The sequence below is a fragment of the Halomonas rhizosphaerae genome, assembly GCF_030012485.1.
Classification (GTDB): domain Bacteria; phylum Pseudomonadota; class Gammaproteobacteria; order Pseudomonadales; family Halomonadaceae; genus Halomonas; species Halomonas rhizosphaerae.
In genome coordinates this window covers 56455-112620 of the sequence record NZ_JASCQQ010000017.1, presented here as the reverse complement: position 1 = coordinate 112620, position 56166 = coordinate 56455, and the positions used below count along the sequence as shown (strand labels likewise).

Below are 56166 nucleotides of genomic sequence, written 5' to 3'. Positions count from 1 at the left end.
GGCAAGCAGCGGCGATGAAGAAGACCCGTACCCGTTACTCCCAGGCCTACAAGGACGAGGCCCTGGCACTCGCTGATCGTGTTGGCACCAGTGCCGCCGCTCGCGAGCTGGGGCTTCAGTCCAGCCAGCTCTATCAATGGCGAGCCAAGGCCCAGCAGCAGCAAACCGTCTCGGCTCGCGAGCAGGCCTTGGCTGACGAGAATGCGCGGCTCAAGCGTCAGCTGGCTGAGAAGTCGGAAGAGCTTGAAATCGCAAAAAAGCCGCGGTGTACTTCGCGAAGAGCCTGAAGTGAAGTACGCCTTCATCGAGCAGCACCGTCAGGCCTTCAGCGTTCATCGGATGTGCGCGTTTCTCGGTGTCGCCCGCAGCAGCTACTACGCCTGGCGACAGCGGGGAGGTGAACCGTCTCCCCGCCGCCGCCGACAAACGATCACCGATCAGCGCGTGGCTCAGGCCTTCGAACAGGGCAAGGGGCGCTCAGGCGCCCCCAGGCTGACCCGCGACCTGAACGATGCTGGCGTACCCATCTGCCGCAATACTGTGGCCGCCAGCCTCCGTCGGCAAAACCTGCGGGCGAAAGCCGCTCGCAAGTTCAAGGCCACCACGAATTCACGGCATGGCCTGCCAGTCGCACCGAACCTGATGGAGCAGGACTTCACCGCTACGGCACCGAATCAGAAATGGGTCGGCGACATCACCTACCTGGCAACGGGTGAAGGCTGGCTCTATCTGGCGGTGCTGATTGATCTGTACTCACGCAAGGTGATCGGCTGGGCGATGAGCGAACGCATGACGGCTGACCTGGTCAGCGATGCCCTGAAAATGGCCCTGTGGAGCCGGAAGATGCCCAAAGGCGTAATTGTCCATTCAGACCGCGGGAGCCAGTACTGCTCGACGCTGTACCAGTCGCTGCTGATGCGTCACGGTCTCAAGTGCAGCATGAGCGCCAAGGGCAACTGTTACGACAATGCCTGCGCTGAGAGCTTCTTTCACAGCCTCAAGGTCGAAGCCATCCACGGCGAGCGGTTCGTGACCCGTGAGGCGATGCGTCGGCAGGTATTCGAATACATTGAGTTGGACTACAACCGGCAACGCCGACACAGTGCAATCGGGATGATCAGTCCAGAGGCCTTTGAGGCCCAAATGATCGCTTAGACCGGTGTCCACCAATGCTGGGTAAGATCAGGAGATCCTCGGTTGGCGATTATCGGACACCGGCAGCAGCAAGACGGCTGAAGCGGCGCTGGAAGAGGCCCTGGTACATCGATTTGGCGCGCTGGGCCGCATTCATCAACCGCTGGCCCTGCGCTCCGATAACGGCCTCGTCTTCAGCAGTCGACACTATACGGCGACGGTGAAGGCCTACGGGCTCACCCAAGAGTTCACGACTCCCTACACTCCGGAGCAAAACGGACTTGTCGACCGCTTCTTTCGGTCCTTGAAGGAAGAATACATCTGGCAGCTCCGGTTCGAGTCGCTGGGCCAGGCCCGGGCGGTGATCAGCCGCTGGATCCGGTACTACAACGAAGAGCGGCCACATCAGTCCCTGGGCTATGTGGCACCCCGAGCACACCCGGCATTAGCGGCATAGGGTGTGCAGAAACCAGGGGGTCATTACAGCTTGGGGCGGAAGTAAACCGTCCTACGAGAGAGGCCCAGCCACTAGTACAGCTTAACGAGTGATACCACATGGCCCTCTTGGGCCAGTTCCGCCTGCAGCGACCTTACGAGTTCTCGTCCTCGTCGAGCAGGCGTCGCCACTTTTTTAAGAAGTCTCAGGAAGGGTTGGAATTATCTTGCTAATTTTCTCAGCTTGCTTAAAATGCAAAAAGTTTCAATGAGTATTTTCTTATTTATTGGCGATCTTTATCCTGGTGGGGCTGAGCGTCAACTGATATACCTCTGCAATGGACTTGTCAAAAGAGGGTGGCAAGTCACCTTGGTGACGATAAAGGGGGGGGGAGCTTACCAGGACCTTCTTGATTCACGGGTGACGCGTTGTGTTTTGGGAGGTAATAGTCTATTAACAGTAATGTGGCGGCTTACTAAATTTTTAAGGCAGGGCCGCCCAAGTATTCTAGTTAATCTATTGTTCCATGCCACCTTACTAGGCCGCGTAGCGGCGAGTATAGCGAGGGTCTCTTGTGTCTCGTCCTATCGCAATATCAGCTATGGCAGCGCACAGCGCGATGCGCTGGTGCGTCTGACTGCCTGGTTGGATACCTCCACGCTAAGCAATGTCGCTGGTGCACGTGGTCGCTTGTTTCCAACGCGCAGTCGGCGTCAGCTTCACATCATTCCCAATATGTACTTGGGGAAGATTGGTGCGCCGGTGGAGGGCCATCTCAGGCAGCTTCATTCAGAAGAGCATACTTCGGCCTTTCACTGGTGTTTCGTTGGCCGATTACAGCCCCAAAAAAACCTTTCTGCCTTGCTGCATGCTTTTAAGCAGTTGAGTGCTGTCCAGCCGCTACCCATGCGACTCAGCATCGCCGGTGATGGCCGCGAGGCCGAAATCTTGCAAGCTGAGGTCGAAGCACTGGAGCTTATCGGTAGCGTGAAGCTACTTGGGCATATCAGCGAGCCCGACCAATTGTTTCGAGAGGCTGATGCCTTGGTTCTGCCGTCTCGCTGGGAGGGCATGCCCAATGTACTTATGGAGGCAATGGCAGCGGGCACACCTTGTGTCGCTACCCCGGTGGGCGCCGTGTCGGATATGCTGGGTCATGGTCTCCGCGGCGTGGTTGCGAGAGGCACGACATCTGATGCCATCGCTGAGGCTATGGGCCGGCTGATGGTGATGCTGCCTGCCGAGCGTCAATCAATGGCGGATTCTGCTAAGCGCTATATCGTCCAGGCGTGTGATGTCGAAACGGTGACTGATCAGTGGGAAGCGCTGCTGCGTCAGGCTGCTGGCCAGTAGCTGGTCGAGGTACGATGAAAAAGGGCATGGAACGTATACCCGCCACGCTCGTTGGCCTATGGGTTGGCGGCGGCGTCTTGATATCGACTTTGTTAATTCAGTTGGTGGTATTGGGCATACTCCTGCCCGATTGGGGTGATGGCAATGGCTTGATACCTGGCCAGGATGTGGTCGGCTTCCATTCAGTAGCGGTTGAGCAGGCTCAAGCCATAGCTCATCATGGATGGTCTGCTTGGGAGCAGCGACCAAACGGCTGGGGCATATCCGGCCTGATGTCTGCCTGGTATGCGATCACCTTATCCGAACCTTGGGTGCTGGTACCCTGGCAGGCGTTGATGTTTGGCATTAGCGCAGGACTTCTGGCCTCAATGCTTGGTTCCCTTAGCCATCACCGTGGTGTGACGTTACTGGGCACCTTGCCAATGCTGCTGCTGCCCTCTGCAGCAATGGTCTACGCGCAACCACATCGTGACATCGTGGTGATGTTCGGGCTTATGCTGGCCATTTATGGCTGGGGGTGGCTGGCCAAGGCGCAGCAAGTCGAGTGGCGACGAGCTCTTGGCTATAGTGCCGGTGCTGTCGTTTTGGTCGGCTCTGGCTTTGTCTCGGCGTGGATGGTGCGCGACTTCTCCGCCGAGATATTCCAAGGGCTTGGGGCCATCTTGGCGTTGCTGCTGGTGTGCCTTGCCGCCGTTCGATTGACGCGCGAGCGGCGTATACGCCTGGGGCTCATTCTCAGCCCGCTGCTGGCGGTGGTGATGCTGTTGGGTATGATCACCTTTCATGCTGGGAATCGCTTTGATCGAGAGTTGGCTGAATCTTCTAGCCAAGACATTGCGGTCCATGAACAGACGGAGACGGAGACGGAGACGGAGAGCGTCTGGTATGCCTCCACCTGGCTGCCTAGCATGGCAGACGACAAGCTGCGCCGGCTCTCGGGGGCCCGCGAGCACTTCCTGCGTGGCTACAGCCATGGCCGCAGCCTGGTGGATGAGCACGTTCATTACCGTAGCGTGGGCGACATGCTGGCCTATACCCCGCGAGCCCTGCAGATTGGACTGTTAAGCCCGTTTCCCTATCAATGGGTACCCCATCCTGAGGCACCGGCTGTACGAAACGCATATAGGGTGCTGGCCGGTATGGAAATGTTTCTGCTTTACCTGATACTGCCATTTCTCGGCTACGCCATCTGGCGCTGGTGGCGGCGCGATACGCTGTGGCTACTGCTGATGCCTGCCCTGGCGTGGGTGATGGTGTACAGCTACACGGTGCCGGTCGTCGGGGCCTTGGTGCGGTATCGGTTTCCCGGTTATATCATCCTGGTGGCGCTGGCCGTTGCCGGGCTCTGTCAGGCGATACGGGATGGGTGGGCAAGGCGTGCGGGAATATCTGTCGCCCCCTCATCTAAAGAAAACTGAGCAGCGGCCGTTATGTGCCCGTGGATGCTGACAGGGATGTGATTGCATGCGTGTGGCCTTTGTAGCCAACTCGGCCTGGTACCTTCGTAACTTTCGCCTTTCGACGTTGCAGGCCTTTGCTGAGGTTCATGACGTGTCCGTGCACTATCCAGAGGGCGGGACAGAACCTGCCCTTGTATCCCGTGGGCTTACACAGCATCCCTTCTACCTTGATGCGTCGGGCACCAAGCCGTTGAGGGAACTCCGCGGTCTCTTGGCGCTCTGGCGCAGCCTGCGCCGCGTACGTCCCGAGGTGGTATTCAGCTTCAACCCCAAGACCAACCTGTACGCGCTGATGGCCTGCTGGCTGATGAGGGTACCCTGCATTCCCAACGTATCGGGGGTAGGAACCGCTTCCCAGTTGGCGGGTGTGAAGGGCAGGCTGTATCGAGCGCTCGCCGGATTCTTCTACCGGCGTGCGGCCCACGTCTTCTTCCAGAACCCGGATGACTGCGAGGCGTTCTTGCAGGCAGGGTGGGCGCGGGAAGGGGGTTACTCACTGATTCCTGGCTCCGGTGTCGATCTGGCGCGTTTTGTGCCGATACTGCAGGCCGGCGACCGGTCGCGCCCCTTCCGGTTTCTCATGGCGGCCCGTCTGCTGGCGGCCAAGGGGGTGAGGGAGTATTGTGCGGCATCGCGTGCACTGCTTGCGGAACACTCCGGCGTGGAGTGCTGGCTGGCCGGCGGCATGGCCTCGGAGGCGCGTGGTGTCAGCGAAGCGGAACTGGATGCTTGGCAAGCGATGCCAGGTGCCGACTATCTGGGTCACGTGGACGATATGGCGTCGCTTCTGCACCAGGTCGACGTGGTGGTGCTGCCTTCCTACTATCCCGAGGGCATTCCGCGGGGGCTCATCGAGGCGGCGGCTTGTGGCAAGCTCCTGATCACCACTACCATGCCGGGGTGCCGGGAAGTGGTGGTGCCCGGGGAGAATGGCTGGCGGGTGCCTCCGCGAGATGAGCAGGCCCTGCTGGCTGCCATGTCAGACGCCATGTCGCTTTCCCCTCAGGCGCGCACCAGGATGCAACAGGCGTCCCGCGAGTTGGCCGAGCGCCGCTTCGATGAACAGATCGTGATTCAGCAGTATCACCAGGTGCTGGCTCGGCAGACCGGCCAGGAGGTTTCGTGAGCAGGGAGAGTATCAGGTCAACAGGGGCACTATGGATGGGCGCTGAGAGAGCGGGCGAGTTCGAGCGACGGCACTCCCGCTGGTATGAGCAGCTGATGCTGGGTATCCCGGTGCAGTTGCTGGTGGGGCTGCCCATGGTACTGCTCATTCCATCGCTGGACCGCTGGGGCTGGGGGTTCTGGGAGGCGCTCCCTCCCTACCGCAGCAACACCCTCTGGGCGATTGTCGTTGCCTTCATTGCCATCATGATCACGCTACGGCGGGTGAATCGCTACCCGGGTGCCCAGATGGTGGCCTACACCATCCCGACGGTCACCTTCTATTACCTGTTGGCCGTGGCAGTGCTGTTCTTCCTGCGGGAGGAGTATACGCGCCAGGTGCTGTTCACAGGGTACCTCTGCAGCCTGGTGTGGTTCTTTGCCGGCAACTTCGTGGGGCGGCGGTATCGCAAGTTGAAGCTGGCGGTGGTGCCGCTGGGCAAGGCCATGTCGCTCAAGCCGACACGCCAGTTCGAGCTGCGCCCCCTTGACGGCCCCGATTTTGCTGGCGTGCGCTATGACGGTGTAGTAGCCGACCTGCACAGTGATGAGCTCTGCGCGACGTGGGAGCGGTTCCTGGCGCGCTGCACCCTGGCGCATATTCCGGTCTACCACACCCGGCAGATCCAGGAGTCGATCACCGGGCGGGTCGAGATCACCCATCTCTCCGAGAACGAATATGGCGCCCTGTTGCCATCGGGGTTCTATCGCGGCTTCAAGGTCGTGGTCGATTTCATCGTTGCCCTGGTGCTGCTGGTTCTGTTGTCGCCGCTGATGCTGGCGGTGGCTTGGTGGATCCGTCGGGACAGCCCGGGGCCGGCGCTGTTCATGCAGGAGCGCCTTGGCTATCGAGGCGTACCCTTCAAGGTCTACAAGTTTCGCAGCATGTATTGCGACCAGCAGGGCAGGGGCTTTACCGAGGGCGACGATGACCCGCGCATCACGCGGGTTGGCAGGGTGCTTCGCAAGTATCGCATCGACGAGTTGCCCCAGTTGTTCAATGTGCTCAAGGGTGAGATGAGTTTCATCGGCCCACGGCCGGAATCGATGCCCTTGTCCCTATGGTATGAACAGGATGTGCCGTTCTTCAGCTATCGCCACGTGGTACGGCCGGGCATTTCCGGCTGGGCCCAGGTGGAGCAGGGCTATGCCGCCGAGGTGGATGGCATGATCGAGAAGCTCATGTATGATTTCTACTATATCAAGCACTTCTCGCTATGGCTGGACATCCTCATCGTGTTCAAGACGCTGAAGACCATTGTGACGGGACATGGGGCACGGTGACGGCCCTGTCTTTCAGGGTGAGGAGCGATGCTATTGACCTCACACGATGTGTCGCCGGGCCGGAGCCTGGCTCGTTGCTTGGCCAACAGACAACTGCCGCATGGGGTTGGACTGGCAACCCATCCCGTGGAACATCTTCAAGGGCAGTGCCCATCATAGCTCCAGGGTAAAGAATGCCGTCGCAATATCCTCGAATTCGTAGCGTTCGAACGTTCGTTGGTCGCAATGGTCACTGACCCACTTGAGCCGGATATCCGTCTTGTCGTATAGATGATCCTCTGTGATGAATCCGGCCCCTCAGGCTATGGGGGGATAGCCCTGAGTGTGAGTCACGCCTCGCTCAGGGCTTTTTCATTCGTACATACAACGCAGGTGACGAAAAGAGGGGTGAGGATGTCAAGTTCTTTCTGACGGCTGGAGAGTCGGGCTCGCCCGACAGATCCCGGTCAAGAACTCTACGTTGAGCACGTTGATGGTGGTGACGCTCCGGTAGGTACTGGTCCATTCCAGCTATTCGCTCGAAGCCGCTGCGTTAGACGAAGGAGAACAGCTTGGATCATGGGCCAGTTTTTCCCTTTCCACGGTTGTGTTGTCTGGTATCCTGTTGCGCCTTCGAGAGGGGTATGAAGGCGCGAAGGCGAGGCTCGTTCGAGTTGGCGAATATGCTAGCGCCTGATGGAGATCTCAAATGGCATGGGGAGTGGCTTGATAGATGGAATGCGGTAGGGAAGAGATGCGGGGCGGCTGGAGGGCGAAGAATCATGTGGTTGGCTGGGTGGCCTTATCTGTTTATGCCTTTTCATGGTTGATCAGTTTCGACCTGTCTCGTTCGGCGGAATCCGTCTTCATCCTGTGCTTCGTCATCGCGTGGTTCTCGGAGCCTGACCCCTCGACCAAGTGGCACAGGATTTTCCTTCTGCTCATTGCGTTTATTCTGCTCCAGGTCTGGGTGCATTTCTTTGCGGTCGAACGCTTCCCGGATTTTGCCGATTCGCAGGTGAAGGCTGCCAGGCACATGACCAAGCTTTTCCTGTGCATTGCAGTGGCATGGTGGTTACGCGGCTCAGTGCAAGCGGGCAAATATCTGTTGTTGGTTTTCCTGGCGGGTATCGTCGTTTCCTTGGTTATCAATTCCAACGTCGAGGAGTGGATGACGGGGCTGTCAGGAAGTCGGGTGGATTTCGGATATACCAATGCGCAGCACACTGCTTTCTTAATGGGCTTGTTGCTGATCGTGGGGGTGAGCTGGCTCTTCAGGTGCCTGCATTGGGGTGTCAGCAAGTCCGAGTGGGGGCTGGCGCTTGCCTTGACGGTGCTTGGCCTGGTGGGTGTTGTCGTGACCCAAACGCGGGCGGTCTTGCTGGCTCTGGCTATTATACTGCTGGGCTTGCTCGTCGTGTGGCTGGTGAGTCTTATCAAGCAGATACAACGTGCCTGGTTGCGACCTAGGGTGCTGCTGCCTCTTTTCGCCCTGGTCGGCGGGTTTGTGCTTGTAGTGAACTCGATCGTGCCGATCGTCGAGCAACGCTTCTCGAAAGAAAACGAACAAAATGTTGTTCAGGCTATCCTGGACGGCAGGCTTGATGACGTCCCATACAGTAGTATAGGTAATCGCGTCCATAGCTGGGTGTATGGCTGGGAAAGGGTTCAGCAGCGGCCCTTGACAGGGTGGGGGGCGAAGAGCCGGACGCCACTGATGGATGAGGGACCTTTCCCGGACTGGGTGAAACGGGTCTACGGGCATTTCCATAATTCCTATCTGGAGATCTTGCTGGCGTATGGTTTTCTGGGGATGTCGATTTTGGCACTATTGACATCAATGATAATCAAGGGGACTCTTACGCTGTTTGGCCTTGTCCAGCGGCATTGGGGCATAGGGCTGATATCAGCTTGGATGTTTTTCTTCATGATTAACCTGTTTGAGTCCTATCTGATATTTAATTCCGGCATGTACTTCTTTATCATATTCGGCGGAGTCGGCTTGACCTTCTACCTATTTGGTGAGCATCACAAGGCGGGAGACGTGACACGATGAATGTCGTTCTGAGTGCAGACGAATCCTATGCTCGGTATGGTGCCGTGGTCATGGCCTCGGTCATCGCCAATGCAAACGATCCTGGCAACTTGCACTTCTTCATGCTGACACCTGGCTTGCATGAGGAGACCAGACAGAGCTTGCGAGCCTCCGTGGAAGGATCCGGTGTCGCTATCGATATCATTGATGTCGATGCACATGAACTGCAAGGACTGAAAGCTGGTCGCTTTGGTGTTGCAGCCTTGCTTCCTCTGTTGATGCATCGTTACCTGCCTGCAGGTTGCGAGCGTGTCATCTACCTGGATTGTGACGTCCTGGTACTCAGTGATCTCGCTGAATTGTGGTCTATGCCCTTGGAGGGACATGCAGCTGCGGCCGCCATGGACCTATGTAACCCCGTCAGCCGGCTTACCCGAGAGTCGCCTGATGACTACTTCAACTCGGGAGTGATGCTGGTTGACATGGCAGCATGGCGCAGCAGGCGAGTGGGCGAGAGGGCCTTGGCCTGCCTCGAGGAAAAGGGTAACGACTTTCGTTACCCGGACCAGGATGCCCTGAATCGGGTGCTGGCAGGAGACTGGTACCGGCTTGAGCCGGAATGGAACTGCCAGCCAACCGCCTATGCGGCCGTGGAGAAGCGCTATGCGCATCTTGTTCCATATCTGCCCGCCCTGGAAGTGGCCATTCGCCATCCGCGGATCGTGCATTTCATCGGGGCTGTCAAGCCATGGCATGCGAAGTGTGTCCATCCGCTCCAGGAAGACTTTATCGCCTACTCACGGCATACGCCCTGGCCCATCGACAGGAAAGCTTTGAGGTCATCTCTGGCTTGGTCAAAACGTATTCGCCTGGCATTCAAGCAACCCAAGATTCGTCGTCGTCGCAGGCTGATAGGCTCCTAGCCATTTAATTCAAAACGGAATTGAATCCATGTTGTACGTTGGTGTTTTCTTTCCCGATATTTCAAACAGGGTCTCTGGCTTTGTTGCAGTTGCCTTGCGGGAGTCTTGATGCGCACCCTGGTTGTAGTCCGCTCGCTGAAGATGGGCGGCATGGAGCGGGTGGCGGTGAACCTGGCCGATGCCTTCGCCCAGGCGGGGCACGAGAGCCACCTGCTGAGCTTCCGACGAATGCGAATGGAGGCGCCGCTGGCGCCGGAACACCCCGAGGTAGAGCAGCATCATCTGGCGCTGCGCTGGTGGGCCCGGCTGACAGGAGTGGGCCTGGTGCTGGAACTGCTGGTGCGGTTGTTCGTGAACCCGGTGGTGAAGCGTTCGCTGTTCCTCGGTTCCGGCATCATGGGGGGGCTGATATTCCGGTTCTGGCTCATGGCCTTCGAGCGACGCCATGGTCAGGTGGACCGCATCATCTTCCGCGGCGTGGGGACCTTCGAGCTGGTGTGGACCTTCCGGGACGACCGGGCGCGCTACGTGCTGGAGAACATCCTGCATGTGCGTGACACCAACTGGCGCCGCCGGCTGTTCGCGCGCTGTCTCTATCAGGGGCGGCACCTGGTGACGGTGACCCAGGGGGTCGCCGAGAGCGTCAGGGAGGCCATGCGGGCCTGGCATTTCACGCCGGCCTCGCTCGAGGTGATTGTCAACCCCTGCCCGGTCGAGAGCATTCGCCGGCAAATGCGGGAGCCCGAACCCGACCTGCCCGAGGGGCCCTATATCGTCAACGTGGCGCGCATGGTACCGGCCAAGGACCAGGCCTTGCTGCTGTGCGCCTATGCCCGGTCCGGGGTGGAGCTCCCCCTGGTGCTGGTGGGCGATGGCCGTGAACGGGGCCGGCTCGAGGCGCTGGCGAGAGAGCTGGGAATCGCTGAGCGAGTTCGCTTCGCCGGTCAACGTGCCAATCCCTACCCCTGGATGCACTATGCCCGGCTGTTCGTGCTCAGCTCGCGCTTCGAGGGCATGGGCATCGTGCTGTTCGAGGCACTGGCCTGCGGCACGCCGGTACTCAGCGTGGACTGCCCGGGGGGCGTTCGCGAGATCCTCAAGGGGGAACTGGAAGCCAGTATCGTGCCCCATGACGAGGAGGCCCTGGCCGAGGGGATCCATCTCGCCGTGCAGGGCGAGAAGCCGCCGATCGAGGAGCGCTGGCTGGATGACTTCCGGCCCGAGACGGTGGCAGCCCGTTTTACATCACCGGCATAGTTAGCAATTGTTTCGAGGCGATGATCGACAATATCTCCTTCTGTACGTAAGCCTCTAACATTCTGATAAAGCAAGTCAGGTACTTCAGCAGAGAATATATAGGATATGCCGATTACATTTCACCGAGATAGCCAGCCACTTCTCGGCCCGGCAGGAGACCCTGCTTTTGCTTCCCTATATGATTCCCGGATGTTCTGGCCTATCCAGCGTGCCTGGCTCCAGGTGGTGGTGAGAGATGGATTCCAGTCGGCTGTCACCCTCCCCGTAGAGCGTGGCCTATTCCAGATCTGGAAGCGAGGACTGCCGGGCGCCGGGCTGGTGGAGCAGAAGGGGCTTCCCAGACGTGTGATTGAGCAGACGCTGGGTTCGGATCTGGTGCTGCAAGTCGATCCGCAAAAGCTAGTCCGTACCACTGATTGGCGGGATTATGAATATAGTAGCAGACCATCATCGTCCGCCTTCCTTTGGGATGGCAGCTGGGACTTTCGACGAGGCGACCTGTGCCATGGGTCGCGCTATCGCTTCATCAGTGACCTGGACGCGCATCGCGACGACCTGACCGGAAGCGAGGCATTTCGGTATTACAAGGCGCAATTGGAGGCGGGCAAGCCCTGGCGCTCCCACCAAAAGGGCGTGCTGCTGGACAGCGAGGAGCGCATCCTGGCCTACCTACGTGTATACCTGAGCTTTCTGGATGACATGGCGTCACGGGGCTTCGACAGTACACGCGGAAAGGATGATCTGGGTGTGGCCGTAACCCGGGATGGGCACCTGCTCAAGATCAATCGGGGCCTGCATCGCTTGGCCATGGCGCAGAGGCTGGAGCTCGATTCCGTGCCCGTCACAGTCAAGGCCGTGCACCGGAAGTGGTGGGACAAGATCACCGCGGGCACGACTGGCCAGGCGGCCCTATCGTGCTTGAAGGAAGCCGTGAGAGAGTGCATACCGGAAACCGAGCCAGGAGCACTGGACCCAGTTAAGACACTGTAAGAGATAGGTTGGTTGTATTACTTCAAAGTCTTGATCACGACTTAATGAAATAAGGATAATAAATATCGCTTTAACATGCGGAAATCCGGCCGGAGTTTTCCATTAGCGATTGCTTCCCGCATAGTTCGCCGAAATCTTCTGCCCTGCTTCATTCGGTAGAGTGACTGTAGTGCAGACTTTGTGTCTGCCTGCATGAGTTTCTTTTTTTGATCATGAGACAAGACGCTAGTTAGCGTTGAGTTATTTTGTATTGCCTCGATAAAGCGTTGTCCCTGCTGTATGATTCGCTCATGGTCATGTCGCGCTCTTTGTGTGCCCACATCGCGCACTATGCAGCATGGGCCTTTGGCATATCGTGCTTCCTGCTTTTCTAGTGCCCGGAGAAAAAATTCCACGTCTTCTTTTTTTCTTAGCTCTTCGTTGAAGCCATTGAGCAGTTCGAAAGCAACTCGATTCATGATAAAGCTGTTGGTATGCAGCCATCCCATGTTCTCGATATATTCTTCGAGCGTCAGTGCGTCTGCATATTGCTTTTTTCCGGGGAGAAGGGACTGCTTGGTTGCTTCGTCGATCTTATCACCGAAAATAATACCCTCGAAGTCGGGATGCTCCATGGCCAGCCGCATCCGGCTGGCCACTGCAGTCTTGACGAGAAGGTCATCAGAATCCAGGAATCCTATGTAATTCGCATCGCTGAGTGCGACGCCGTGATTTCGTGCGGCTGACTGTCCTTGATTGCTCTCAAGTTGATGCACCGACACCTTGGGTTCAGCATGGAAGTGTTCTTTCAGCTTCGAGTAGCTGTCGTCTGTGGAAGCATCATCCACGACAATGCAATGCGTGTTTAGCCACGTCTGCGAGAGTATGGAGTCGATAGCTTCACGGACATGGGGCCAGCGATTGAAGCAAGGAATGATGATCGTAACAGAAGGCATTTCGTCATTCATGTGAAATGAGTCCTACCTAGGCTTGGTGAATTCATTGAGGTTGATGCCATAATGCGTTTAGTTGGTCTTCGGCCTCGGCCCGATATGCCTCTCCCCGCAGCTTGTTTACCGTCAACGATTTCTTGAGCGCCGGCCATTGGTCGGCGCCTTTCGTTGGTAGCCGGCGCAGGTGGGCGTCGATCCAGACGATGTTCTCGTGCTGGTCGATCAGCAGGTTGTTGTAGTGCAGGTCGCGATGGACGTAGCCGGCACGGGCGAGCTGCATGACCTCCCGGCAGAAGCGCTCCAGGAATGCCTGTCGACCGTCTTCGTCCAAGGCGTCGAAGACCTCGCCGCCGGGCCGGGCGGCTTGCATGTGTTCCATCAGGAGCAAGGAGGCGTTGCGGTTGCCGGGGTTGAGCGAGATACCCCAGCCGTGGCAGTGGGGCGTCCGCAGGCCGGCCCGGCGCAGGATCCTCAGGTTCAGGAACTCCTTGCGGGCATCCGACTGGGCCAGCCAGCGCTTCTCCAGGTAGTCACGCAGCAGCCACTTGAGTGGCGCCTCTCGTTTCAGGAACTTGTCCGGCACCACCTTGGCGAGGATCTGCCGGTCGGCGGAGAGGAAGAAGTGGCTGCTGCCCACGGCCTCGAAGGCCGCGGTAGTGGTGGTACTGGCCAGTGACAGCCGGTCCGGCAGGCCATCCGGCTGGAAGACCAGGTAGCGCCGGCGGCGGTCATCGAAGGGGATATCCAGCAGCTTCACGTCATGTCCTGATTACTCGATCCTGATCACAGTGCCTCGAACTGGGGCAACACGCTTTCCTTGAGGAACGGCCGGTAGTGGCGTTCCTCGATCTCGATGGGGGCCTGGTTCATGCGCGCGATCGCATCGGCCAGGCCCTTTTCGTTTTCCGGGGCCACCAGGAAGTCGGCGAGCTCCTGGGTGAGGATCTCCTTCGGCCCGCTGGGGCAATCGACGCTGATCACCGGGGTATGCAGCAGCAACGCCTCGATCAGCACGCGGGGCAGGCCCTCGGCATCCGAGGTGAGGAGCATCGCCTTGGCGGCGGCGATCCAGGGATAGGGATTTTGGTGGTAGCCGGCGAAGGTGACCCGCTCCTCCAGGCCGAGCTCGGCGACCTGGCGACGGATGGAGGCCTCGTGTTCGGGCTTGCCCTTGCCCATGATCACCAGCGGGGTGGCCACGCCGCTCTCGGCATAGGCGCGCAGCAGGCGGTCGTGGCGCTTGCGGGGCTCCAGCGCGGCCACGCAGAGGAAGAACTCGCCGTCGGGCAGCTCAGTGGGTTCCGCGGCCATCGCGACGAAGGGGGCCCGCTCGTAGGGGTTGTAGATGGCAAGTATCCGTTGGGCTTCCAGACCCACCACGTGCTCGAGGTTCTCCTTCACGCCGTGGGAGACGGCGATGACCTGCCGGCCGCCATAGAAGCGGCGCACTTTGTCGAAGGCGCGCTCGCGCTTCTTCGGGTCGCTGAACTTGGCCGAGACATCGGACTTCACCCAGAAGTAGAGGTTGGGATGGCGTATATGCCGGGTGATGCGGTCGCAGGCGCAGGAGATCACCACGTCCGGCCGCCAGGCCTCGAGCGCCCGGGCGATCCTGCGTGCTTGCCACTTCTCGGTGAGCACCGTGGTGGTGGCCTTGGTGAAGGGGGTGACCACGCCGAGGTTCTCGATTGTGAGCCCTTCCGGGATGCGGTGCTCGATGCGCTCGCGCAGGGTGAAGACGATGACCGCGTGGCCGCGCTGGCGCAGCTGGTCGGCGGTGTAGAGCAGCGACTTCTCGGCACCGCCGCCGTAGAGGTCGGCGATGACGAAGGCGAAGCGTTTGGGGGCCATTGGTGATCTGATCCCTTGGCTGGTAAATCTGCGCAAGGCTACCACAGTGGGTCGGGCAAGTGGCGGGGGACGCGGGCGCCTTACGATTGCGTTACAATCCAGGGCACGCGACGCAGGGAACCATTATGAAGCTTCTGATTACCGGCATGGCCGGGTTCATCGGCCACGCCGTGGCTCGGCGCCTGGCCGGCGATGGCCATGAGATCGTCGGCATCGACAATCTCAACGACTACTACGATGTATCGCTGAAGCAGGCGCGGCTCGATGACCTCGCCGATTGCGAGAACGTGCAGTTCATCCGGCTGGACCTGGCCGACCGCGCGGGCATGGCCGCGCTCTTCGCCGAGCACCGTTTCGATCGCGTGGTGCATCTGGCCGCCCAGGCCGGGGTGCGCTACTCGCTGGAGAACCCGCATGCCTATGCCGACAGCAACCTGGTGGGGCACCTGAACGTGCTGGAGGGCTGCCGGCACCAGGGGGTCGAGCACCTGGTCTATGCCTCGTCGAGCTCGGTCTATGGCATGAATGACCGGGTGCCCTTTGCCACCTCGGATGCCGTGGACCATCCCATCAGCCTCTACGCGGCCACCAAGAAGGCCAACGAGCTGATGGCGCATACCTATTCGCACCTCTATGACCTGCCGGCCACCGGGCTGCGTTTCTTCACGGTCTACGGGCCCTGGGGACGCCCGGACATGGCGATGTTCAAGTTCACCCGGGCGGTGCTGGCCGGCGAGCCGATCCCGGTCTACAACCATGGTGAGATGGAGCGGGACTTCACCTATATCGATGACATCGTCGAGGGGGTCGTGCGAGTGCTCGAGCGTATCCCCCAGCCGGACCCTCAGTGGCAGGCCAGCGAGTCGGGCCCGGACAGCTCCAGAGCGCCCTATGCGCTCTATAATATCGGTCACGGCAGCCCGGTCTCGCTGATGGGGTTCATCCGTGCGGTTGAAGCGGCCACCGGGCGTGAGGCGATCTGCGACTTCCAGCCCATGCAGCCGGGCGATGTGCCCCGCACCTGGGCGGATACCCAGGCTCTGTTCGATGCCACGGGCTACCGGCCCCAAGTGAGCGTGGAAGAGGGCGTGAGGCGGTTCGTCGACTGGTATCGCGCGTATCATGGGGTGTGAGGGGCCGACCTCCTGCCCCGCTGGGTTCACCCCGCACACATTACCTTCATTGTAGGGAGACGTATGAAGATCACCATTTTTGGAACGGGCTATGTGGGGCTGGTGACCGGCACCTGCCTGGCCGACGTGGGCCATGACGTGCTGTGCATGGACGTGGACGCCGACAAGATCGCGCGCCTGGAGGGCGGCGAGATCCCCATCTTCGAGCCCGGGCTCGAGCCGATGGTCAAGGACAACGTGGAGGCGGGCCGGCTGCGTTTCACCACCGATGAAGCGGAGGCGGTGGCCTTCGGTACGCTGCAGTTCATCGCCGTGGGCACCCCGCCTGACGAGGACGGCAGCGCCGATCTCACGTACGTGCTGGCGGTGGCCGAGACCATCGGCAAGCACATGACGGACTACAAGGTCATCGTCGACAAGTCCACCGTGCCGGTGGGCACCGCCGACCGGGTGCGGGAGAGCGTAGCCGGGGCGCTCGAGGCCCGCAGCGCGGCGATCGACTTCGATGTCTGCTCCAACCCGGAGTTCCTCAAGGAGGGGGCGGCCATCGAGGACTTCACCCACGGGGCCCGGATCATCGTGGGTACCGAGTCGGAGTGGGTGAAGACGCTGATGCGCGAGTGCTATGCCCCTTACATTCGCCTGCACGACAAGCTGATGTTCATGGACGTGCGGGCGGCGGAGCTGACGAAGTATGCCGCCAACGCCATGCTGGCCACCAAGATCAGCTTCATGAACGAGATCGCCAACCTGGCCGAGCGGCTGGGGGCCGACGTGGAGCAGGTGCGTCGCGGCATTGGCTCGGACCCGCGCATCGGCTACCAGTTCATCTACCCCGGTTGCGGCTATGGCGGCTCCTGTTTCCCCAAGGACGTGCAGGCCCTCGCCCGCACCGCCAGCGACGTGGACTACCAGGCCGAGCTGCTGACCGCAGTGGAAGGCGTGAACCGGCGCCAGAAACAGACCCTGTTTACCAAGCTGGCCGGGGCCCTCGAGGGGGAACTGTCCGGCAGGACCATCGCCCTGTGGGGGCTGGCCTTCAAGCCCAATACCGACGACATGCGCGACGCGCCCAGCCGTACCCTGATGGAAGCGCTGTGGCAGGCCGGTGCCAAGGTGCAGGCCTACGACCCCGAGGCGATGAAGGAGTGCCGGCGGCTCTATGGCGAGCGCGATGACCTGCTGCTGGCGGGGGATCGCATCCAGGCGGTGAAGGGCGCCGATGCCCTGGTGATCTGCACCGAGTGGAAGGAGTTTCGCAGCGTGGACTTCGCCTGGCTGAAGCAGCAGCTGGCCACGGGGGTGATCGTCGACGGCCGCAACCTCTTCGAGCCGGAGGCGGTCAAGGCCGCCGGGCTTCGCTACTTCGCCGTCGGGCGGGGAGAGTCGTTGAAAGTCCCGAACTGATATCTTGCCAGCTCGGTCACGGGTGATGGCCGAAGTTCCTAGTCATGCCGCGGATCATACCCGCGGCATGACTCGTTCTACTGTCCGCGTATAACAAGAAGCAGTCTCATGGATGGCGAAGATTAGCACTGTCGCGCTCGGTAGGGAGGACTAAGGTCGATAGCATCCCTGCGGCTGCGGAAATGCTGGCTATGTCGATTCTGGTCACGGGGGGCGCCGGTTATATCGGCTCCCACATGGTATGTTCCCTGCTCGAGCAGGGACGGGATGTGGTGGTTCTCGACAATCTCGTCAACGCTTCCTATGCCGCGTTGGAGCGCGTCCAGGCGTTAACCGGCCGATGCGCGATATTTATCAAGGGCGACGTGCGAGACCGAAGCACTCTTGAGCATATCTTCGACAGCCACAGCGTTAATGAAGTGTTGCACTTTGCCGGACTCAAGGCTGTCGGGGAAAGTATCGAGCAACCATTGCGGTATTACGATAACAATGTCGGCGGCACTCTGAGCCTTTGCAAGGCCATGGCAACTGCGGGAGTTCGACGTCTCGTGTTCAGTTCCTCTGCCACGGTATATGGCCATGTGGAGAGGATGCCGATAAAGGAGACCATGCCCACTGGGCGACCCACCAACCCATATGGTCGTTCCAAGCTGATGGTGGAGGAGGTGCTAAGGGATCTGTGCCGAACAGATCCGCGCTGGTCGGTTGCCTTGCTCCGCTACTTCAACCCGGTCGGTGCCCACGAGAGTGGCAGGATTGGAGAGGACCCCAGTGGCATTCCCAATAATCTTGTTCCATTCATCTCGCAAGTTGCGATCGGGAAATGCGGCGCATTGCCGATATTCGGCAATGACTATCCTACCCGCGATGGCACTGGTGTCAGGGACTATATCCATGTGCTGGATCTCGTAGAAGGGCATCTGGCCGCTATGGAAACCATTGCCAGACGGTCTGGTGTCAGCATCTGGAACCTGGGAACTGGTCAAGGCTACTCGGTACTCGAGATGATAAGAATGTTCGAGAAGGTTGCAGGGCGACCAGTCCCCTACACCATCCAGCGCCGTCGCGATGGAGATATAGCCGAATGCTGGTCTGACCCATCGCTGGCCGAGCGGGAGCTTGGCTGGAAAGCTCGGCGAGGACTGGAAGAGATGCTCGTCGATACTTGGCGATGGCAAACGGCAAATCCCCGGGGCTATGGCTGATCCGTACGCGCCTTGTCAGCTTGACCCGATGGGGAATCCCTCATCACACCCTATCTCGAAAGGTCCGTTGAACCGGTGACAGGTTCAACGGACCTTTTTTTTATCAATATCAATTGGTTAGTAATAGAGCGCGAGGGTCTCTCGCGTGATCTATTCCCAGAGTTGGCTATTAAAACTCTGCAGTTGAAGCATGAGATTTCCCTGCTTAAGGATGACGGCAATGGCGGAGACGTCTGGTGTGGCAGCAGTTACGAAAATGACCATGTGTGCGCTGCGACACAATGTAACCTGATGAAAGCGGCGTTAGTTGGTGTGTATATTCCGAAGTGATCTTGATGCCGTTTGAAAACAGAAGCAGAGGAGTTGGTGTGCCACGCCTTTCCTCCTTGCACCATCGCAGACAAGGCTTCAGGGAAGTGCCGGCATGACACCCTGGGGCGGTAGCGTGGTCAAGGCCACATGAGACACCAATTCAGCGGGAGAAGCCACCATCATGCTGACATCGGTTACGTGTGAACAGTTTCTGACGCGAGATTGTTGCCAATGGCGGGCGCAGTGACGTGAATGGCGACTTTTAGTTGTAGCGGTGCTACTGGACCTTCGCGTGGTTGGCAACGTGAGAGTGAATCGGACTAATGTGCTCACAGATGCCGACGGTATCAACGAGAGTCACGACGAACCGACAGGCATATTCGTGCTACGAGCCAAAGAGTCGTTATTGAGCAGCTAGCTATGGTTCACTAGCTTGTTATCATCAATGTGTCCATCTTGAACCTAGGCAGTCGCTTCACATTGTACCTCAAGATGTGGTCTATGTGACGACGGTATCCTTGGCGTGCTGTAACAACGTAATCAGCCAGCTGCTGCCGGCGGTCATGCTGCAGGGTGATGTAGCTTACTCAGTTGATAAATCTTATGGTTAAAATATTCATACACATTGGAACCCATAAGACAGGAACTACTACAATACAGCATGCTTTGCTCCAAGTGAGCCGGCGGGGCCTGGCCGATAGTTGGTATTATGCACGCACTCCTCGAGCAACGAGGATAATGATACGCGCTGAGACCCATGAAAACGAGCTGGTGAATAGTTTCCGGAAAGACTTTCTTCAAGGCGTGAAGCGTGCGGGAGGCAGAGCGGTTATATTTAGTTGCGAGGGATTTAGTGGCTGGCCGTTTACTGGATACCAAAATTCATCAGTTGTGGCTTCTATGTTGCGCGAGGCCACAACGGGCTACGATATCAAGATCATTATTTATTTACGGCGGCAATCTGAATTTATAGAATCAATGTACGCCCAGACTATCCATGAGGGAGCGGCGATATCGATGGATGAATTTCTAGAAGGTTTCGTGTCGCCGAAAGCGCTTATGTACAGTCGTATCATCAATGATTTTGCCGAAAAATTTGGTCGTGTCAATGTCATCGTCCGTTCTTACCATGCCGCCTCGCGGAGAGGTATTCTCAATGATTTCGGCGAAATTGTGGGCGTGTCGAGGCTTACTGAGTTCGAGCAGGAGCGTAAAAATCCGAGTTATTCATTGCATGCTATCAAAATTGCGAAGAGAAGCAATCTAGAGCTGGATCTGGCTCAGAAACAGCGGCTTAGACATGCGCTCCAAAAAGTTATGGCTAAGGATGATAGCGAGTATTTCATGCTGTTATCGAAGGCTCAGCACGATGTGTTAACCCAGCGTTATGCCGATGATAATCGGTGGATAGCCGATGAGTATTTTTCGGGTAATATCGAAACTACATTTCCGTCTGTATCAGAGGAGGCAAGCTCATCCTCACAGTCTACTTTGTGCCATGATCAGGTGAGTCGTTTAGTGGTTGAGCTGCTCTCGTGGCCGAGTGGGCAAAGAAATGAAACGGGGCTTCTGGCAGGAGCACGCATTGCGCTGGCTGCATATCCACGTTTGACCACTATTCTCCGGACTATACTCGGGAGAAATTAGGTGAGAAAGGTTCTCATCTCTCCGGCAGCGAGGGGTATTCTCAACTGATGTTATGCCGATTTCTGGTGTCTACCCTTCGAGGCTTCCCCCCGGATCTCGTAAGTAAACACATACAGCAACTCCTTAGCGGTATGGCTACGAGATCGACACCTGAAGTGACTATCCATATTTAATCATGCATATTTCTCCGACTTTCGGAGTAGGCAATGTACCTCTTTATAAAGACGACCAAATGATAGATAAGCTCCCACGGGTAGCCAGTAGCATTTGACCTGCCGAAATCATGAATGATAATAGCTGATTAGGCACTTAGCCATAGATAAACGCTTAGTCAATATCGGAGAGAAGATCGTGAATAGCCGGCCACATCAGGGCAATGTACCGATTCCCCCGTCTCCGATCATTATTCAGGGTACTTCTTCCGCTCAAGACGGGATGGACATTGCTCGCCTGCTGGGCGTACTGGTAGATCATAAATGGTTGATTCTTCTTTCATTCTTGCTCTTTGGGCTAGGGGGCTTGATCTACAGTGCCACGGTGACCCCGATCTACCGGGGTGACACTCTGGTGCAAGTAGAGAGCCGGTCTTCCATCAATACCGTGGGAGAGTCGGGGGGAGTGGTAAGGGAAGCCGATAACAGTAGCGGGGTAGCGACCGAGGTCCAGATTCTGCGCTCGCGTATGGTGTTGGGAAAGGTAGTGGATCGGCTCGGTATGGATATGTCCATTCAACCACGCACGCTGCCCCTCATCGGTGGCTATATACAGAAGAACGAGATAGCACGTCCGGACCTGGCTACCCTGCCGCTACTGGGAGACAGGCTGCTCGCCTCGGGCTGGGTACAGCGACTTCAGGACCTGGTCTCACATCACCCGGGCGTCTGGGGGAAGGAGACGATTGAACTGTCGCGGGTTGAGATGGCTGAGGCCATCAAGGGGACGCCTCTGACAGTGGAGGTATTGGGCGATGGACGCTATCGCCTTTTGCAACAGGAAGAGTCTTTGGGGGTTGGCCGTCAGGGAGCAGAGGAAGCGTTCATGAATGGCCAGGTCCGCCTGCGGATCGAGGAGATAAGGGCGCCGGCTGGCGCGAACTTCCAGTTATTGATGCAACCTCGTGAACTCGCGATTGCTCAGTTGAAAGGGCGGCTTTCCATCATGGAGGAGGGAGCCACTGCAAGGGGAGTCAGCACCGGGATGTTGCGGCTGACCCTTACGGGAAGCGACCGTGGCGAGATACGGCAAGCTCTGGATGCGATCAGTCAGACGTTCCTGATGCAGAATGTGGAGCGCCAGTCTGCCGAGGCTCAGCAGAGCCTTGAATTCCTCGAGAAACAGGCCCCCGAACTGCGGGCCCAGCTTGCTGCCGCCGAAGACCGTATGAGTGAATACCGTGCCAATGTGGACAGTATCAACATCGACTCCGAGGCACAGTCGGTGATCGACCAGTTCATTAGCCTGGAGAGACAGCTCAATGAGTTGACCATCCAGGAGTCGGAGTTGACCCAGCGTTTCAATGTTAATCATCCGTCATATCAGGGGCTAATGGAAAAGAAGCGATATCTGAATGCACAGCTGGGGCGGCTCAATCAGCGTGTCAAGGCCATGCCGGAGGCTCAACAGCACCTGATCAGACTCAATCGAGATGTTGAGGTCGCTCAGGCGATATATGTCGATGTGCTTAACAAGGGCCAGGAGCTACAGTTGTCGAAGGCTGGCACGATTGGCAACGTCAGAATCATTGACCCAGCGGTGGTTGGGCGGACGCCGGTAAAACCCCAAACGACCGTCATCGTTGGCGCAGCGGCACTGCTTGGCGGCTTGCTGTCCATGATCTATGTAGTAGTCAGGTCGGCCTTCAACCGGGGAGTTGAGAGCCCCAAGCAACTCGAGGATCTTGGCATTCCCGTCTATGCCACGGTGCCGCTTTCCCCCGAGCAAGCACGCCTGGCTAAGTGGGACAGGCGAGCGATGAAAGATGGCTGGCTCCTGGCGGAGCAATTCCCAGCGGACTCTGCCGTAGAGTCGTTGCGAGGGCTGCGTACCAGCTTGCACTTTGCGATGCTGGATGCTCCCAACAACTGCCTGATGATTTGTGGGCCCAGCCCGGATATTGGCAAGAGCTTCATTGCCCTTAATTTGGGTGCTGTCTGCGCCCAAGGAGAGCAGAAGGTCCTGATCATCGACGCAGATCTGCGCAAGGGTAGCCTTCACCGGGCATTCGGTGAGCCTTCCAAGGGTGGCTTGTCCGATGTACTGACCAACACGCTTGGCATAGACCAGGCAATCCGCGCTACCGAAATGCAAGGGCTGTTCTATCTATCACGGGGAACGGCACCACCTAATCCTGCTGAGTTGCTGATGAATCGGCATTTCTCGGCGCTGCTGGATGATGTGAGTAGTCGCTTCGACCTGGTCATACTGGACACGCCTCCGGTGCTGGCGGTGGCCGATGCCGCTATCGTAGGAAAGCGGGCCGGCACCGCCATGATGGTGACTCGCTTCATGATGAACCCCCCAGGAGAGATCGAACACGCGATACAACGCCTGAATAATGCAGGTATCGATGTGAAAGGCTGCGTCATTAATGGAATGCAGCGAAAGGCGTCGACGGCCTATGGATATGGATATTATCAGTACCAATATGCAACGGGTCGCTCCCATGAAGATGCCTGACGGTCGGATGGAGGGGGCGGCGGTAAGCTCGACACCGGCCGTTGGCACAGAGGCTACATCAGGCAATAAGGATGGCCTGAAGATCGCAGAGAAGAGCCTGTTGCGCGTCCTCGCCGAACTTTACTCGCTGCTGACCCCTGAGCAGAAGCGAAGATTGTTGCGACTCCAGTTCTTGCTTGTGCTTATGGCGCTGGCAGAGATTGTCGGCGTGGTCTCAATCGGGCCCTTCATGGCGCTGGTAGGCAATCCTGAGCGCCTTCAGGGAAGCGGCACCCTGGCAGATTGGTACCGGATGTCCGGTCTCTCCTCCCCTGAGGAGTTTCTTATCCTTATGGGGGTAATCGCCTTTTCCCTGCTTTTGATATCTAGCTTGTTCAGCATGTTTACGTTGTGGCGATTGTTGCTTTATGGAGCCAAGGTTGGAGGGGAAATATCCAGTCGCCTGTTCGAATACTATATGCACCAACACTGGCTTTTCCACGTGGAGAATGCCAGCAGCAGCTTGATGCATGGCATTTCCCAAGAGTGTAGACGCGTCTCTGATCACATCATCGGGCAATTTTTGCGAATGAATGCCAAGATTGTACTTGCCCTGTTAATGGTGGCGGCTCTTTTCATTTATAATCCCTGGATAGCGACGCTGGGGCTGTTGATCTTTGGTCTTTCCTACATTGTTCTATATCGGCTCGTGCGGAGCCGATTAACAAGCAACAGCAGTAAGATGTCGTCTTCTCAGGCGCAACGCTTCAAGTTGATGTCGGAAGGTTTCGGTGGCATCAAGGATATTCTGTTGCTCGGGCGCCAGGAGGCAATGACGCGAAAGTTCAGGGAGGCCAGCCGGAGCTATGCGTACAACCACGGGACGAGCCTGACATTAAGCCAGGCACCACGTCATGCCATGGAGCTGATTGCCTATGGCGCCGTGATAATGTTGGTGCTTTACTTGCTCGGCATGCACCAGGGGGACACGGGCAGTATTCTTCAACTCATTGCGATCTATGCGCTGGCGGGTTTCAAGCTCTTGCCTGCCTTCCAGCAGGTCTACGGGAGCCTAACGACGATTCGAGCCAATCTCTCGGCTTATTACACCCTGAGGGATGACCTTTATGCCAGTCGCAACATGGATAGGGAAGCACCGAGGAAACAGTCAGGACAGACAGGTGGAAAGTTTCCGGAGCCTGGTAAGAGAATCCAACTCAAGGGCGTATCCTTTCGCTATCCTGGGCAGGAGGAAGCGGTGATCAAGGAACTTGATCTGACGGTTCCTGCCAATAGCGTCATAGGTATTGTCGGGTCATCGGGGTGTGGGAAATCGACCATCATCGATCTGCTCTTGGGCTTGATCTCACCCTGTCAGGGAGTGGTCCAGGTTGATGGCATCGCGCTCGATGCCGGCAATATGCGTGCGTGGCAGGAGAAGCTCGGCTATGTCCCCCAGAGCATTTTTCTCGCCGACGATACTATTCGCCACAACATTGCCTTGGGGCTGCCTGATGAACAGGTCGATCTCCAGCGACTCGGGAAGGCGATAAGCCTGGCGAACCTGGATGGCCTTGTCGATAAATTGCCCAAAGGCCTTGACACCGTGGTTGGTGAACGTGGCGTTCAACTTTCAGGTGGCCAGAGACAGCGTATTGGTATTGCTAGGGCACTCTATCAGGATGCTTCAGTGCTGATCCTCGACGAGGCCACCAGTGCCTTAGATGGTATCACCGAAAATGTAATCATGCGTGAAATTCATGCCTGGTCCGGGAGTCGGACCATTGTCCTTGTTGCGCATCGAATCAGTACAGTCAAGCAGTGTGAATGGATCTATCTCATGGATCATGGGAAAGTGGTGGATCAAGGTTGTTATGAAGACTTGATCCATAGAAATTCGTCTTTCAGGGCGATGGCAGGCGAAAATAAAACAATCTGATTCTATCTAAAGAGAACCAGCTTTCATCGATTTATAAGATAATTTTCTCTCCGTGATGGTTAAACATATGGTTAATTATTACTGTTTGGTGATTTTCTAAATTGTGAGAATGATACATGTCATTATATAATAGGCAGGTTCTTGTTACGGGTGCTGATGGTTTTATCGGTTCACATCTTACCGAAGCGTTGGTCAGACAAGGCTGCCGAGCCAGGGCCATGGTGATGTACAACGCCTTCGGCTCCCGGGGGTGGCTGGACGAGGTGCCTCGGGAGGTGGTCGAGCAGGTGGAGGTGGTGGCCGGTGATGTCCGCGATCCTCATGCCGTGAAAGCGTTGATGACAGGCTGCGATGTGGTCTTTCACTTGGCGGCGCTGATCGCGATTCCCTACTCCTACATGGCCCCTGACAGTTATGTCGACACCAATGTGCGTGGCACCCTCAATGTGTTGCAGACGGCCAGGGACCTGGGTGTGGCTCGGGTGGTGCATACCTCTACCAGCGAAGTGTATGGGACCGCCCTGCGCGTCCCCATCGACGAATCGCATCCCCTGCAGGCTCAGTCGCCCTATGCGGCCAGCAAGATCGGTGCCGATCAGCTGGCCCTGTCGTTCCATCGTTCGTTCGGTACGCCGGTATCGCTGATTCGGCCCTTCAACACCTATGGGCCTCGCCAGTCCGCCCGGGCTGTCATTCCCTCCATCATCATCCAACTCGCCCAGGGCGCTTCCCGGCTGCATCTCGGTGCGCTTCATCCCACCCGTGATTTCAGTTATGTGGAGGACACCGTCGCCGGTTTCATTCGGGTGGCCGAGTGTGACTCGGCCCTCGGCCAGGTGGTCAATGTCGGCAGCGGCTTCGAGATCAGCATCGGCGACACCGTATCGTTAATCGCCGAACTGATGGGCACGACCATCCAGGTGGTATCCGACGACCAGCGCCTGCGACCGGCCGCCAGCGAGGTGGAAAGGCTGTGGGCCGATACCACCCGGGCCCGGGATCTGGTGGGGCATATCCCGGCCCATGGCGGGCGGGAGGGATTCTGTCGGGGACTCGAGAAAACCATCGCGTGGTTTCGTGAACCGCACAACCTGAACCGCTACCGGTCCGAACGCTATGGCATCTAGCCAACCGAGGCAGGGATGAGCAAAGACGCCTTTATCGTGCTCGGCGGCGGCGGACACGCCCGGGTGGTGATCCATTGCCTACAGGCGCTTGGCTATCGGGTCAGCGGCTATACAGCTCCCCGCGACCTGGGAGTACAGCGCGGCATCCCGTATCTCGGCGACGACAGGGGACTGCGGCGAGGTGTGGAGGTGACGAACATATCCATGGCGCTGGGCATTGGCAAGGTGACTATTCAGTCTCCCCGCTTGCACCTGATGGATACGCTCCGGGCTGAAGGTTTCCACTTTCCCCCTATCGTCTCAGCACGTGCCGTAGTGCACGACGATGTGGTACTCGGGGCCGGCAGTGTGGTCTTCGATGGGGCGGTGGTGGTGACGGGAACGCGCATGGGCCTGGCGTGTATCGTCAACACGAGTGCCACGGTGGATCACGACTGTGAGTTGGGCGACGACGTGCACGTGGCACCGGGCGCGACCTTGAGTGGCGGCGTACGTGTGGGAAAACGTAGCCTGATCGGCACCGGGGCAAGGATCATCCAGGGCGTCAGTATCGCATGTGACTGCCTGGTCGCCGCGGGGGCGACGGTGGTGCGGGATCTGGACAGGCCAGGCACCTACATGGGGACGCCAGCGAGGAGAGTCGCATGAGCTACAGGGAACCGACCTTCGTGATCGCCGAGGCGGGGGTCAACCATAACGGTTCGCTCGAGCTGGCGCTGCGCCTTGTCGAGTCGGCGAGGGAGTGTGGTGCCGATGCGGTCAAGTTTCAGACATTCCGTGCCGAGTCGCTTGTCACGCAGCATGCCGTCAAGGCGGCGTACCAACAGCGTAATGTGAAAGGAAGTCGCTCCCAACTCGAGATGCTGCGTGCGCTGGAGCTCTCGGAGAGCGAGTTCGAGGTGATACGTCGCCATTGTGAACGCTGTGGCATCGAGTTTCTCTCCAGTGCTTTCGATGAACGTAGCGTGCATTTCCTCGATGCGCTGGGCATGCGCTGTTTCAAGGTACCGTCCGGAGAGGTGACTAACCTGCCGCTGCTCGAAAGTATCGGGGCCATGGGCAAGCCCGTGCTCCTCTCGACCGGGATGTGTTGGCTCGGTGAGGTGGAGATGGCGCTGCGCGTACTGGAGGAGGCGGGTGCCGGGGCGGTCACCCTGCTGCACTGTGTGACCGAGTACCCGGCGCCTCACGATCAGGTCAACCTGGCCGCTATGGCGACCCTGCACGAGGCCTTCGGACGGCGAGTCGGCTACTCGGACCACACCGACGGGATCGAGATTCCCGTGGCGGCTGTGGCCATGGGGGCGTGTGTACTCGAGAAACATTTTACGCTGGATACCAGCATGGCGGGGCCCGACCACCTGGCATCGCTGGCCCCCGACGCCTTCCGACACATGGTGGAGACCGTGCGACGGGTCGAACTGGCGATGGGCGACGGACAGAAGCGACCGGCTCCCTGCGAATTGGCCAATCGAAAGGTAGTGCGCAGGAGTATCGCGGCCCGCGGAGCCATTGCGGCCGGTGAGCCGATCACCCGTGATGCCCTCGTGCTGAAGCGGCCCGGTGACGGCCTTCCCCCGGAGTGCTTGGCCCTGGTGGAAGGGCGGCGGGCGCGCCGAGATATCCAGGCCGACGAGCTGCTCGACTGGCAGGACCTGTCATGAATCGGCGTCGCATATGGATCGTGACCACCTCTCGGGCCGACTACGGGCTGCTGTACTGGTTGATGCGGGAGATGGAAGAAGATGCTGACCTCGAGCTGCAGACCATAGTGACGGGCAGCCACCTGTGCGTCGAGTTCGGCATGACGGTCGACGAGATCGTGCGTGATGGCTTCAGGGTACACCGGCGCATCGAGATCATGCTCTCGTCCGACAGTCGCGAGGCGATGGTCAAGGCCATGGGGATCGCGCTGCTCGGTTTCGGGGATGCCCTGGTGCAGGATGCCCCCGACTTGCTGGTGGTGCTCGGCGATCGGTTCGAGATCGTGCCTGTGGCCCTCGCCGCCGTCGTGCACCGCATACCGGTGGTACACCTTCACGGGGGGGAGGTCAGCGGTGGCGCCCTGGATGAGTACTTCCGCCATGCCGTCACCAAGCTGGCGAGCCTGCATTTTCCCGCCACCGAGCTGTATCGGCGGCGCCTGCTGAGGATGGGGGAGGATCCCGCGAGGACCTACAGCTTCGGGGCCCCGGGGCTCGATCATCTCCATCGCAGCGACCTGCTGAGCCGAGAGGCGCTCGCCGAGTGTATCGGGATGCCGCTGGATCGTCCCACGGCCCTGGCGACCTATCACCCCGTGACAGGCGAGCCGGATGCACGTCTCGCCGGTCAGATCGAGGCGCTGCTGGGCGCCCTGGAATCATGTCCGCAGCTCCAGGTCATCTTTACCAAGGCCAACGCCGATGCCATGGGGCGCTGGATCAATGCCCAACTCCTGGACTGGGTCACCCGTCATCCAGAGCGCGCTCGCTTCTTCGACAACCTGGGTCACCGTGTCTATCTCAGCTGTCTGCGCCACCTAGACATGCTCGTGGGCAACTCTTCCAGTGGGCTGATCGAAGCCCCCTCGTTCGGTCTGCCCGCCATCAATGTCGGCAGCCGTCAGGAGGGGCGTCTACAGGCCGACAACGTGATCTCGGTGGAGCCCGTGCAGCACGCGATCGGTGAGGCCATCTCGCTTGCCCTTGACCCGGGGTTTCGTGACGGGCTCAAGGATATGGTCAACCCCTATGACCCCCGGGCCGACGGGCAGATATCACGTCGGATCAAGGACGTCCTCAAGACCGTTCTCCTCGATGAGCAACTCATGAAGAAGCCGTTCCATGTCTTCGAGTAGTGTTTGGGCCTGATGCCCCCCGGAGGTTGACCATGCTAGATGCACTCTTGATCGATGAGCATCGCAAGGTGCTCGATGCCCTTCACCAGCTGGAAGAGACCCAGCTCAAGATCCTTTTCGTTACCGATAGGGAGGGACGACTGGTTGGAACGCTGACGGACGGGGACATCAGGCGCTGGATCTTGGGTGGGGGGAATCTTGGCGGTGAAATGGGAGACGTATGCAACCGCACCCCCTGTGTGGTGCATGGTGATCAGGCGCATGAGGTACTGAAGAACATCATGAGGTCCCGACAGGTCACGTCCGTGCCGGTTCTGGACGATGACGGACGTGTCAACAAGGTGGTGTTCTGGGAAGACCTGTTCACAGATGACCATCCCGAGGCAGCTGAGCATGAGCCTCTCGGAGTACCAGTGGTGGTCATGGCCGGTGGCAAGGGAACACGATTGGCCCCCTTTACCAGTGTGCTACCTAAACCGCTTATACCCGTCGGTGACAGGACCGCGATACAGGTCATTCTCGACTCCTTCGCTGAATGCGGTGTCGATGAGTTCTATCTGTCGGTAAACTACAAGTCAAAACTTATCCAGGCTTATTTCGAGGAACTTTCTCCGGATTATCGGCTCCATTATGTCCTCGAGGATGAACCTCTGGGGACTGGGGGAGGACTGCATGTCCTGTCAGGGGTACTAGATGGCGACCTGATCGTGACCAATTGTGATGTCATTATCAAGGCGGATTATCGGGCGATACTGGACCATCACAGAAGAGAAAAGAACGATATTACGATGGTGGTTTCGTTGAGAAACTATGACATTCCCTATGGTATATGCGACATCGTTGATAATGGCCAGCTGTGCGCAATGCGTGAGAAGCCGAGTTACAACTTTCTCGTCAATACAGGGTTATATGTCTTGAGTTCCTCGATCCTTGGAATGATTCCATGCCAACAATTCTACCACCTGACTGACCTGATAGACGATGTGCGGCAGAAGGGAGGTCGAGTGGGCGTCTTTCCGATTAGCGACACCGCCTGGATGGATACCGGTGAATGGCAACAGTACTGCGAGACCATGGCAAGGCTGGCCTGATGTCCTGTGTGGCCTAAGTGACTTTCCTGATGATCGGGAGTGAAGAACGATGATTCACGAACAGGGTGTCGTCGCCGTGATTCCCGCTCGCGGTGGCAGCAAGAGTGTGCCGGGCAAGAACCTCAGGGACCTGGGCGGCATGCCATTGATTGCCTGGTCGATCACGACGGCACAGCGCTGCCCGTTGGTGGATCGGGTCATCGTGTCCACGGATGCTGTCGAGATCGCCGAAGTGGCGAAGTGTTTTGGCGCCGAGGTCTATGACCGTCCCGCCCACCTGGCCACCGATGATGCCCTGGTCATCGATGCCCTTCGCGACCTGATTCGTCGGCTGAACATGGAAGGAGAAAAGGCCGAGATCATGGTCTTGCTTGAGCCGACCTGTCCGTTCCGTGCCGTGGACGACGTGAGTACCTGCATCCTGCGCCTGGTCGAGGAGAAGCTGGACTCCATCGCCACCTTCAAGGCAGCCGAGCTCAATCCCCACCGGGCCTGGCGGATTGAGAGTGGAAGGCCAGGTACCTTCATCGAGGGCAGTGTGCCCTGGATGCCACGTCAGCAACTTCCGTCTGCCTACCAGCTCAGTGGCGACGTCTATGCCTTCCGACACGCCGAGCTGCGGGCTGAGGAACGAGGATTGCTCTTCGGACGGTCCGGAGCAGTGAAGGTCGAGGGTCACGGTTCGATCGATATCGACGATGAGCGTGATTTTCTGCTGGCGGAATTGATTTCAAAGGAGATAGGGCATGCATCGGTCCCTGCGTGATCTCATGGATCTGACTGGCAAGACAGCGTTGATCAGTGGTGGGGCAGGCTATCTCGGTATGGCCATGGGGGAGACGTTGGCGGAACTCGGGGCCAGCGTGGTCGTCGCCAGCCGTGACGGCGACAAGTGTGCCGATCTGGCACGACACCTGGCACGCCAAGGGTCGGTGGGGAAGCATCTCGGCATGACCCTGGACGTTACCGACAGGGCCTCCGTACGGCGCTGTCTCGATGCCGTGGAAAGCACCTACGGAGGCCTGGACATCCTGATCAACAATGCCTGGTCGGGAAAGAAGAACAGCTGGTCGAGCATCGAGGAAGACGATTGGTACCAGGACATCGACATCAGCCTCAATTCTGTCTTTCGCATGGTCAAGTTTGCTTACCCACAGCTAAAGGCGCGCTCTGGCTGCATCATCAACATTGCCTCGATGTATGGCCATGTGGCGCCTGACTATCGCCTCTATGAGGGGACGGATCATGCGAACCCGCCGAGCTATGGGGCCGCCAAGGCCGGTGTGCTCCAGTTCACCCGCTACCTGGCAAGCTTTCTCGCCCGAGATGGCATCCGGGCCAACGCCATCAGTCCCGGAGCGTTTCCGCATGAGCTGACACAGGCCAACCAGGCCTTCATGCAGCGACTCAGGTACAAGGCGCCCTTGGGTCGTCTGGGTCAGCCTGACGAGCTGAAGGGCGCCATTGCCCTGCTGGCGACCGACGCCGGGAGCTACATGACGGGACAGAACCTCTGCGTGGACGGTGGATGGGCCATATGGTGACGCGAGTTGGGATGATAGGCATGAGTCCAGGAAACGGGCATCCCTTTTCCTTCTCCGCCATCATCAATGGTTTCTCTGAAGACGGCATGAAGGTTTCGGGCTGGCCGGTCATCCATGAGTACCTCCGCCAACGACGTCCCGAAGAGTTCGGTGTCGGCAGCCTGCACGTGACCCATGCCTGGACCCAGGAACCCAGCGTGACAGCGGCACTGTGCCGGGCCACGAAAATCGAGCACGGCGTGGAGCGTCCCGAGCAGATGCTCGGCGAGGTGGACGCGCTCATCATCGCCCGCGACGATGCAGGAAGTCACTGGCCTCTGGCGCGTCGCTTCCTGGCAGCCGGTCTTCCGGTGTTCATCGACAAGCCCTTGACGCTAGACAGGGAATGCCTGATGGCATTCAGGCCCTACCTAGAGAAGGGACAGCTGATGACCTGCTCCGGGATGCGTTACGCCAAGGAACTGGATGTGCTCCGCGAACAACTTTGCGAGCACGGTAGCCTCAGGCTGGTGCGCGGCACGATCGTCAATGACTGGGAGCGTTACGGCATCCATCTGCTGGAAGCCCTGCTGTCGTTGCTGCCCGGTCATCCGACCAGCGTATGCGCGGTGCCAACGGGACACGAAACGCTGCTGATTCGACTTGACGATGGTACCCCGTTGATCATCGACGCCCTGGGCGAGGTCCCTCCGGTCTTTGATATCGAGGTGTTCGGAAGCCGGCGCGTCAGCCGCTGTTCAATAACAGACAACTTCAGCATGTTTAGACGTCTCCTGTTCGCATTCTCGGACATGGTCACCAAGGGTAGTCCTTCCATACCTGCCGAAGAGAGCATCAGGATCTTGAGTACATTAATCGCTGGTCGCGAGGCGTTGGACGAGGGTGGCCAGGTCGATCTAAGGCAGGGTGTCTCATGAGGGTCTGTCTGGTCAATGACACTTCCAATACCAGCAACTGGGGAGCCCGGGCCACCTCCACGGCATTGAGGATGATGCTGGAGGCCTCCGGTGCCCAGCTGGATAGTGTCATCTATGAATCTCGGGTGACCGGAGCCCAGTACCTCGACCGTCCGGCTCTTGTGCAGCGATCGGAGTGGCTGAAGCACCACCTCCCGGATAACCGCCCGATGCGCCGCATTATCCGAGCAGGGTTCAATCGCCTCGCCAGGCTCCTTCCCGACGTGGCTCCCCGCACCTGGAACGACTTTCCGCGTCTCGAGAGGCGGGTACTGGAGAAGCGCGCCTTGCCAGATATCCACGCTTGTTTCGATGCGTGTGACCTGGTGATGATCAGCGGCGAGGGATGCCTCTACGGCAACATCCGTCAGAGCCGCATGCTGCTGTTTCTGGCCTATCTGGCTCGCCATGGCATGGACCGGGAGACCGTCCTGGTCAACCACAGTGTCGATCTTCGACATCCCGTGCTGAACGAGATCGCACGGCATGTCTATCCCCTGCTCAATGAGGCGGTCTTCCGCGAAAACGATTCGGCACGTGTGTGTGCCGAGTTCTGCGACCCGAAGGTGGTGCCCGATGCGGCTTACGGGTTTGCGCCCGCCTTGGGGCCCGCCTGGCTCGAGGTGGCGGGCAGGACCTGCTATTTCGACGGCTGGCCCACCCGTGTCCGGGACTTCGATCCTCGAAAGCCCTATGTCTGCGTCGGCGGAAGTTCGAGCTTTACCAGGGGCCGTTCCCGCGGGAGGGATCCCGTGCCGGGGTACATGAGTCTATGTCGGGAGTTGAAGCAGGCCTTTGGCCAGGTCCTGCTGGTGGCGGCGGCCCGGCAGGACGAGACAGTCCTTTCGAAGGTGGCCGACGCGCTCGACCTGCCGCTGATCGGTATCGCCACGCCCTTCCCCCAGGCCCTGGATATCATCGCCAATAGCCTGGCCTATGTCGGTGGGCGATGGCACTCCGCGGTCTTTGCCCATTCGGGTGGTACCCCCGTGGTGGCGTTGGGCGCCTACACCTCCAAGATGCAGGCCTTCCTGCATCATATCGGTGAAGCCGACGTTCCCCTAGACCCGTTTCATCTCGATGCTGTGGCCGGACAGGTCCGTGAGCGGCTCGAGGATATCCGCTCCCAGGGGGAGGCGCTTCGCCGGGAGCGTCTGTCACTTGCCCTCGAGTTCAGGAAGCAGTCGAGGCTCAACGTGCACTGTGTCGAGCGTCAGCTGGCCGGGGCGAGATCGGAAAGCCTCACAATTTATCACCAGGATTCGATGCCATGAAAAGGGACTACGGTCAGCTATTCGCTCTCGATGGGCGGGTGGCCATCGTGACCGGAGGTACAGGCATCCTGGGTCGAGCCTTCTGCCGTGCCCTGGCCGAGTATGGTGCGCATGTCGTGGTCGCTGACCTGCAAGAAGAGGCTGCCATCTCCCTGGCCGAGCAGCTCGAGGTGGAGACCGGCGTGACGTGCCTGGGCCTGGGCTGTGACGTGAGCGACGAAGCGTCCGTCGAGAGGCTGGTGGCCCAGGCTTGCGAAACGTTCGGCCGCATCGACGTGCTGCTCAACAATGCGGCGAGTAAATCTCGAGACCTTGAGGCCTTCTTTGCCCCGATCGAGACCTATTCCCTGGATGAGTGGCGTCGGATCATGGCGGTGAATCTGGATGGCGTCTTCCTGGTGTCTCGCGCGGTGGGCAGGCAGCTGATCGTTCAGGGTGAGGGGGGCAGCATCGTGCATACCGGTTCCATCTACGGCCGGCTCGGCGTCGATCCACGCATCTACGAGGGGGCCGAGTATCTCGGAGTCGCGATCAACACGCCACCGGTCTACTCGGTTTCCAAGGCGGGCGTGGCCGGGCTGACGCGGCACCTGGCAACGCTCTGGGCCGTACACGGCATTCGTGTCAACACCCTCGTCCCCGGTGGTGTTCAGAGCGGCCAGAACGCCGAGTTCGTGGAGCGCTATGCCGCTCGCGTCCCGCTTGGGAGGATGGGAACCAGCGGTGACCTGGTGGGGGCAGTGATCTATCTGGCGTCGGACGCATCCCGCTATGTCACTGGGCAGGAGCTGGTCGTCGACGGTGGCCTGAGTGCCTGGTAGGCCATCTTCCTGCACCACACACGGAGCATAGTCGTGAATCCATTGACCATCGTGATGTACCACTACGTTCGCCCTCTTGCGGGCTCTCGCTATCCAGGACTCAAGGGGCTGGAGCTGGATCTCTTTCGCGGACAACTGGACTTCATTGGCCGGCACTATCGTGTGGTGACCATGCAGGAGGTGGTTGCCGCCAGCCGTGGTGAGACAACGCTGGCACCTCGGTCATTGTTGCTGACGTTCGACGATGGCTATCGGGATCACCATGACTACGTATTGCCGGAGCTGGTCGCGAGGGGCTGGCAGGGAAGCTTCTTTCCCCCTGTCCGGGCCATCCGGGAGCGCAGCGTGCTGGACGTCAACAAGATTCACTTCGCTCTGGCCGGCACCGATGATACCGGGGCCCTGGTGCATGAGATCCTGACGGCGATCGACGAGAACCGCGATGCCTTCCGGCTGCGTCCATCGGCCGACTACTACCGCGAGTATGCCAAACCGGGCCGATACGACAATCCGCCTGTGATCTTCATCAAGCGTATCCTTCAGAAGGGGTTGCCCTCGGCCTTGAGCGCGCAGATCACCCAGCGATTGTTCCACCGTTTCGTGACAGAAGACGCGGCGAGCTTCGCCGATGACCTCTACATGAACCATACGCAGCTTGGGGCACTGCGCGACGCGGGTATGTTCATCGGTAGTCATGGTGATCGCCATCTCTGGCTGAACACGCTCGATGACGATGAGCAGGCGCTGGAGGTTGAGGCGGGGTTGAAGTTTCTCGACGAATTGGGAGTTTCTCGACAGGACTGGGTGATGTGCTACCCCTATGGCGGTTATGACGACCGTCTCCTGGCACTGCTTCGGCGATACGGCTGCGCGGCGGGACTGACAGTGGAACCGGGCCTGACGGATCCCTGTCATCAGGACCCGCTCTGCCTGCCTCGAGTGGATACCAATGACCTGCCTGTGAGCCTCGACGCCTCTCCGTCCGCCATGCCATGGGTGAAGGCAAGCTTCGATCTCCGTCATGAATGTGATGCGGCAACGGACTCACGGTGGGGGAGACAGTGACAGAGCCTGCTGAGATGTCGCTCGCTACCGAGCTCATGATGATGCTACTGGAAGACCTTGCACCGCTTAACCGTGCGGTCTGCTCTCCAGATACCGACCGGGCGGTTGATTACCTGAAGAGCCTGCTTCCCTTCAAGGAGCATGCCTATCCTGATACCGACGTCTACAACGGCTGGGTGATTCCGCCGAGCTGGCACGTGGAAGTCGCGACCATGCATCATGGGGGGGAGCTGGTCTATGACGGTAAGCACCATGCGCTCGGCGTGATGGCGCTGTCGTCATCCTTCCAGGGGCGCGTGAGTCGAGAAGAGCTGCGTGAGCACCTCTACTTTGATCATCGTGACCCGGAAGCGGTGCCGTTCCACTTCCGTCAGCAGTTTCGCAGCTGGCAACGCGACTGGGGCTTCTGTGTTCCGAAACGCCTCTTCGACACGCTACCTGACGGGGACTTCGATATCTGTATCCAGACCCGGGAGTCGCCTGGCACGCTTAGAGCACTGACCTATGACTTGCCGGGCAACTCGCCGGAGACCATCGTGTTCGGCGCGAACCTGGATCACCCCGGCGTGGCCAATGATGGCCTTTCCGGTGTGGCCGTGGGCATCGCCCTGTTCAAGGCGCTGGCCCGCCGCCACTCCCCGCGTCGTTTCAGCTATCGACTGGTACTGGCCCCGGGCATCATCGGTAACGAATACTACCTGGGGAAGCTGCCCGATGAAGAACGGGAGCATATCCTTGAGGGGGTCATGTTGGAGATGCTGGGCTCGTCCACCGAGCTGGCGCTGCAGTATTCACGAAGCGCCCACTCCAACATCGAGATGGCCCTGGCCAAGGTCCTGGAGAGACGCGGTGCAAGGCACCGAACCGGAGGCTTTGCGAGCTGGCTGATCAATGACGAGTACATCTGGGAGGCCTATGGTATTCCCATGGCGTCGCTGTCGCGTTTTCCCTATCCCGAGTACCACAGCGACAAGGACTCCGTCGAGATGATTCGTCGCGGCTGCATGCAGGAAGCGCTTGACGTGGTGGCCGAGGCGGTGGGACTGCTCGAGTCGGGATGCGTGCTGCACAAGCGCTTCAGGGGCAATGTCTGCCTCTCCCATCCGAGCTACGACCTCTATATCGACCCCGGACAGGTGGCCTTCGGCGACATCCCGGATGACAGTCGCCGGCGCATGCGCCAATTGATGGAGCTGGTACCCACGCTGGATAGACCGACAAGCGTGGCCCTGCTGGCGAGCCGCGTGGGATTGCCCGTGTCATCGGTTGAGGCCTACCTGCAGCAGTGGGCCCAGAAAGGGCTGGTGAAGCTGTCATGACCAATGTCGAACGCTTGTCTGGGCATCGGTGCCATGTAATCGTTTCGACGCCGCTGCAGTATCTCAATGCCATGGAGCTGGTCACGGCCCTGGCGAGCCAGGAGTGCTATCTGGTGGTCATGGAAGAGAACTACACCCTGGACCTCTTCTCGCGGCTGCCGCAATTCTCGCGGTGGACGGACGTGGCAGCCGTCTCGGCGAGCACGCCAGGGGAACGCCCCGAGGCTGCCTGGCGCCGGGGGATGAAAGAGGCGCTGATCGATCGAAGGCTGCATCGACGTTTCATCCGGATGCTGAAGCAATGGCCCAGGGCCGAGCTTGTCGTGATGGGTAACCCGCGAGAGCTGCGCCACCAAGACTTTGCTGGCCTCGCGGGAGGGAGGGACATCCTGGTCTGTGAGGACGGTACCGCCTCCCTTCGCCGCGATGTTGGCGAACTCTCCCTGGCCAAGCGACTTCGGCGGCGTCTGCTGGGGATCGACATCCACGGGATAGATGGTGCGTGGTGGTTCACGGCCTACCCGGAAGCCATGGGCGTGAGACGCCACATGGTCAACCGCTATGACTATCTGCGAGGGTTATTGGAGTCGCGTCGCCAGACAGAAGGTGTCAATGACGACATCTGGCTGCTGGGTCAACCCCTGGTAGAGCTTGAGCTGCTGAGTGGCGCAGACTATCGCACCTTGGTAGCGGACGTTATCAACCAGGTCTATGCGGGGCTGACTCTTCCATACTGGCCACACCCGCGCGAGACCGCCGAGAACCTGGCCGAGCTGGGGAAGATTCCGCGGCTCGATGTCAAGCGTCACGGCCAGCCCGTCGAGTTGGCGCTCATCGGCGCCGAGGCCTTGCCGCAACGCGTGGCCACCTTCTACTCCAGCGCCTATCGAACCTGTCAGGCGATCTTCGGTGATGCCGTACCATTCGACGTCCTCGAACCCTGCACCTCCAGCTGGGCCGAGGGGCATCATGAGCTCAGCATTCTGGAAGAGTGTTACGCGTTCTACCGCAGAGATCTGAAGCGACCCAACCGTTACTTTCAACAGGGACGAGATCGTCGATGGAGAGAGCTGGAGGAGATCCATACCGCTAGGATCTCGGTATCTACCTTGTCGGAGTGTGCCGGCACAGGCGAGCAGGCATTACGATGAAGATTGGCTTGATGATCGGTCGTCTCGGGCAGGGGGGTGCAGAACGTCAACTGGCAGAGCTGGCCATCGGTCTGGCACGGCAGGGCCATACGGTCGAGGTGCTGTGCTACAGAGGCCCGTCCGAGATGGACCGTCAACTGGAAGCACAGGGAGTGACCGTGCGCAGCACACCGGCCAGGGGGCGCTGGGGCCACGTGGCCTTGGCCCGGCACTGGTTGGATGACTTTTCACCCCAGATTGTGCATGCGTTCATGAAGCGGGCGTCGTGTGTGGCGGCATTGGCGAGGCCCTGGCGGACGGAACTGCGGCTGATAGCGAGTGATTATTCGACGGCCAGCTATGGGCGTCGAAAGCCATCGCTCTGGGTATCGCTGTGCCTCTTCGGCCTGGCGGATCGAGTGGTGACGGAGACGCAAATGAACCGTCACCACCTCGAGAGTCTCGCACCCTGGCTGATAGGCAAGGTCAACGTCATCCGAAATGGCCTAGACCTCAGTCGATACCGGCCACCCGTAATCCGTCGCATACTCAAACCGACATCGTCAGAACACATGCTGGCACCACGTGACGATAACGGACAAGATGCGTCAAAAGAGAGTATGGAGTCTCTTCATTTCTGTGCGGTAGGAAGCGTCTACGAGGTGAAAAATCCGGTGCGAGTCGTTGAAGCGGTGTCGATACTTCATCGCCGGCGCGGGGACGTCTTTCACCTCGACTGGTATGGGCGTCTGGGTCTGAAGGGAGATGGATCGCCTTCACAAGCCTATCATGACGCGATGCGCCTGGCCGATGCGCTTGGCGTGAGGCACCTGGTGACGTTCCATGGCACGACGACGGATGTCGATGAAGCGTTGCGGGAAGCCGACGTCTTCCTCCATGCATCACTTCAGGAGGGATTTCCCAATGCCCTAGTCGAGGCCATGGCCACGGGCTTGCCCGTCCTGGTCAGCCGTGTCTCGGATCTGCCGCTGGTGGTGGAGCAGGCCGAGAACGGAAGGGATTTTGATGAAAAAGATCCCGTTTCCATAGCCGAGGCCATGGAATGGATGCTTGATCTTTCCGACATCGAGAGATGGCAACGCGGAGAACGATCCCGCGACCTGGCCTGCGCATGGTTCGGAAAGCAGCGCTTCATCGATGATCACTTGGAAATGTATACCCAACTGACGGGAACCGGCCATGGCAATTGACTGGGTAGAAGCTGGACGCACATGCCTGCCGCAGTGCCTCCGGCACCTGGTTCAGCGTTACGTATCCATGAGTCTGCTCAAGGAACGCTATTTCGCACGTCGTGACCCGCTGTCGAGCACGCTTGAGAGCGATATCGATACCATGGGACTGGGCATCAGGCTAGGCATCATCAAAAGTCGCGTGCAGCGGCATACCCACTACGTTCGTGCTTGCCAGGAGCTCGGTCTGCCGTTCAGGGTGATCGATATCGCCGCACACGACTGGCATCGCAGGGTGCTTGACAGCGGATGCGAGCTTTTCTTCAGCTGGCCCGACGCGAGCCTGGGCCCCTATGCGCGTCTGCAGAAAGACCGCTGTGAATTGATCGAGAAGCACATGGGAAAGGTACTCTTCCCTGGCGTGGAAGAGGCGTGGATGTACGAGGACAAGATACGCACTGCGGACTGGCTGGTGGTGCAGGGCATACCTTGTCCGCGTACCTGGGTCTTCTTTGATAGAGACGAGGCACGGCACTTTGCCCGGGAGTGTGAACTGCCGGTCGTGTTCAAGACCCGTTTTGGTGCGGCCTCCACGGGTGTCAGGATACTGCGTGACCGTCGCGCGTTATACCGTGTAGTCAGGTGCGCCTTCACCCGTGGACACGCACCGTATGGGCATGACCGACGAGACCGTGAGTGGGGCTCCCTGCTGCTCCAGGAGTATCTGCCGAATGTCCAGGAATGGCGCATGGTCCGCATCGGAGATTCCTTTTTCGGACACCGGAAGGGTAGGGTGGGTAACTTTCACAGCGGTTCCGGTATTGCCGAGTGGAACATGCCGGAAGTGCGGCATCTAAATTTACTGTATCAGGTGACCGAGCTAGCCGGCTTCAGAAGCATGGACGTCGACATCTTTGAACGCCCTGATGGCCAGTTGCTGGTCAATGAACTTCAGACCGTATTTGGAGCGAGTGTCTCGATCGATCAGCAGAGACGAGATGGTGTGCCGGGAAGGATGGTACGGTGCAGTAATGGGGAATGGCGTTTCGAGGCGGGTGACTTTGCACGAAATGCCTGCGCTAATGAGCGGATACGGTATGTGCTGAGGAGTCTATCCGATGAAAGAGGGCGTGCGAGATCTGGTCAGCCGGGGAGTGGTGGTATCTGGCGTCAGCCGTCTGGGGAGAATGTTACGACGGCGGCAAGGAACCCTGATTCTATATGGCCATCGTATCGCAGGTGACGATGAAGGTTATTTGCAGGGGCTCAGGGAAGACTGGTTTGCCGAGCAGATTACCTACCTGGCGCGTCACTATGAGTTCATCTCGCTGGACACGCTGGTCGAGTGTCTCGAACAAGGCAAGCCGCCGCCGCACCGCTCGGTCGTCCTGACGCTGGATGACGGGTTCCGCGATAATCTCGAAACGGCGTTTCCCATCCTTGAGTCCTACAGGATACCCGCCACGATCTTTGTTGTAACGCGGTCGCTCGCCAATGGCGAGCTTCCCTGGTCCGAGCGTCTGGGGACATTGTTGCAGCGGACGCGAGAGCCTCGTGTGGCCCATCCTAAACTGGCTGAGGTCTGCTTCCCGTTGGGACAGCCACGTCAGCGCCGAGAAGCCTACTCGCGAATCAAGGACTCGATTGCACATCTGACTCGTGGAGAACGCGACGCGTTTCTCGAGGATCTTGCAGAGCAGCTCGAAGTCTCCCAGCCTCGTAATCGTATGCTGACGTGGGAAGAAGCACGCTTCCTGATGTCGCGAGGAATCGACATCGGGGGGCATAGCTACTCTCATGCACTACTGGGACGAGTATCCGGAAGAGAAGCTCGACACGAGATCGAGCGATGCAAGAGTGACCTGTGCCGCCACCTCAGCCTCAAGGCACCTCACTTCTGTTTTCCGGGTGGGAGCCAGAATGACGCGGTTCGCCAGATAGTGAGATCAACGGGTTTTCGCTCCTTTTTCCGCTCATCGTCCGGGTTGCGTTACAACGAGCCATCCAGCGTGACGCCGTTTTCCATGTCGCGAGTGGGATTGCCAAATGCACCTGCCTATCATCTTGAAGCAGAACTGGACAGTGGCTTTCATCCTGTCCGGCAGTGGTACCACCATGTCACAGCTGTCGGCGCATCAGCGTCATAGTCGCTGAACGACTCCTAATAAGCCCCTTCTCACCACTTCTCAATTTCTCCTGCGTGATGGTCTGGAGGGTGACAGCCGTGAAAGAAATAATGATGACCACTTCCATTCCGACTGCCGAAAGGAAGTCGACGACGCTACTGGTGTTAGCGAGCTTGTTTGTGCTGTTGAGCATCTTCGACAACACGATAGTCCTCAGCGGAATTCCCATGTTGCGGAATCCAGCGGCAGTCGCGGCTCTCCTGTTGGTCTTTTGGTTTACGGTATTCGGTGTGAACGCCTTGAAGATGACGGACCCTTCACAGTGGTGGGCGATCGGCGTGCTGTCGATGACCCTGGTCATCGAGTTGATACGTATTATTATCCAGGGACATGTCATGCCGGGATGGCTTTCCCTATACCTGCAATGGGTCCAGGTGCTGATCATCTTCTTCATCCTGCTGGATCTTGCCAAGGATCCCCGGGCGCTTCATTACATTGGTATCAGCTTCCTGTTGGCCATGATGTATATCGCTTTTTCCTCTCTTCTCACACCCGATGGTTTCGCGGTAGAAGGAGGACAGCGCCTTGGCTATGAGGGCGAAAACCTTAACCGTCAGGCTTACTGGTTTGCAATGGCCTTCATCATACTGACGTGGCTCATGTTCGAAAGGTGGCCGAGAGTCGGTCTGTTGGGAATTCTGTTGCTGTTAGGTGCTGGATTACAATTCTACTGTCTCTTGAGGTCGGGAAGTCGTGCAGCTTTTCTCGGGATGCTGCTTGGTTTGTTGTGTCTGTTAGTGGTCGGGTTCAGAAAAGAGAAGCTTTCTGCGTATCTTGTGTTACTCCCTTTTATGTTGATGGCGACTGCCTTCTTGCTTTTAAATAATGATCTTGTGATAGAGAGAATCATCATGGCCTTGTACGGATCGCAGGATGGCATGAGGAGCAGTATTTTTTCAGCCGCAGCTGGTTTGTTCATGGAAAAGCCCTTTCTAGGGCAAGGCATGTTTTTTTCAGAGCTGCTGGGAAAAGAGTTAGGTCTTTCGAGTGGTCTAGCCTCCCACAATAGCTTCCTTCGGGTAATACTTAACTTCGGAATAATTACTGGAATCGTCTGGTTGTGCCTTCTGTTGAGTATCTTTTTTAAATGCTGGAAAGGGCGAGGGATTGCGGCGCTCTTCCTTTCATTGATGGTGCTGTCGTTGGTCTACGGGACTTTCGATGAGATCCAGTTCAACAAGTTCTTCTGGGTGATGTTGGCGTTGGCTTCGCAAGCACCTCTTCATAGTCATTTTAATATGGGATATCGAGCAGAGGTCCATTATGGAACAGTGCCATGAGAATGAAAAGCTTGACGTCAGCCACCGTCACCTTGCGGATACCTGCCATGAGACCCTGAAGATCATCTATGTCCATCAGTATTTCAACATTCCATCCATGCCGGGCGGGTCAAGAACCTATGAAATGGCCAGAAGACTGGTGGCACATGGACACGAAGTTCATGTTGTCACCTCCGACAGAAGCGCTGTCGTAGGCAGGAAGGGCTGGCATCAGACACAGGAAGATGGCATCCACGTCCATTGGTTTCATGTTCCGTATCATAACAATATGAGCTATCGCCAACGTCTGTCGGCCTTTGTCCGCTTCGCTATCGCTGCTTCGAAGAAGGCTCGCTGTCTCGGAGGAGATGTCGTACTGGCGACAAGTACCCCCCTGACCATCGCCATTCCTGGCATCCACGCATCGCGTGGTAACAAGATCCCGATGATCTTCGAGGTCAGGGACCTTTGGCCCGAAATGCCGATTGCCGTGGGCGCCATCAGGCACCCGTTGTTGATCTTCCTGGCGCGATGGCTGGAACGTTATGCCTATCGGCACGCGAATAGGGTGATTGCGCTCTCGCCAGGCATGGCAGATGGCGTCGTGGCGACGGGCTATCCGCGGCACCAGGTCGAGGTGATTCCCAATAGCTGTGATCTGGATACCTTCATGCCATCAGAGGTATCGGCTCAGCGTTTTAGACGCATTCATCCCGAGCTGGGTGAGGCGCCTATCGTGCTCTATGCCGGTGCACTCGGCCGCGTCAATGGCGTTGGGTACCTGGTTGAGGTGGCGGAACATTTACGTGCCAGGCGACCTGACGTCCGTTTCGTGATCATGGGAGAGGGAGCCGAGGCCGATCGAATTCGCGACTTGGCAGCGATGAAAGGATTGCTGAACACCAGCGTCTTTTTCTACCCTCGTGTGGCTCATGCCAAGATTTGTGACGCCTTTTCTGCGGCGTCAGTCGTTACGTCATTGTTCGTCGATATTCCGGCAATGCAGAATAATTCTGCCAACAAATTCTTTGATGGCTTGGCCTCTGGGACAGGCGTGGCCATCAACTATGAAGGATGGCAAGCCGACCTGCTGCTCGAATCCGGTGCCGGCCTGGTATTGTCACGAGATACTCGTATTGCGGCTCGTCAGCTTCAACGTTGGCTGGAGAATGAAGTCGGCAAGCTAGCCGCCGGTAGGGCGGCTAGGCGCCTTGCCGAAGAACAGTTCTCGAGAGACCTTCTCGCGGCTCGACTTGAAAGAGCACTGGTTTCAGTCGTGGAAGAGGGAAGAATACAACCCTGCATCAAGACAGAGAGCCGCCTGTCATGAATCGTCTAGTTCTTCTGGGACATTTTGCCGATCATCAGTCGAGGGTGGATGGCCAAATCGTCAGGACTAGGCTTGTGCGTTCCGAGTTGTCTCGTCGGCTCCGAGATGTTCATTTAGCGAGTGTCGATACAGGAAGGCTATCGCATGCACCCATCTGGACATTACTGGAAATACACCGGAGACTCAGCGTGAGTACCAATGCCATCATGATGCCGGGTGAGCGGGGACTGAAATGGCTCCTTCCCCTCTATCTGGCCTGGATGAAACGCTATCAGTTTCGCCTTCACTACCTGGTCGTAGGTGGCTGGTTACCCGACTACTTGGAAAGCAGGCCACAGGATGTTAAGCGCCTGTCGGCCTGCACGGGTATTCATGTTCAGACTCGCCGGATGCTCTTGAGGCTGAAATGTCTTGGCCTCGGTAACGTCTCGCTGCTTCCCAACTTTCGCAATTTCCCCATGAACCGTCGATTATCCTCGGGACCTGACCCAGCCCTCAGTCACCGTGCTCCGCTACGCCTTGTCTATCTGTCCCGTGTCATTCCTCAAAAAGGCCTTGAGCTTGCCATCGATGCCGTGGAGTCAATCAACCGGGAACATGCGGAACCTTGCCTGTCGTTGGATATATGGGGACCGGTACCCGAAAAGCATCGCGAATGGTTCAGGGGACTCATCCGGGGACGACAGTCCGTGATTCATTACTGCGGTGTGATGCCACCCGAGGCAATTCCGGATATGTTGCCCGATTACGAGCTGATGGTATTTCCTACTCGGTATGCAGGCGAAGGCTTTCCCGGTGTTATCGTCGATGCGTTCGTTTCCGGTCTTCCAGTCCTTGCGTCTGACTGGCAGGACAACGGCGAGATTATTCTACCCGGCGTCAATGGAATGCTCTTTACTGCTGAGCATCCTGGTGATCTCGAGTCCAAGCTTCGCTGGTTTCTGGCAAATAAACAGTCCATTCCAGCGATGGGCCAAGCGGCGGCATCGATGGCGGACCATTACCACGTCGACAATGTGTTCCCTGACCTGATTCGTGCCATGGGTCTAGAGCCGGAAGGCGCGATCCCCGCGTGACTATATTACTCTCCGCTGGTGTATCCATTTCAGTTTCTCTATCTGTCATATTGAATACGCAATTGGCGAGCCATCCGAGGAATCCAAATGGCAGGTATTTTTGGCGTTGTGACGGCTGAAAGGTCAAAGAAGCTGCTACCACAGTGGATCCATGTTGCGCCGGGAGGGAGCGCTCGCTATCAGCGCCTCTACTGGCGCCATACGCGGAGAATGCTGCTGGGGGCTCTTCATGGAGCTATCCCGCCAGATGACTGCTTTGACCCCGATCATGGCATCGGTGTGTTGGTGCATGGGGTATCCATCGACCCTGAGACGGGGAACTCACTAACGGCCCCGACGCTGCTGAGTCGCTATCGCCAGGAGGGCTGTTCGCTGCTCAAGAGACTGGATGGCGACTACCTGATCGTCATTCTTGACCTACATCACGATATCCTTCTGGTGGCCAACGACAGGATGGGGACATGTCCGCTCCACTACCATGCGGGCGACGAGGCAGTGGCGTTTGCCACTGAGCCTTGGCTTGTCTGCGCACTATCGGGCCTTCGCCCGGAACTCGATGAGATAGGTGCCCTAGAGTTCATGAGCATGGGTCACGCGGTCGATGCTCGAACCTTGTTCAAAGACGTGCACCTGCTTGAGCCCGCTCAGGTCATCACCATATCGCTCATCAGGGCAGACGTGCAGTGTTCGACCTACTGGCAGCTGAATTTTCAACCCTGCGTCCGTATCAGGGAGCGTCAGGCTGCCAGCGATCTGCGCGATGCCATGTGCTCAGCCGTAAGGGCCGTCAAGCCCAGTCTGTCGGATAACGCCCAGTTGTTACTCACCGGCGGTTATGATTCACGCACCTTGCTGGCCCTGCTCTGCCAGGAAGACGCTATGCCAGGGCGAGCGTTGTGCTGGGGAGTGTCAGATAGCGTTCCCTGCTCGGATGTCGATATCGCGTCGCGTGTGGCAGCGGGTTTTGGGATGAACTTCAGGTTTCTGCATTATGACCAGGAATCCTTCACGTCATCCGCCGAACGTTGGGTGAGGGCTGCCGGGCTGTGTTCGGATAATCTGGGCAACTTCGTAGCGGGTCCCGACTTTCTGGGCTCTCGGGAATGGAACTCGTCGAGGTTTCTCGTCGGCGACCAGTTGCTGGGCGTTGGCGGAATGCCCGTCAGTCGCCGGCATGCCTTCGAAGTCTCGTCAGGTCTCCCTTTCAGCGGGCCGGTTGCGGGTCTGTCCCCCTTTCTAAGAGGCCATAGCCAGATGCTGGCGGCGGAGCTTGCCAGTGCCGGTGTCCATCGTCTCGTCAATCCATTCTGGGATGAGCCGTCCAAGGATGTTCAGGATCACTTGAGCTACCGCCTGCACATGGCACGCTGGTTGAACGCCCCCACATTCTTCCGTGAACCCCTGGTGCCATCTGTGCGCCCGATGCTGCACCAACCCGTCATGGCCCTTTTCCAAATGCTTCCAGCCTGGTTACGGGTCGACAAGCGACTGCTGCTGAGCATGCTGAAACACCACTTTCCCGACCTCTTGCAGTGGCCACGTGCCAGCGCGGACAGTCTCGTTGACTGGAAACTCGCAATGACCCGAGGAGGAGCCACCGCCGCGATGTTCCAGGGCCTGGTCTGTGACGACCGACTGGCCGATTCGAGTCTTTCAAGGTTCCTCGACTCCCATGTCATCCGTTCAAGGCTGCAGGACTATGCGGATCACCCGGTAGGCCCGATGAGCCGTCGCCCCGCATCGGCCAGCATGATCACGTCTATTCGCCGGAGGGGCAGTCGCTATCGTATCGGTGGCCTGGCGATATCCATTGCCCAAAGGGGCATCAATCGGGCACGGCGACAGTCGGTCGGTGCCGACGCTTGGCGGGTATTGCAACGTATCGCATTGATCTCGCTTCTGCTGAGGGTCATGGAGAGTCCAGCAGGAAAAAGTTCTGATTCCAGACCTTACATCGACCTAAAGCAACTTCATTGCCGATGGCATCACAACGAAATCCGCTGAGCCCTGATAACGAGGTAAGAATGTCTCGGATTCTGGTGACCTATGGCTGGTGCAGGACCGCGTATGTTGCGGTGCAGTCGTTGGCTTCAAGGGGGCATGACGTTTATGTTTGCAGCCACCTTCAGCCGTCCATGGCAGCTTGGTCACGCTTCTGTACGGCAAGTGCCCGTGTGGCCGACCATGTTCAGGCACCAGAGGCATTCATTCAGGACGTCATCTCCCTGGTTCAGCGCTGGAAGATCGATGCCATACTGCCCTGCCATGAGGATTCCTTGACCCTGCGCCGTCACGAGCAGACGCTTCCAGGCGGCGTGGTACTGGCTTGTCCTTCCTTGCCATTGCTCGAGCAAGGCGTGGACAAGGCAACGGTGACTCGGCTGGCCGTGGAGGAAGACATCAGGGTCCCCACGACACAGTTTCCTGCCGACCTCGAGGAGGCAGAACGTCATGCTCACGAGATCGGTTTTCCGCTGGTGGTCAAGCTGCGCCAGTCCAATAGTGCCAAGGGCGTGACAGTGGTCGACAACCCTGAGGCCTTGCACGACACGCTCAGTAAGCCGCCTTTCCTGTCAGTTGCCGCGGACGATGCGGGATTCCCCATTCTACAGGCCTATATTCCCGGTGACGTCGTGGGTGCCTGTTTTCTCGCCATCGCCGGGCAAGTAGTGGCGTTCTTTGGTGAGCGCTATCTTCGTGCGAAGAGCAAGGGAATGGGGACCAGCACCTTCCGCGAACCCTTCTCCTCGGAGGCGCTGCGGCACCAAGTGGATCGGTTGGTGTCCCGCTTGCGCTGGGAAGGTATTGGCCATTTCGACTTCATCGAGAACCCGGCGACGGGTGAGTTCAGCCTGCTGGAGATGAATCCTCGTTTATGGGGCGCGCTGAACCTGGCTCGGGTCAATGGCCTAGAATTTCCAGCAGCGTCGGTGGCGCTTGCCCTGGGAGAAACGGATTTCGAGACGTTCTTCCCCCCCATGCCGCAGCCACCGAAACGCAGTTTATGGCTGCTGGGGGAGGGGATACGTTGTCTGGACCTTATGGCCTCACGCCAGTGGCGTGAAGTGTTCGGTGTGCCGAGGGAGGTGCTCGGGTCCTTACGAGCGACACCGTGTGATGACTGGCACTGGAAAGACCCACTTCCATTCCTGGCGGAGGTCCTCTGCTATGCAAAGGGTTACGTTCGCTCTGGCGGTAACGTGAACCCCGTTGTACCTGATGTCCCCAGTTCCACGCTCAGCCGTACATCATGATATGAGAACTCCAATGCTAGACAACGAGCGCCAACATGCCCATGTCTTCGGCACGTGCGACCCGCTACAGTCAGCTGGAATGACCCGTAGTCAGAAGATTGTCAAGCGCTTGTTCGATATCGTATTATCCCTCGTGGGTTTGTTGGCCGTGAGTTGGCTGATCAGCGTTTGCTATATAGTGGCAAGTATTGACACCCGAAGTTCGGGTATTTTTTCTCAGAAGCGTATTGGTCTCGGTGGTCGAATCTTTACCCTTTACAAGATTCGAACGATGCGGCCGAATGAATATCTTAACACTAATGTTACAACAATAAATGATCCAAGAATTACTAAGATCGGCCGCTTTATGCGGCGGACTAAACTTGATGAACTGCCTCAGCTCTGGAATGTTCTCATCGGCGATATGAGTTTCGTTGGGCCTCGCCCGGACGTTCCGGGCTTTGCTGATCTCCTGCACGGTGATGCATCCCTAATATTGAGTGTGCGCCCTGGCATTACAGGCCCAGCTTCTCTGGCATTTCGTGATGAAGAGTTACTCCTTGCTGTACAGGAAGATCCTGAGTCATACAATCGTGACATTGTTTATCCCCTAAAAGTAGAGATGAACATTCACTACGTTCGCTCTTGGAGTTTTCGCACCGATATCAAGTGTATCTGGCATACACTTTTTGGCTAGAATAACTTTCGTGTTATCCTGAGGGGGTGTTACCATGCTTAATGGACCTTTTTCTCCTTGGCCTTCATTTACAGAAACAGAGGCTATGGAGGTTTCTCGTGTGCTGCTATCCAACCACGTAAACTACTGGACTGGTGAAGAGGGACGTTGCTTCGAACAGGAGTTTTCTGAATACGTTGGTAGTCGCTATGCAGTTGCAGTGGCAAATGGGACCTTGGCGCTTGAGTTGGCCTTGAGAGGTCTTGGTATTGGTCATGGTGACGAGGTTATCGTTTCTCCGAGAACTTTCCTGGCTTCGGCGTCCAGTGTCGTTGCAGTCGGGGCAGTACCGGTTTTTGCTGATGTCGATGCTGACTCTCAAAATATAACTGCTCCTTCTATCGCCGAGAAGATCACTCCGCGAACACGAGCCATTCTTGCAGTGCATCTGGCTGGCTGGCCCTGCGAGATGGACGAGATTAATGCCTTAGCTCGCTCTCATGATTTGTATGTGGTCGAAGACTGTGCTCAGGCTCATGGAGCAAAGTATCGTGGCAAGTCTGTGGGGTGCTTGGGGGCAGTCGGAGCCTGGTCTTTCTGTCAAGACAAAATCATCTCGACAGGAGGGGAAGGCGGAATGGTCACAACCGATGATCCCGCCCTCTGGGAAAAAATGTGGTCTTATAAGGATCACGGAAAGAGTTGGAAGGCCGTGTATGATGAGAATCATCCTCCCGGATTTCGTTGGCTACATGAATCTTTCGGTAGCAATTTACGCATGATGGAAGTTCAGGCAGTCATCGGTAGGATTCAACTTCGTTTTTTACCGGAATGGTCACGTACGCGACAGGCTAATATGAGCCGTGTCTTGTATGCTTTACGTGGATGTCGTGGTCTCCGCGTTCCGTTGCCCCCTGATCATGTTGAACATGCTGCTTATAAAGGTTATGTCTTTATCCAGTCTCACTTGCTCAAGTCTGACTGGAACAGGGATCGTATTATTGGTGAAGTGAACTTCCGTGGTGTGCCATTATTCGGTGGCTCCTGCCCCGAGGTCTATCTCGAGAAGGCTTTTGTAGGAACCGATTTTTGTCCGAGGACGCGTCTTCCCGTGGCGCGAGAATTAGGTGAAACTAGTCTGATGTTCCTTGTCCACCCAAAGCTCAAGTCTTTCGAAATCGAAAAGACTATCAACGTTATCAGAGACGTCATGATGTTGGCTTGCCGCTGATATCACCGTTGGAGTTGCAGTTTCTTCAAATGCTAAAAACAGATTTCTTTAAACCTTCAGGGATTTTTCCTTGCCTGTGAGCCCACTTGGCCTTACCTCTCACAAACCGGACCATCGGTGAGGTGATAATTTCGCTACGTTTGCATGGTTATCGTGAGATCTTGCGACGAAGCGCTATCGACATACCGAATAGCAGATCATCTCAGTACTCAAGGCCCCTTGAGAGAGGCGAGTCGACAACATAGTTGTCCTGATAGCATGGTGTTTCTGAACAGTCGGTCAATCGCTGGTAGGCCAATTGCTTCCGGGGGAGGAAAGGTCAAAGAATGCCGCTTGAGGAAGCTACTAGCGAAAAGCGCTCTCTACAATGCCTGCCTCATGGGGACTCGTTACGGGAAAGTGGTGACGCCTTAAGCGAAACGGCATGTATAAGCATCTTGCGACAGGTGGCTGGCTTAGCCAGCCACCTGTCGCAAGATGCTGCCAATATCGGTGGCCCGAGTCCAGGCGGTGCCGCGTGATGATGAGCCGTTTCTGGCATGTCGACGAATCTTGGAAACCTGCCGCCTATTCTGGAAGAGCAGCCATTGCTGAGCATGATAGGATTGCCAGGTCAACCTCTCTTCGCCTGACTTCTTTCACGGGACCTATGGATGATCGATTCGATACAGCGCTTCTTCAGCAAGATGATGGCTGATGGCGGAGGCACCGACCCGGCCGCACCGACGCTGGAACTTGCCACGGCGGCACTACTCTTCGAGGTGGCACGTGCCGACTATCACCTCGACGACAGTGAAGTCGCCCTGCTGCGCGAGCTGCTGCAACGGCGCTTCGACCTTGAGGACGAAGACCTTGATGACCTGATGCGTCTGGCCCGTGAAGAGGCCGACTCGGCCGTCGATCACTACCAGTTCGTCAGTCTGGTCAAGGAGCACTTCGACTACGGCCAGCGCTGCGAGCTGGTGCGCATGATGTGGTCGCTGTCGCTGGCCGATGGTGAACAGCACCACCTCGAGGAGCACCGTATTCGTCGCCTGGCCGAGTTGCTGCATGTCGGCCACTCGGACTTCATCCGCGCCAAGCTGCAGGTGCAGGAGGGGACGGCCGACTGATGCCGAGCCTCGGCTTTCCCTTCTTTGAGGGAGAGTGCATGCTCGAGGTACCAGCCCCCGAACAGCAGACAAGGAGTCAGAGATGGCGCGTGAGATCGTGGTAATGGGAGCCGGGATGGTGGGGGTGTCGGTGGCCTGGCACCTGGCCCGGCGGGGCCATTCGGTGACCCTGGTCGACCGTCGGGAGCCGGGGCGCGAGACCTCCTTCGGCAATGCCGGCATCATCCAGCGCGAGGCCGTCCAGCCCTATCCCTTTCCGCGTGACCTGGCCACCATGCTGCGGGTATTGCCCAACCGCCAGGTGGATATCCGTTACCGGCCAGGCGGTATGGTGCAGTCCGCGCGGCCGTTGCTGCTGTACTGGCAGAACTCGGCCCCCAAGCGCTATGCGCGCATCGTGCCCGAGTACGCCTCGCTGATCTGCCTGTCGCTGGAGGCCCATGCCCCGATGGTCGAAGCGGCGGGTGCCGATGCGTTGGTGCGCCGTGAGGGCTGGCTGGAGGTCTACCGTACCCGGGAGGCCATGGCGGCGCGCCTGAGCGATACTGCGGCCAACGCCGAGCGGTTCGGAGTCCGTTACCGGGCGCTGGATGCGGGGGAGCTGGCGGCCATGGAGCCCGATCTGGCCGATGGCCTGGCCGGGGCGATTCACTGGGAGCAACCCTGGACGGTGGCCGACCCCGGCGCCCTGGTGCAGGCGTATGCCCGCAGCTTCGAGGCGGAAGGGGGCCGTGTGTGGCAGACGGAGGTGAAGGATGTCGTTCGCGACGGCAGCGGTTGGCGGGTCACCACGAACGAGGGCGTGCTCGAGGCCGAGCAGGTAGTGATGGCCATGGGCCCCTGGTCGCGGGACTGGCTCTCGAGCCTGGGGCTGGAGATCCCGCTGTTCGTCAAGCGTGGCTATCACATGCATTACGATGTGACTGGCTCGGCCAGGCTCGGGCACTGGGTGATGGATGCCGAGATCGGCTACCTGCTGGCCCCGATGCAGGGGGGGATTCGCCTTACCACCGGCGCGGAACTCGAGCGTCTCGAAGCGCCGCCGCACCTGGAGCAACTGGCCGCCGCCGAGCGTGTGGCGAAGAAGCTGTTTCCGCTGGGCGAGCGGTTGGATCCCGAACCCTGGAAGGGTGCGCGACCCTGCACGCCGGACATGAAGCCGGTGATCGGCCCGGCGCCGGGGCAGGAGGGGCTCTGGCTGGCGCTCGGCCATGGGCACCAGGGCTTCACCCTGGGGCCGGCCACCGGTCGCTTGCTGGCGCAGATGATGGACGGGGAGCGTCCGGAAATCGATATGGCGCCGTTCCGGGCCGATCGGTTTTGAGGAGGAGGAAGGGGGTTGTGGGAGCGGTCGGTTCGACGTTTCGACTCGCACCGCGAATTGAACAGCCGGGGGTAAATCGCCGTGCAAGCACGGCTCCTACAAAGACTTAGCCCCTGGTCGCGCTGCAAGTCGCGACGACGAACCCAAGCTTCCATAGCCGGAAGTTTCTCGGCGTTTGATGCGGCTTACCGCTTCGCCTTGCGCTTCTGCTGGAGCAGGTGGAGCAGCAGCTTGATCACCAGGGTGAAAACGAACACCAGCCAGCCGGCCGTAGCCAGTGCATTGAAGAGCAACATCTTCTGTTCGCCGTTCATCGGGGTGATGAGGTGGTCGATGACGATGGCCAGCAGGAAGGCCAGGGTCAGGGGCAGGGCGAGAATATGCATCCACATCTCGGTGCGCCGCTTGCGGACGTGGTAGCGACCGAGCAGCACGCGAATGGGGCGGTGCACGAAGCTGATCAGGATCAGGCTGCCGACCATCAGCAGGGCGGCGAGGCTGGGTTCGATGCTGCCGAGATGCGCGGAAATGCTGACCGACCAGTAGAGCACCAGCCACATCAGGCCGGCCAGGATGGCAACGATATCGGCGTAATGTCTTACCTTGGGCATCGAATCCTCATGGGGCCTGGCATCGGTGGCGACGCGAACGCTGGCGCCATGATACGGCATTCAGCGCCGCTTGAAGAGTCGGCGCACCCAGTACCAGCGATTGATCAGCAGGGCCGCGAAAATCAGCGAGCAGCCCAGCAGCTGCAGCAGCGTCATGGTCTCGCCGAACCACCAGGCGGCCATCAGCGCGGTCCAGACGGCCTCGAGCATCAGGATGACCGCGGCATGGCTGGGGGTGGTCAGTCCCTGGGCGTGGACCTGGAGGAAGAAGCGCAGGGTGCTGGCGAAGAGGATGCTGGCGGCGACCCAGCCCAGGGTGGCCGCCGAGAGGCGTGCCGGCCAGGGCTCGACGGGGAGAGAGGCGAGGGTGAGCACCAGGCCCACCACCAGCAACTGAATCGCCGTCAGCGGCAGGGCGGGGACGCGGCGCACTACCCGCGAATTGGCATTGATCAGCACCGAAAAGACCAGCGCCGAGCCGGCGATCAGCCACTGGCCGGGCTCGATACGAAAGCCGGCGTTCAACGACAGCAGCATGAAGCCGACCAGCGCCACCGGCAGGGCGATCCAGGTGGTGCGCGGCGGCCGGTCACCGAACAGAAGGCGTGCTACCACCGGGACCAGCAGGATGCCCAGGCTGTTGATGAAGGCACTCTCGCCGAGATGGCGGGAGTGGTGCAGGCCGAGCACCCACAGCGAAATGGCGGCACTGAAGATCATCCCTACGCCAGCGGCCCGCCGCCAATCGGCAAGGGAGAGCCGACGCAGGGCGGGGAGGGCGAAGAGCGTCAGGATGCCCCCGGCGATCAGGAAGCGCGTGCCGATGAACAGCAGCGGGGGCATGCCGGCCAGGGCCTCCTTGGAAAAGATCCAGCCGGCGGCGGCGAGCAGGGTGACCAGCAGCAGGAGGCAGTCGGCACGCAGGGGCGAGCGTTTCGGGTCAACGGACGGCATCGGGCTCCGGGGCGCGGAAGAGCGGCCGGATATGTTAGCAGACAAACGGCCTGGTGTGGCCTCGGGTCGGCGGCGGGGTTGCGATATACTGGCCCCACCTTCGCTCATGACGACCTTGATGCTCTCGATACAGGACCTGCCGTGAACTCGATCACTCTGACTCGCCCCGACGACTGGCACCTCCACCTGCGCGACGGCGAGGCGCTCGCCGCCGTGGTGGCCGCCAGTGCCCGCCAGATGGGGCGCGCCATCATCATGCCGAACCTCAAGCCGCCGGTGACCACCACCGAACAGGCGCTGGCCTATCGCGAGCGGATCCTCGCGGCGCTTCCCGCCGGGGCCGATTTCGAACCGCTGATGACGCTCTATCTGACCGACGATACGCCGGTTGATGAGATCGAGCGGGCGCATGCCAGCGGCCTGGTGCAGGCGGTGAAGCTCTATCCCGCCGGGGCGACCACCAACTCGGCCTCAGGCGTCACCGACCTGGCGCATTGCGACGCGGCCGTGGCCGCCATGGCGCGACTGGGGATCCCGCTGCTGGTGCATGGCGAGGTCACCGACGCCGACATCGACATCTTCGACCGCGAGGCGGTATTCATCGAGCGGGTCATGAAGCCGCTGCTCGAGCGCCATCCGGACCTGAAGGTGGTCTTCGAGCACATCACCACGGCGGAGGCCGCCGACTTCGTGGCCGCGGCGCCGGCCAATGTCGCCGCCACCATCACCGTCCACCACCTGCTGTTCAACCGCAATCACATGCTGGTGGGCGGCATTCGCCCCCACTACTACTGCCTGCCGATCCTCAAGCGCGAGCGCCACCGCCAGGCGCTGCTGGCCGCCGCGACCTCGGGCAGCCCCAAATTCTTCCTGGGGACCGACAGCGCCCCCCATGCGCGTGGTGACAAGGAGAGTGCTTGCGGCTGTGCAGGCGCCTACACCGCGCCCGCGGCCCTGGAGCTCTATGCCACCGCCTTCGAACAGGCCGGGGCCCTGGAGCGCCTGGAGGGATTCGCCAGTCACTTCGGTCCCGATTTCTACGGTCTGCCGCGCAACACCGGTAACGTCACCCTGGTGCGCGAGCCCTGGCAGCTGCCCGAGTCGCTGCCCTATGCCGAGGGCCAGACCATCGTGCCCCTGGCCGCCGGCGAGAAGTTGGCGTGGAAGCTGCGTGACTGATGCCGGTCGCCGTTGATCGCGACAGTGGCAAGCGGCCGCCCCGAGGGGCGGCCGCTGTCGTTCCAGGCACGGGCTTAATCGTCTTGTAGCTGCCGGTCGAGAAAGGCGATGCCGGCCTCGATGGCGTTGTCGCGGGTCAGGAAGCTGGTGAAGTGCCCGCGGTAGTGCTGCAGATAGAGCTCACTCTCCACGCCCTGGGTGAGGAGAGCGGCGTGGAAGTCGGTGGCATGGTCCACCGGGACCAGGCTGTCCCAGCGGCCATGGAAGAGAAAGTGGGGCGGAGTGTCGGCATCGACGTGGTAGATCGGTGAGGCGAGCCGATAAGCGTCTGGCTTCTCGGCCCGGGTGCCGCCGATGAACTCCACCACCAGGCGTCCGTCATCGAACTTCAAGAGATCGCTCGGCAGGCCGCCGCCCAGCACGGCGGCCAGCCGGGCGTGGTCGCCGCCGTGGGGGGCGGTCAGGGGGCCATTGCTTCCCAGCACGCCGAGCAGGCTGACCAGGTGGGCGCCGCTGGAGTAGCCGACACCGACGATGCGGTCG

The 56166-nt window shown here is 58.8% G+C and carries 48 protein-coding genes (1 of these 48 only partly in view); 42 read left to right on the top strand and 6 right to left on the bottom strand.

What is annotated here, in order from left to right; translation table 11 throughout:
- Positions 1-14: 14 nt before the first annotated feature.
- From QLQ86_RS08845 to QLQ86_RS08800, 10 genes are all read left to right on the top strand, one after another.
- A protein-coding gene (locus QLQ86_RS08845; RefSeq protein WP_282816639.1) for an IS3 family transposase occupies positions 15-1155 on the top strand; the annotation gives its coding sequence in 2 pieces (ribosomal slippage) (positions 15-262 and positions 261-1155; 1143 coding nt in all).
- Positions 1156-1189: 34 nt separating this feature from the next.
- Positions 1190-1591 carry an integrase core domain-containing protein gene (locus tag QLQ86_RS08840; protein ID WP_282816638.1) on the top strand — a complete coding sequence of 134 codons (402 nt, stop codon included), beginning with the start codon at positions 1190-1192 and terminating at the stop codon, positions 1589-1591.
- A gap of 231 nt (positions 1592-1822) precedes the next feature.
- Positions 1823-2923 carry a glycosyltransferase gene (locus tag QLQ86_RS08835; protein ID WP_282816635.1) on the top strand — a complete coding sequence of 367 codons (1101 nt, stop codon included), beginning with the start codon at positions 1823-1825 and terminating at the stop codon, positions 2921-2923.
- Positions 2924-2949: 26 nt separating this feature from the next.
- The gene (locus tag QLQ86_RS08830; RefSeq protein ID WP_282816634.1) at positions 2950-4341 is read left to right on the top strand and encodes a hypothetical protein; all 1392 of its coding nucleotides are present in this window, start codon (positions 2950-2952) and stop codon (positions 4339-4341) included.
- A gap of 46 nt (positions 4342-4387) precedes the next feature.
- On the top strand, positions 4388-5509 hold the full coding sequence (locus tag QLQ86_RS08825) for a glycosyltransferase family 4 protein (RefSeq protein ID WP_282816633.1): 1122 nt from the start codon (positions 4388-4390) through the stop codon (positions 5507-5509).
- Between the two features lie 35 nt (positions 5510-5544).
- Positions 5545-6831, top strand: a complete 1287-nt coding sequence (locus QLQ86_RS08820) for an exopolysaccharide biosynthesis polyprenyl glycosylphosphotransferase (RefSeq protein WP_282816632.1) — start codon at positions 5545-5547, stop codon at positions 6829-6831.
- Between the two features lie 712 nt (positions 6832-7543).
- Complete coding sequence (locus QLQ86_RS08815) at positions 7544-8866, top strand: O-antigen ligase family protein (RefSeq protein ID WP_282816631.1); 1323 nt, start codon at positions 7544-7546, stop codon at positions 8864-8866.
- Positions 8863-9768, top strand: a complete 906-nt coding sequence (locus tag QLQ86_RS08810; protein WP_282816630.1) for a glycosyltransferase family 8 protein — start codon at positions 8863-8865, stop codon at positions 9766-9768. Before QLQ86_RS08815 ends, QLQ86_RS08810 begins: the two co-directional genes overlap by 4 nt.
- 108 nt (positions 9769-9876) lie before the next feature.
- A complete protein-coding gene (locus QLQ86_RS08805) occupies positions 9877-11025 on the top strand; it encodes a glycosyltransferase (RefSeq protein WP_282816629.1) in 1149 nt (382 codons plus the stop codon).
- A 189-nt stretch (positions 11026-11214) separates the two neighbouring features.
- Positions 11215-12015: a hypothetical protein gene (locus QLQ86_RS08800; RefSeq protein ID WP_282816628.1), complete on the top strand. Its 801-nt coding sequence runs from the start codon at positions 11215-11217 to the stop codon at positions 12013-12015.
- Between the two features lie 41 nt (positions 12016-12056).
- On the opposite strand, the gene QLQ86_RS08795 is transcribed toward QLQ86_RS08800, so the two are convergent.
- From QLQ86_RS08795 to QLQ86_RS08785, 3 genes are read right to left on the bottom strand one after another with little or no spacing between them, the layout of a single operon-like run.
- Positions 12057-12962 (bottom strand): glycosyltransferase family 2 protein, encoded by a 906-nt coding sequence (locus QLQ86_RS08795; RefSeq protein ID WP_282816627.1) that lies wholly within the window; start codon positions 12960-12962, stop codon positions 12057-12059.
- A 31-nt stretch (positions 12963-12993) separates the two neighbouring features.
- Positions 12994-13704, bottom strand: coding sequence for a lipopolysaccharide kinase InaA family protein (locus QLQ86_RS08790; RefSeq protein WP_282816626.1), 711 nt, complete (start codon positions 13702-13704; stop codon positions 12994-12996).
- 26 nt (positions 13705-13730) lie between these two features.
- Positions 13731-14798 carry a glycosyltransferase gene (locus tag QLQ86_RS08785; RefSeq protein WP_282816625.1) on the bottom strand — a complete coding sequence of 356 codons (1068 nt, stop codon included), beginning with the start codon at positions 14796-14798 and terminating at the stop codon, positions 13731-13733.
- A 125-nt stretch (positions 14799-14923) separates the two neighbouring features.
- Between QLQ86_RS08785 and QLQ86_RS08780 the strand changes: the two genes are divergently transcribed.
- The 31 genes from QLQ86_RS08780 to QLQ86_RS08630 all read left to right on the top strand — a co-directional run bounded on the left by QLQ86_RS08780 (position 14924) and on the right by QLQ86_RS08630 (position 52879).
- Positions 14924-15931: an NAD-dependent epimerase gene (locus tag QLQ86_RS08780; protein ID WP_282816624.1), complete on the top strand. Its 1008-nt coding sequence runs from the start codon at positions 14924-14926 to the stop codon at positions 15929-15931.
- Between the two features lie 63 nt (positions 15932-15994).
- Positions 15995-17338: a UDP-glucose dehydrogenase family protein gene (locus tag QLQ86_RS08775; RefSeq protein WP_282816623.1), complete on the top strand. Its 1344-nt coding sequence runs from the start codon at positions 15995-15997 to the stop codon at positions 17336-17338.
- A gap of 191 nt (positions 17339-17529) precedes the next feature.
- Entirely contained in the window at positions 17530-18543 is a 1014-nt protein-coding gene (galE, locus tag QLQ86_RS08770; RefSeq protein WP_282816622.1) for a UDP-glucose 4-epimerase GalE, read from the top strand.
- A 1050-nt stretch (positions 18544-19593) separates the two neighbouring features.
- A complete protein-coding gene (locus QLQ86_RS08765; RefSeq protein ID WP_282816621.1) occupies positions 19594-20502 on the top strand; it encodes a hypothetical protein in 909 nt (302 codons plus the stop codon).
- Positions 20503-20853: 351 nt separating this feature from the next.
- The gene (locus tag QLQ86_RS08760) at positions 20854-23178 is read left to right on the top strand and encodes a polysaccharide biosynthesis tyrosine autokinase (protein WP_282816620.1); all 2325 of its coding nucleotides are present in this window, start codon (positions 20854-20856) and stop codon (positions 23176-23178) included.
- Positions 23165-25096 (top strand): ABC transporter ATP-binding protein, encoded by a 1932-nt coding sequence (locus QLQ86_RS08755; RefSeq protein ID WP_282816619.1) that lies wholly within the window; start codon positions 23165-23167, stop codon positions 25094-25096. Before QLQ86_RS08760 ends, QLQ86_RS08755 begins: the two co-directional genes overlap by 14 nt.
- A 116-nt stretch (positions 25097-25212) precedes the next feature.
- On the top strand, positions 25213-26223 hold the full coding sequence (locus QLQ86_RS08750) for an NAD-dependent 4,6-dehydratase LegB (RefSeq protein WP_282816618.1): 1011 nt from the start codon (positions 25213-25215) through the stop codon (positions 26221-26223).
- A gap of 15 nt (positions 26224-26238) precedes the next feature.
- On the top strand, positions 26239-26871 hold the full coding sequence (locus QLQ86_RS08745) for a NeuD/PglB/VioB family sugar acetyltransferase (protein ID WP_282816617.1): 633 nt from the start codon (positions 26239-26241) through the stop codon (positions 26869-26871).
- On the top strand, positions 26868-27887 hold the full coding sequence (neuB, locus tag QLQ86_RS08740; RefSeq protein WP_282816616.1) for an N-acetylneuraminate synthase: 1020 nt from the start codon (positions 26868-26870) through the stop codon (positions 27885-27887). The genes QLQ86_RS08745 and neuB overlap by 4 nt, the downstream gene beginning before the upstream one ends.
- A complete protein-coding gene (neuC, locus tag QLQ86_RS08735) occupies positions 27884-29062 on the top strand; it encodes a UDP-N-acetylglucosamine 2-epimerase (RefSeq protein ID WP_282816615.1) in 1179 nt (392 codons plus the stop codon). Before neuB ends, neuC begins: the two co-directional genes overlap by 4 nt.
- 32 nt (positions 29063-29094) lie before the next feature.
- A complete protein-coding gene (locus QLQ86_RS08730) occupies positions 29095-30153 on the top strand; it encodes a sugar phosphate nucleotidyltransferase (protein WP_282816614.1) in 1059 nt (352 codons plus the stop codon).
- A 49-nt stretch (positions 30154-30202) separates the two neighbouring features.
- Positions 30203-30919, top strand: a complete 717-nt coding sequence (locus QLQ86_RS08725) for an acylneuraminate cytidylyltransferase family protein (protein WP_282816613.1) — start codon at positions 30203-30205, stop codon at positions 30917-30919.
- Positions 30900-31697, top strand: a complete 798-nt coding sequence (locus QLQ86_RS08720; RefSeq protein ID WP_282816612.1) for an SDR family NAD(P)-dependent oxidoreductase — start codon at positions 30900-30902, stop codon at positions 31695-31697. The genes QLQ86_RS08725 and QLQ86_RS08720 overlap by 20 nt, the downstream gene beginning before the upstream one ends.
- Positions 31682-32614, top strand: a complete 933-nt coding sequence (locus tag QLQ86_RS08715) for a Gfo/Idh/MocA family oxidoreductase (protein ID WP_282816611.1) — start codon at positions 31682-31684, stop codon at positions 32612-32614. Before QLQ86_RS08720 ends, QLQ86_RS08715 begins: the two co-directional genes overlap by 16 nt.
- 71 nt (positions 32615-32685) lie before the next feature.
- A complete protein-coding gene (locus QLQ86_RS08710) occupies positions 32686-33927 on the top strand; it encodes a polysaccharide pyruvyl transferase family protein (protein ID WP_282816610.1) in 1242 nt (413 codons plus the stop codon).
- Positions 33924-34748 (top strand): SDR family oxidoreductase, encoded by an 825-nt coding sequence (locus tag QLQ86_RS08705; RefSeq protein ID WP_282816609.1) that lies wholly within the window; start codon positions 33924-33926, stop codon positions 34746-34748. The genes QLQ86_RS08710 and QLQ86_RS08705 overlap by 4 nt, the downstream gene beginning before the upstream one ends.
- Positions 34749-34781: 33 nt before the next feature.
- On the top strand, positions 34782-35813 hold the full coding sequence (locus QLQ86_RS08700) for a polysaccharide deacetylase family protein (protein ID WP_282816608.1): 1032 nt from the start codon (positions 34782-34784) through the stop codon (positions 35811-35813).
- Between the two features lie 14 nt (positions 35814-35827).
- A complete protein-coding gene (locus tag QLQ86_RS08695) occupies positions 35828-37132 on the top strand; it encodes a DUF4910 domain-containing protein (protein WP_282816607.1) in 1305 nt (434 codons plus the stop codon).
- A complete protein-coding gene (locus QLQ86_RS08690) occupies positions 37129-38283 on the top strand; it encodes a hypothetical protein (RefSeq protein ID WP_282816606.1) in 1155 nt (384 codons plus the stop codon). The genes QLQ86_RS08695 and QLQ86_RS08690 overlap by 4 nt, the downstream gene beginning before the upstream one ends.
- Positions 38280-39473: a glycosyltransferase gene (locus QLQ86_RS08685; RefSeq protein ID WP_282816605.1), complete on the top strand. Its 1194-nt coding sequence runs from the start codon at positions 38280-38282 to the stop codon at positions 39471-39473. Before QLQ86_RS08690 ends, QLQ86_RS08685 begins: the two co-directional genes overlap by 4 nt.
- On the top strand, positions 39463-40695 hold the full coding sequence (locus QLQ86_RS08680) for an ATP-grasp domain-containing protein (RefSeq protein WP_282816604.1): 1233 nt from the start codon (positions 39463-39465) through the stop codon (positions 40693-40695). The genes QLQ86_RS08685 and QLQ86_RS08680 overlap by 11 nt, the downstream gene beginning before the upstream one ends.
- A complete protein-coding gene (locus tag QLQ86_RS08675; protein WP_282816603.1) occupies positions 40640-41599 on the top strand; it encodes a polysaccharide deacetylase family protein in 960 nt (319 codons plus the stop codon). The genes QLQ86_RS08680 and QLQ86_RS08675 overlap by 56 nt, the downstream gene beginning before the upstream one ends.
- Before the next feature lie 92 nt (positions 41600-41691).
- The gene (locus tag QLQ86_RS08670; RefSeq protein ID WP_282816602.1) at positions 41692-42918 is read left to right on the top strand and encodes an O-antigen ligase family protein; all 1227 of its coding nucleotides are present in this window, start codon (positions 41692-41694) and stop codon (positions 42916-42918) included.
- Positions 42902-44227: a glycosyltransferase family 4 protein gene (locus QLQ86_RS08665; protein WP_282816601.1), complete on the top strand. Its 1326-nt coding sequence runs from the start codon at positions 42902-42904 to the stop codon at positions 44225-44227. Before QLQ86_RS08670 ends, QLQ86_RS08665 begins: the two co-directional genes overlap by 17 nt.
- A 188-nt stretch (positions 44228-44415) precedes the next feature.
- Positions 44416-45303 (top strand): glycosyltransferase family 4 protein, encoded by an 888-nt coding sequence (locus QLQ86_RS08660; protein WP_282816600.1) that lies wholly within the window; start codon positions 44416-44418, stop codon positions 45301-45303.
- An 87-nt stretch (positions 45304-45390) separates the two neighbouring features.
- Positions 45391-47307, top strand: a complete 1917-nt coding sequence (locus QLQ86_RS08655) for a hypothetical protein (RefSeq protein WP_282816599.1) — start codon at positions 45391-45393, stop codon at positions 47305-47307.
- 20 nt (positions 47308-47327) lie between these two features.
- The gene (locus tag QLQ86_RS08650; RefSeq protein WP_282816598.1) at positions 47328-48557 is read left to right on the top strand and encodes a carboxylate--amine ligase; all 1230 of its coding nucleotides are present in this window, start codon (positions 47328-47330) and stop codon (positions 48555-48557) included.
- A 13-nt stretch (positions 48558-48570) separates the two neighbouring features.
- Positions 48571-49233: a sugar transferase gene (locus QLQ86_RS08645; protein ID WP_282816597.1), complete on the top strand. Its 663-nt coding sequence runs from the start codon at positions 48571-48573 to the stop codon at positions 49231-49233.
- A 34-nt stretch (positions 49234-49267) separates the two neighbouring features.
- On the top strand, positions 49268-50443 hold the full coding sequence (locus QLQ86_RS08640) for a DegT/DnrJ/EryC1/StrS family aminotransferase (protein WP_282816596.1): 1176 nt from the start codon (positions 49268-49270) through the stop codon (positions 50441-50443).
- A gap of 653 nt (positions 50444-51096) precedes the next feature.
- A complete protein-coding gene (locus QLQ86_RS08635; protein ID WP_282816595.1) occupies positions 51097-51555 on the top strand; it encodes a tellurite resistance TerB family protein in 459 nt (152 codons plus the stop codon).
- Between the two features lie 82 nt (positions 51556-51637).
- Positions 51638-52879, top strand: coding sequence for an NAD(P)/FAD-dependent oxidoreductase (locus QLQ86_RS08630; protein WP_282816594.1), 1242 nt, complete (start codon positions 51638-51640; stop codon positions 52877-52879).
- A gap of 185 nt (positions 52880-53064) precedes the next feature.
- On the opposite strand, the gene QLQ86_RS08625 is transcribed toward QLQ86_RS08630, so the two are convergent.
- On the bottom strand, positions 53065-53490 hold the full coding sequence (locus QLQ86_RS08625) for a hypothetical protein (RefSeq protein ID WP_282816593.1): 426 nt from the start codon (positions 53488-53490) through the stop codon (positions 53065-53067).
- Between the two features lie 60 nt (positions 53491-53550).
- On the bottom strand, positions 53551-54444 hold the full coding sequence (locus QLQ86_RS08620) for a DMT family transporter (RefSeq protein ID WP_282816592.1): 894 nt from the start codon (positions 54442-54444) through the stop codon (positions 53551-53553).
- Positions 54445-54585: 141 nt separating this feature from the next.
- Here QLQ86_RS08620 and pyrC point away from each other — a divergent pair, with 141 nt between their 5' ends.
- A complete protein-coding gene (pyrC, locus tag QLQ86_RS08615; RefSeq protein WP_282816591.1) occupies positions 54586-55623 on the top strand; it encodes a dihydroorotase in 1038 nt (345 codons plus the stop codon).
- 74 nt (positions 55624-55697) lie between these two features.
- Here the strand turns inward: pyrC and QLQ86_RS08610 are convergent, their stop codons facing one another.
- A protein-coding gene (locus tag QLQ86_RS08610) for an alpha/beta hydrolase (protein ID WP_282816590.1) crosses the window boundary here: on the bottom strand, positions 55698-56166 show its 3' portion. 443 nt of this gene lie beyond the right edge of the window; only the last 469 of its 912 coding nucleotides appear in the window; the start codon falls outside the window, past its right edge; it ends in the stop codon at positions 55698-55700.

Coding starts and splice junctions, on each gene's coding strand:
- QLQ86_RS08835 (WP_282816635.1), top strand. CDS start 1,823: ATGCAAAAAGTTTCAATGAGTATTTTCTTATTTATTGGCGATCTTTAT.
- QLQ86_RS08830 (WP_282816634.1), top strand. CDS start 2,950: ATGGAACGTATACCCGCCACGCTCGTTGGCCTATGGGTTGGCGGCGGC.
- QLQ86_RS08825 (WP_282816633.1), top strand. CDS start 4,388: ATGCGTGTGGCCTTTGTAGCCAACTCGGCCTGGTACCTTCGTAACTTT.
- QLQ86_RS08820 (WP_282816632.1), top strand. CDS start 5,545: ATGGGCGCTGAGAGAGCGGGCGAGTTCGAGCGACGGCACTCCCGCTGG.
- QLQ86_RS08815 (WP_282816631.1), top strand. CDS start 7,544: ATGGAATGCGGTAGGGAAGAGATGCGGGGCGGCTGGAGGGCGAAGAAT.
- QLQ86_RS08810 (WP_282816630.1), top strand. CDS start 8,863: ATGAATGTCGTTCTGAGTGCAGACGAATCCTATGCTCGGTATGGTGCC.
- QLQ86_RS08805 (WP_282816629.1), top strand. CDS start 9,877: ATGCGCACCCTGGTTGTAGTCCGCTCGCTGAAGATGGGCGGCATGGAG.
- QLQ86_RS08800 (WP_282816628.1), top strand. CDS start 11,215: ATGTTCTGGCCTATCCAGCGTGCCTGGCTCCAGGTGGTGGTGAGAGAT.
- QLQ86_RS08795 (WP_282816627.1), bottom strand. CDS start 12,962: ATGAATGACGAAATGCCTTCTGTTACGATCATCATTCCTTGCTTCAAT.
- QLQ86_RS08785 (WP_282816625.1), bottom strand. CDS start 14,798: ATGGCCCCCAAACGCTTCGCCTTCGTCATCGCCGACCTCTACGGCGGC.
- QLQ86_RS08780 (WP_282816624.1), top strand. CDS start 14,924: ATGAAGCTTCTGATTACCGGCATGGCCGGGTTCATCGGCCACGCCGTG.
- QLQ86_RS08775 (WP_282816623.1), top strand. CDS start 15,995: ATGAAGATCACCATTTTTGGAACGGGCTATGTGGGGCTGGTGACCGGC.
- galE (WP_282816622.1), top strand. CDS start 17,530: ATGTCGATTCTGGTCACGGGGGGCGCCGGTTATATCGGCTCCCACATG.
- QLQ86_RS08765 (WP_282816621.1), top strand. CDS start 19,594: ATGATACGCGCTGAGACCCATGAAAACGAGCTGGTGAATAGTTTCCGG.
- QLQ86_RS08755 (WP_282816619.1), top strand. CDS start 23,165: ATGAAGATGCCTGACGGTCGGATGGAGGGGGCGGCGGTAAGCTCGACA.
- QLQ86_RS08750 (WP_282816618.1), top strand. CDS start 25,213: ATGTCATTATATAATAGGCAGGTTCTTGTTACGGGTGCTGATGGTTTT.
- QLQ86_RS08745 (WP_282816617.1), top strand. CDS start 26,239: ATGAGCAAAGACGCCTTTATCGTGCTCGGCGGCGGCGGACACGCCCGG.
- neuB (WP_282816616.1), top strand. CDS start 26,868: ATGAGCTACAGGGAACCGACCTTCGTGATCGCCGAGGCGGGGGTCAAC.
- neuC (WP_282816615.1), top strand. CDS start 27,884: ATGAATCGGCGTCGCATATGGATCGTGACCACCTCTCGGGCCGACTAC.
- QLQ86_RS08730 (WP_282816614.1), top strand. CDS start 29,095: ATGCTAGATGCACTCTTGATCGATGAGCATCGCAAGGTGCTCGATGCC.
- QLQ86_RS08725 (WP_282816613.1), top strand. CDS start 30,203: ATGATTCACGAACAGGGTGTCGTCGCCGTGATTCCCGCTCGCGGTGGC.
- QLQ86_RS08720 (WP_282816612.1), top strand. CDS start 30,900: ATGCATCGGTCCCTGCGTGATCTCATGGATCTGACTGGCAAGACAGCG.
- QLQ86_RS08715 (WP_282816611.1), top strand. CDS start 31,682: ATGGGCCATATGGTGACGCGAGTTGGGATGATAGGCATGAGTCCAGGA.
- QLQ86_RS08710 (WP_282816610.1), top strand. CDS start 32,686: ATGATGCTGGAGGCCTCCGGTGCCCAGCTGGATAGTGTCATCTATGAA.
- QLQ86_RS08705 (WP_282816609.1), top strand. CDS start 33,924: ATGAAAAGGGACTACGGTCAGCTATTCGCTCTCGATGGGCGGGTGGCC.
- QLQ86_RS08695 (WP_282816607.1), top strand. CDS start 35,828: ATGTCGCTCGCTACCGAGCTCATGATGATGCTACTGGAAGACCTTGCA.
- QLQ86_RS08690 (WP_282816606.1), top strand. CDS start 37,129: ATGACCAATGTCGAACGCTTGTCTGGGCATCGGTGCCATGTAATCGTT.
- QLQ86_RS08685 (WP_282816605.1), top strand. CDS start 38,280: ATGAAGATTGGCTTGATGATCGGTCGTCTCGGGCAGGGGGGTGCAGAA.
- QLQ86_RS08680 (WP_282816604.1), top strand. CDS start 39,463: ATGGCAATTGACTGGGTAGAAGCTGGACGCACATGCCTGCCGCAGTGC.
- QLQ86_RS08675 (WP_282816603.1), top strand. CDS start 40,640: ATGTTACGACGGCGGCAAGGAACCCTGATTCTATATGGCCATCGTATC.
- QLQ86_RS08670 (WP_282816602.1), top strand. CDS start 41,692: ATGACCACTTCCATTCCGACTGCCGAAAGGAAGTCGACGACGCTACTG.
- QLQ86_RS08665 (WP_282816601.1), top strand. CDS start 42,902: ATGGAACAGTGCCATGAGAATGAAAAGCTTGACGTCAGCCACCGTCAC.
- QLQ86_RS08655 (WP_282816599.1), top strand. CDS start 45,391: ATGGCAGGTATTTTTGGCGTTGTGACGGCTGAAAGGTCAAAGAAGCTG.
- QLQ86_RS08650 (WP_282816598.1), top strand. CDS start 47,328: ATGTCTCGGATTCTGGTGACCTATGGCTGGTGCAGGACCGCGTATGTT.
- QLQ86_RS08645 (WP_282816597.1), top strand. CDS start 48,571: ATGCTAGACAACGAGCGCCAACATGCCCATGTCTTCGGCACGTGCGAC.
- QLQ86_RS08640 (WP_282816596.1), top strand. CDS start 49,268: ATGCTTAATGGACCTTTTTCTCCTTGGCCTTCATTTACAGAAACAGAG.
- QLQ86_RS08635 (WP_282816595.1), top strand. CDS start 51,097: ATGATCGATTCGATACAGCGCTTCTTCAGCAAGATGATGGCTGATGGC.
- QLQ86_RS08630 (WP_282816594.1), top strand. CDS start 51,638: ATGGCGCGTGAGATCGTGGTAATGGGAGCCGGGATGGTGGGGGTGTCG.
- QLQ86_RS08625 (WP_282816593.1), bottom strand. CDS start 53,490: ATGCCCAAGGTAAGACATTACGCCGATATCGTTGCCATCCTGGCCGGC.
- QLQ86_RS08620 (WP_282816592.1), bottom strand. CDS start 54,444: ATGCCGTCCGTTGACCCGAAACGCTCGCCCCTGCGTGCCGACTGCCTC.